This is a genomic window from Robertmurraya sp. GLU-23 (assembly GCF_052983275.1).
Map to the genome: position 1 here is coordinate 1 of NZ_JBRKCV010000001.1, position 57,671 is coordinate 57,671.

The 57,671-nt window shown below is 38.3% G+C and carries 55 protein-coding genes (1 of these 55 running past the window's edge); 42 read left to right on the forward strand and 13 right to left on the reverse strand.

The genetic code is table 11. The annotated features are described in order from the left end of the window. Positions 1–151: 151 nt before the first annotated feature. The 4 genes from tyrS (at position 152) to ACVBAX_RS00020 (ending at position 5,089) form a co-directional block, all read left to right on the forward strand. Entirely contained in the window at positions 152–1,411 is a 1,260-nt protein-coding gene (gene tyrS / locus ACVBAX_RS00005; RefSeq protein ID WP_430776066.1) for a tyrosine--tRNA ligase, read from the forward strand. A 118-nt stretch (positions 1,412–1,529) separates the two neighbouring features. Beyond that, the gene (locus ACVBAX_RS00010) at positions 1,530–2,435 is read left to right on the forward strand and encodes a nuclease-related domain-containing protein (RefSeq protein WP_447115431.1); all 906 of its coding nucleotides are present in this window, start codon (positions 1,530–1,532) and stop codon (positions 2,433–2,435) included. Between the two features lie 596 nt (positions 2,436–3,031). Continuing rightward, a complete protein-coding gene (locus ACVBAX_RS00015; protein ID WP_447115432.1) occupies positions 3,032–3,565 on the forward strand; it encodes an NfeD family protein in 534 nt (177 codons plus the stop codon). A gap of 12 nt (positions 3,566–3,577) precedes the next feature. Then, the gene (locus ACVBAX_RS00020) at positions 3,578–5,089 is read left to right on the forward strand and encodes a flotillin family protein (protein ID WP_430776063.1); all 1,512 of its coding nucleotides are present in this window, start codon (positions 3,578–3,580) and stop codon (positions 5,087–5,089) included. 40 nt (positions 5,090–5,129) lie between these two features. On the opposite strand, the gene rpsD is transcribed toward ACVBAX_RS00020, so the two are convergent. Next, the gene (gene rpsD, locus ACVBAX_RS00025) at positions 5,130–5,732 is read right to left on the reverse strand and encodes a 30S ribosomal protein S4 (protein ID WP_119709411.1); all 603 of its coding nucleotides are present in this window, start codon (positions 5,730–5,732) and stop codon (positions 5,130–5,132) included. 321 nt (positions 5,733–6,053) lie between these two features. Here rpsD and ACVBAX_RS00030 point away from each other — a divergent pair, with 321 nt between their 5' ends. The 3 genes from ACVBAX_RS00030 (at position 6,054) to megL (ending at position 9,876) form a co-directional block, all read left to right on the forward strand. Then, on the forward strand, positions 6,054–6,638 hold the full coding sequence (locus ACVBAX_RS00030) for a hypothetical protein (protein WP_447115433.1): 585 nt from the start codon (positions 6,054–6,056) through the stop codon (positions 6,636–6,638). Between the two features lie 65 nt (positions 6,639–6,703). Continuing rightward, positions 6,704–8,572: a diguanylate cyclase domain-containing protein gene (locus ACVBAX_RS00035; RefSeq protein WP_447115434.1), complete on the forward strand. Its 1,869-nt coding sequence runs from the start codon at positions 6,704–6,706 to the stop codon at positions 8,570–8,572. A 113-nt stretch (positions 8,573–8,685) separates the two neighbouring features. Continuing rightward, positions 8,686–9,876, forward strand: coding sequence for a methionine gamma-lyase (gene megL, locus ACVBAX_RS00040; RefSeq protein WP_447115435.1), 1,191 nt, complete (start codon positions 8,686–8,688; stop codon positions 9,874–9,876). A gap of 25 nt (positions 9,877–9,901) precedes the next feature. On the opposite strand, the gene ACVBAX_RS00045 is transcribed toward megL, so the two are convergent. Next, complete coding sequence (locus ACVBAX_RS00045; protein ID WP_447115436.1) at positions 9,902–10,384, reverse strand: GAF domain-containing protein; 483 nt, start codon at positions 10,382–10,384, stop codon at positions 9,902–9,904. Positions 10,385–10,534: 150 nt separating this feature from the next. Here ACVBAX_RS00045 and refZ point away from each other — a divergent pair, with 150 nt between their 5' ends. Continuing rightward, positions 10,535–11,158: a forespore capture DNA-binding protein RefZ gene (refZ, locus tag ACVBAX_RS00050; protein ID WP_430776058.1), complete on the forward strand. Its 624-nt coding sequence runs from the start codon at positions 10,535–10,537 to the stop codon at positions 11,156–11,158. Here the strand turns inward: refZ and hisJ are convergent. After that, on the reverse strand, positions 11,155–11,946 hold the full coding sequence (gene hisJ, locus ACVBAX_RS00055; protein ID WP_447115437.1) for a histidinol-phosphatase HisJ: 792 nt from the start codon (positions 11,944–11,946) through the stop codon (positions 11,155–11,157). The genes refZ and hisJ overlap by 4 nt on opposite strands. 219 nt (positions 11,947–12,165) lie before the next feature. On the opposite strand from hisJ, the gene ezrA reads away from it, so the two are divergent. The 6 genes from ezrA (at position 12,166) to rarD (ending at position 19,420) form a co-directional block, all read left to right on the forward strand. Beyond that, on the forward strand, positions 12,166–13,863 hold the full coding sequence (gene ezrA, locus ACVBAX_RS00060) for a septation ring formation regulator EzrA (protein ID WP_447115438.1): 1,698 nt from the start codon (positions 12,166–12,168) through the stop codon (positions 13,861–13,863). A gap of 120 nt (positions 13,864–13,983) precedes the next feature. Next, positions 13,984–15,126 (forward strand): cysteine desulfurase family protein, encoded by a 1,143-nt coding sequence (locus ACVBAX_RS00065; RefSeq protein WP_447115439.1) that lies wholly within the window; start codon positions 13,984–13,986, stop codon positions 15,124–15,126. Continuing rightward, the gene (thiI, locus tag ACVBAX_RS00070; protein ID WP_430776054.1) at positions 15,126–16,337 is read left to right on the forward strand and encodes a tRNA uracil 4-sulfurtransferase ThiI; all 1,212 of its coding nucleotides are present in this window, start codon (positions 15,126–15,128) and stop codon (positions 16,335–16,337) included. The genes ACVBAX_RS00065 and thiI overlap by 1 nt, the downstream gene beginning before the upstream one ends. 84 nt (positions 16,338–16,421) lie before the next feature. Continuing rightward, entirely contained in the window at positions 16,422–16,622 is a 201-nt protein-coding gene (locus tag ACVBAX_RS00075; protein WP_430776053.1) for a small, acid-soluble spore protein, alpha/beta type, read from the forward strand. Positions 16,623–16,781: 159 nt separating this feature from the next. After that, positions 16,782–18,368 (forward strand): acyl-CoA synthetase MbcS, encoded by a 1,587-nt coding sequence (gene mbcS / locus ACVBAX_RS00080; protein WP_447115440.1) that lies wholly within the window; start codon positions 16,782–16,784, stop codon positions 18,366–18,368. Between the two features lie 125 nt (positions 18,369–18,493). Next, the gene (gene rarD / locus ACVBAX_RS00085; RefSeq protein ID WP_447115441.1) at positions 18,494–19,420 is read left to right on the forward strand and encodes an EamA family transporter RarD; all 927 of its coding nucleotides are present in this window, start codon (positions 18,494–18,496) and stop codon (positions 19,418–19,420) included. Between the two features lie 471 nt (positions 19,421–19,891). On the opposite strand, the gene ACVBAX_RS00090 is transcribed toward rarD, so the two are convergent. Together ACVBAX_RS00090 and ACVBAX_RS00095 are read right to left on the reverse strand one after the other, a co-directional pair. Then, the gene (locus ACVBAX_RS00090) at positions 19,892–20,797 is read right to left on the reverse strand and encodes a nuclease-related domain-containing protein (protein ID WP_447115442.1); all 906 of its coding nucleotides are present in this window, start codon (positions 20,795–20,797) and stop codon (positions 19,892–19,894) included. A 47-nt stretch (positions 20,798–20,844) separates the two neighbouring features. Beyond that, positions 20,845–21,645: an NAD kinase gene (locus tag ACVBAX_RS00095; RefSeq protein ID WP_430776049.1), complete on the reverse strand. Its 801-nt coding sequence runs from the start codon at positions 21,643–21,645 to the stop codon at positions 20,845–20,847. Positions 21,646–21,791: 146 nt separating this feature from the next. On the opposite strand from ACVBAX_RS00095, the gene sppA reads away from it, so the two are divergent. The 10 genes from sppA to ACVBAX_RS00145 all read left to right on the forward strand — a co-directional run bounded on the left by sppA (position 21,792) and on the right by ACVBAX_RS00145 (position 30,390). After that, positions 21,792–22,802: a signal peptide peptidase SppA gene (gene sppA / locus ACVBAX_RS00100; protein ID WP_447115443.1), complete on the forward strand. Its 1,011-nt coding sequence runs from the start codon at positions 21,792–21,794 to the stop codon at positions 22,800–22,802. A 43-nt stretch (positions 22,803–22,845) separates the two neighbouring features. Beyond that, complete coding sequence (locus ACVBAX_RS00105) at positions 22,846–23,313, forward strand: RDD family protein (protein WP_447116004.1); 468 nt, start codon at positions 22,846–22,848, stop codon at positions 23,311–23,313. A gap of 82 nt (positions 23,314–23,395) precedes the next feature. Then, entirely contained in the window at positions 23,396–24,091 is a 696-nt protein-coding gene (locus ACVBAX_RS00110) for a DUF2953 domain-containing protein (RefSeq protein WP_447115444.1), read from the forward strand. 12 nt (positions 24,092–24,103) lie between these two features. After that, complete coding sequence (gene ytfJ, locus ACVBAX_RS00115) at positions 24,104–24,565, forward strand: GerW family sporulation protein (protein WP_447115445.1); 462 nt, start codon at positions 24,104–24,106, stop codon at positions 24,563–24,565. A 131-nt stretch (positions 24,566–24,696) separates the two neighbouring features. After that, entirely contained in the window at positions 24,697–25,197 is a 501-nt protein-coding gene (gene tpx / locus ACVBAX_RS00120; RefSeq protein WP_430776045.1) for a thiol peroxidase, read from the forward strand. A gap of 112 nt (positions 25,198–25,309) precedes the next feature. Then, complete coding sequence (locus tag ACVBAX_RS00125; protein WP_447115446.1) at positions 25,310–26,293, forward strand: class I SAM-dependent methyltransferase; 984 nt, start codon at positions 25,310–25,312, stop codon at positions 26,291–26,293. A 222-nt stretch (positions 26,294–26,515) separates the two neighbouring features. Further along, on the forward strand, positions 26,516–27,703 hold the full coding sequence (locus ACVBAX_RS00130) for an acetate kinase (RefSeq protein ID WP_447115447.1): 1,188 nt from the start codon (positions 26,516–26,518) through the stop codon (positions 27,701–27,703). Positions 27,704–27,809: 106 nt separating this feature from the next. Beyond that, positions 27,810–28,652, forward strand: coding sequence for an EcsC family protein (locus ACVBAX_RS00135; RefSeq protein ID WP_447115448.1), 843 nt, complete (start codon positions 27,810–27,812; stop codon positions 28,650–28,652). Next, positions 28,645–29,157, forward strand: coding sequence for a MogA/MoaB family molybdenum cofactor biosynthesis protein (locus tag ACVBAX_RS00140; RefSeq protein ID WP_447115449.1), 513 nt, complete (start codon positions 28,645–28,647; stop codon positions 29,155–29,157). The genes ACVBAX_RS00135 and ACVBAX_RS00140 overlap by 8 nt, the downstream gene beginning before the upstream one ends. 96 nt (positions 29,158–29,253) lie before the next feature. Beyond that, positions 29,254–30,390 carry a metallophosphoesterase gene (locus ACVBAX_RS00145; RefSeq protein ID WP_447115450.1) on the forward strand — a complete coding sequence of 379 codons (1,137 nt, stop codon included), beginning with the start codon at positions 29,254–29,256 and terminating at the stop codon, positions 30,388–30,390. 29 nt (positions 30,391–30,419) lie between these two features. Here ACVBAX_RS00145 and ACVBAX_RS00150 read toward each other — a convergent pair whose 3' ends face one another. Next, the gene (locus ACVBAX_RS00150) at positions 30,420–30,734 is read right to left on the reverse strand and encodes a hypothetical protein (RefSeq protein ID WP_119709386.1); all 315 of its coding nucleotides are present in this window, start codon (positions 30,732–30,734) and stop codon (positions 30,420–30,422) included. A gap of 211 nt (positions 30,735–30,945) precedes the next feature. Between ACVBAX_RS00150 and ACVBAX_RS00155 the strand changes: the two genes are divergently transcribed. Together ACVBAX_RS00155 and argH are read left to right on the forward strand one after the other, a co-directional pair. After that, entirely contained in the window at positions 30,946–32,151 is a 1,206-nt protein-coding gene (locus ACVBAX_RS00155; RefSeq protein WP_430776038.1) for an argininosuccinate synthase, read from the forward strand. After that, on the forward strand, positions 32,148–33,542 hold the full coding sequence (gene argH, locus ACVBAX_RS00160) for an argininosuccinate lyase (protein WP_447115451.1): 1,395 nt from the start codon (positions 32,148–32,150) through the stop codon (positions 33,540–33,542). Before ACVBAX_RS00155 ends, argH begins: the two co-directional genes overlap by 4 nt. A 22-nt stretch (positions 33,543–33,564) precedes the next feature. Here the strand turns inward: argH and ACVBAX_RS00165 are convergent, their stop codons facing one another. Beyond that, on the reverse strand, positions 33,565–34,011 hold the full coding sequence (locus ACVBAX_RS00165; RefSeq protein WP_447115452.1) for a universal stress protein: 447 nt from the start codon (positions 34,009–34,011) through the stop codon (positions 33,565–33,567). A 112-nt stretch (positions 34,012–34,123) separates the two neighbouring features. Between ACVBAX_RS00165 and ACVBAX_RS00170 the strand changes: the two genes are divergently transcribed. Beyond that, positions 34,124–34,294: a hypothetical protein gene (locus tag ACVBAX_RS00170; RefSeq protein WP_447115453.1), complete on the forward strand. Its 171-nt coding sequence runs from the start codon at positions 34,124–34,126 to the stop codon at positions 34,292–34,294. Between the two features lie 43 nt (positions 34,295–34,337). Here the strand turns inward: ACVBAX_RS00170 and ACVBAX_RS00175 are convergent, their stop codons facing one another. Beyond that, positions 34,338–36,416: a transglycosylase domain-containing protein gene (locus ACVBAX_RS00175; protein WP_447115454.1), complete on the reverse strand. Its 2,079-nt coding sequence runs from the start codon at positions 36,414–36,416 to the stop codon at positions 34,338–34,340. Positions 36,417–36,567: 151 nt separating this feature from the next. On the opposite strand from ACVBAX_RS00175, the gene ald reads away from it, so the two are divergent. Then, complete coding sequence (gene ald, locus ACVBAX_RS00180) at positions 36,568–37,686, forward strand: alanine dehydrogenase (protein ID WP_447115455.1); 1,119 nt, start codon at positions 36,568–36,570, stop codon at positions 37,684–37,686. A gap of 43 nt (positions 37,687–37,729) precedes the next feature. Here the strand turns inward: ald and ACVBAX_RS00185 are convergent, their stop codons facing one another. Then, positions 37,730–38,827: a M24 family metallopeptidase gene (locus tag ACVBAX_RS00185; protein WP_447115456.1), complete on the reverse strand. Its 1,098-nt coding sequence runs from the start codon at positions 38,825–38,827 to the stop codon at positions 37,730–37,732. A 116-nt stretch (positions 38,828–38,943) separates the two neighbouring features. Between ACVBAX_RS00185 and ACVBAX_RS00190 the strand changes: the two genes are divergently transcribed. The 3 genes from ACVBAX_RS00190 (at position 38,944) to ACVBAX_RS00200 (ending at position 41,396) form a co-directional block, all read left to right on the forward strand. Continuing rightward, entirely contained in the window at positions 38,944–39,624 is a 681-nt protein-coding gene (locus ACVBAX_RS00190) for a metal-dependent hydrolase (protein WP_430776032.1), read from the forward strand. A 98-nt stretch (positions 39,625–39,722) separates the two neighbouring features. Then, the gene (locus ACVBAX_RS00195) at positions 39,723–39,965 is read left to right on the forward strand and encodes a hypothetical protein (protein ID WP_447115457.1); all 243 of its coding nucleotides are present in this window, start codon (positions 39,723–39,725) and stop codon (positions 39,963–39,965) included. A 111-nt stretch (positions 39,966–40,076) separates the two neighbouring features. Further along, on the forward strand, positions 40,077–41,396 hold the full coding sequence (locus ACVBAX_RS00200; protein WP_447115458.1) for a DRTGG domain-containing protein: 1,320 nt from the start codon (positions 40,077–40,079) through the stop codon (positions 41,394–41,396). 38 nt (positions 41,397–41,434) lie between these two features. Here the strand turns inward: ACVBAX_RS00200 and ACVBAX_RS00205 are convergent, their stop codons facing one another. Next, complete coding sequence (locus ACVBAX_RS00205; protein WP_447115459.1) at positions 41,435–41,743, reverse strand: YtpI family protein; 309 nt, start codon at positions 41,741–41,743, stop codon at positions 41,435–41,437. A gap of 115 nt (positions 41,744–41,858) precedes the next feature. Here ACVBAX_RS00205 and ACVBAX_RS00210 point away from each other — a divergent pair, with 115 nt between their 5' ends. Further along, on the forward strand, positions 41,859–42,791 hold the full coding sequence (locus ACVBAX_RS00210; RefSeq protein WP_430776028.1) for a DHH family phosphoesterase: 933 nt from the start codon (positions 41,859–41,861) through the stop codon (positions 42,789–42,791). Positions 42,792–42,824: 33 nt separating this feature from the next. Here the strand turns inward: ACVBAX_RS00210 and ytrI are convergent, their stop codons facing one another. Both ytrI and ACVBAX_RS00220 read right to left on the reverse strand, forming a co-directional pair. Beyond that, the gene (gene ytrI / locus ACVBAX_RS00215; RefSeq protein WP_447115460.1) at positions 42,825–43,331 is read right to left on the reverse strand and encodes a sporulation membrane protein YtrI; all 507 of its coding nucleotides are present in this window, start codon (positions 43,329–43,331) and stop codon (positions 42,825–42,827) included. A 1-nt stretch (position 43,332) separates the two neighbouring features. Then, a complete protein-coding gene (locus ACVBAX_RS00220) occupies positions 43,333–43,674 on the reverse strand; it encodes a YtrH family sporulation protein (protein ID WP_430776126.1) in 342 nt (113 codons plus the stop codon). Between the two features lie 138 nt (positions 43,675–43,812). Here ACVBAX_RS00220 and dnaE point away from each other — a divergent pair, with 138 nt between their 5' ends. From dnaE to ACVBAX_RS00260, 8 genes are all read left to right on the forward strand, one after another. Further along, positions 43,813–47,172: a DNA polymerase III subunit alpha gene (gene dnaE / locus ACVBAX_RS00225; protein WP_447115461.1), complete on the forward strand. Its 3,360-nt coding sequence runs from the start codon at positions 43,813–43,815 to the stop codon at positions 47,170–47,172. Between the two features lie 119 nt (positions 47,173–47,291). Continuing rightward, positions 47,292–48,530 (forward strand): NAD(P)-dependent malic enzyme, encoded by a 1,239-nt coding sequence (locus ACVBAX_RS00230; RefSeq protein ID WP_430776025.1) that lies wholly within the window; start codon positions 47,292–47,294, stop codon positions 48,528–48,530. A gap of 13 nt (positions 48,531–48,543) precedes the next feature. Further along, complete coding sequence (locus ACVBAX_RS00235; RefSeq protein WP_447116005.1) at positions 48,544–49,167, forward strand: FadR/GntR family transcriptional regulator; 624 nt, start codon at positions 48,544–48,546, stop codon at positions 49,165–49,167. Between the two features lie 142 nt (positions 49,168–49,309). After that, positions 49,310–50,191, forward strand: a complete 882-nt coding sequence (gene accD, locus ACVBAX_RS00240; RefSeq protein ID WP_447115462.1) for an acetyl-CoA carboxylase, carboxyltransferase subunit beta — start codon at positions 49,310–49,312, stop codon at positions 50,189–50,191. Beyond that, a complete protein-coding gene (gene accA, locus ACVBAX_RS00245) occupies positions 50,176–51,156 on the forward strand; it encodes an acetyl-CoA carboxylase carboxyl transferase subunit alpha (protein WP_430776024.1) in 981 nt (326 codons plus the stop codon). The genes accD and accA overlap by 16 nt, the downstream gene beginning before the upstream one ends. Positions 51,157–51,449: 293 nt before the next feature. Continuing rightward, a complete protein-coding gene (gene pfkA, locus ACVBAX_RS00250; RefSeq protein WP_447115463.1) occupies positions 51,450–52,409 on the forward strand; it encodes a 6-phosphofructokinase in 960 nt (319 codons plus the stop codon). Between the two features lie 32 nt (positions 52,410–52,441). After that, positions 52,442–54,199, forward strand: a complete 1,758-nt coding sequence (gene pyk, locus ACVBAX_RS00255) for a pyruvate kinase (RefSeq protein ID WP_447115464.1) — start codon at positions 52,442–52,444, stop codon at positions 54,197–54,199. A gap of 93 nt (positions 54,200–54,292) precedes the next feature. Next, complete coding sequence (locus ACVBAX_RS00260) at positions 54,293–54,679, forward strand: FxsA family protein (protein WP_447115465.1); 387 nt, start codon at positions 54,293–54,295, stop codon at positions 54,677–54,679. A 26-nt stretch (positions 54,680–54,705) separates the two neighbouring features. Here ACVBAX_RS00260 and ytvI read toward each other — a convergent pair whose 3' ends face one another. Beyond that, entirely contained in the window at positions 54,706–55,794 is a 1,089-nt protein-coding gene (ytvI, locus tag ACVBAX_RS00265; protein ID WP_447115466.1) for a sporulation integral membrane protein YtvI, read from the reverse strand. 246 nt (positions 55,795–56,040) lie between these two features. Between ytvI and ACVBAX_RS00270 the strand changes: the two genes are divergently transcribed. Next, positions 56,041–56,499 carry a DUF441 domain-containing protein gene (locus ACVBAX_RS00270; protein ID WP_447115467.1) on the forward strand — a complete coding sequence of 153 codons (459 nt, stop codon included), beginning with the start codon at positions 56,041–56,043 and terminating at the stop codon, positions 56,497–56,499. Positions 56,500–56,741: 242 nt separating this feature from the next. After that, positions 56,742–57,671 carry the 5' portion of a citrate synthase gene (gene citZ / locus ACVBAX_RS00275; protein ID WP_430776018.1) on the forward strand. Its footprint extends 189 nt past the window's final position, so the window shows 930 of its 1,119 coding nt (coding positions 1–930); the start codon lies at positions 56,742–56,744; its stop codon lies beyond the right edge, outside the window.

The window sequence follows — 57,671 nt, forward strand, 5'->3', positions numbered from 1 at the left end:
CTGGAGAAATCTAGGATTAAAATCTCTTTCAAAAGTTATTTCATAAACTTTCGAACCGCCGTATACCGAACGGTACGTACGGTGGTGTGAGAGGTCGGCGCTGAAAAAGCGCCTCCTACTCGATTTTTTCACAATTAAGGAGGATCTTTCTATGGATTTAATACAGGACTTACAATGGCGAGGAATTGTCTACCAGCAAACAGACGAAGAAGGTATAAAAGAAGTTTTAGATAAAGAGAAAATTTCGTTGTACTGTGGTGTGGATCCAACAGCTGACAGCATGCATATTGGTCATTTGTTACCTTTTTTAACATTAAGACGTTTTCAACAAGCAGGACATCGACCTATCGTATTAGTTGGTGGAGCCACAGGTCTAATTGGTGATCCGAGTGGAAAAAGCGAAGAGCGAAAACTGCAAACACTTGAACAAGTTCAGGTGAATGTAGAGGGAATCAAGGGTCAGTTGAATCGACTGTTTAACTTTGAGGGTGAGAACGGGGCAGTTATGGTAAATAACTATGATTGGGCTGGCTCCATGGATATCGTTACGTTTTTACGTGATTTTGGAAAGCATGTGGGAGTCAATTACATGTTGGCGAAGGATACCATTTCCTCTCGTTTAGAAACGGGAATTTCTTTCACTGAATTTACGTACACCATTTTACAAGCAATGGATTTCTACTACCTGCATAAAAACCACGAGTGTAGAATGCAAATTGGTGGAAGCGACCAATGGGGGAATATCACAACTGGGCTTGAGTTAATCAGAAAGATGTCACCAGAAGGTTCAAAAGCTTTTGGTTTAACGATTCCTCTAGTGACAAAAGCTGACGGAACGAAATTCGGGAAAACGGAAGGTGGAGCCGTTTGGTTAGATCCAGAAAAAACGTCACCTTACGAGTTTTACCAGTTCTGGATTAACACGAGTGATGCAGACGTTGTGAAATACTTAAAGTTCTTTACATTCTTATCTAAAGAAGAAATTGAAGAACTTGAAAATGCCGTTCAAGAAGAGCCACATCTTCGTAAGGCACAAAAAGCTTTAGGTGAAGAGATGACTCGTTTGATTCATGGTGAAGAGGCATTACAACAAGCCATTCGAATTTCCGCCGCTTTATTTAGTGGTGATATTCAAAGCTTAACAGGAAGCGAAATTAAACAAGGCTTCAAGGATGTACCTTCATTTACTTACGAGCAAGGCAGCAGCCTGAACATCGTTGAATTACTTGTAAATGCGGGAATTGTACAGTCGAAGCGTCAAGCACGTGAAGACGTAACAAATGGTGCGATTTCTGTAAATGGAGTCCGTGTGAATGAGCTCGAATACACATTAGACGAAAAAGACCGCATTGACGGAGAATTTACAGTTATTCGACGTGGCAAGAAGAAGTACTTTTTGATTAAATACTAATGAATGTTGGGACCGCTGATTAAGCGGTCTTTATTTAGGTTGTAATAAAATAGACAATCATGTAGGTGGGAGGCAATAAAAACAATTATATAATTAAAGAAACGAAAGGATGTGGACAATGATATACAAATCCCGAAGTGAATCAGCAGAGTTGTTGATACTTGATTCCTTAAACAAACGAATGAGTTTAACGGAAAAAGACAAACAACATTATTTGGTCTTAAGAAAAGGATACGAGGGGGAGGTACTCTTTGATTCAATGACAGAAAAGCTTGAGTGTCAGTGTTTGATTTTGAACGATTTATTACTAAGAATTAATCACACCGTCTTTCAAATTGACGCACTGATGATTACTTCTAACACCGTTCATATTTTTGAGGTCAAGAATTTTGAAAGAGATTATTATTATGAAGTCGACAAATTGTATCTTACAAACAAAAAGGAAGTGACCAATCCTCTTCCCCAATTAAGTAGAAGTGAAACTTTATTACGACAGTTATTTCTCCACCTCGGCTACCATTCTCCAATAAACGGAAAGGTCATTTTTATTAACCCAGAATTCTCTTTGTATCAAGCTCCTCTTGGAAAACCCCTTATTCTCCCAGCTCAAGTTAAACGATTCCTAAATAGAGTAAACAACACTCCATCCAAATTAAACGGAAAGCACAAGGTATTAGCAGAAAAATTAAAATCGCTTCATCTAACTGAATCTCCCTATCAGCAATTGCCGAGCTATAGTTATGATGAGGTTCGGAAGGGAATTATTTGTGAAAAGTGTCATTCTTTTTCTGTTTCAGTAAGAGGGAGGAGTTGTATATGTCATGAATGTGGTTATGAAGAAAATCTATCGTTAGCGATATTACGAAGTGTGAAAGACTATAAGCTACTATTTCCGAATAGGAAATTCAGTACTAACGAAATATATTTATGGTGTAACGAAGTTATATCAAAGCAGAGGGTTAGAAGATACCTTGAAAAAAACTTCAAAATAGTTGGAATACACCAATGGGCTTATTACGAGTAGTAGCTTAGAGAAATACTATGATAATGAATTTTGATTCTTTGTATATAAGGTATAAGATTACATCATTTGGGTGGTATTTCATCAACCAAATATACTCATTTCGGAGATGAACTTCATTTCTGTGGCATTTCTCCATCCCAATGATCTTCATCGTTGTGATGAACTTCATTTCTGTGGCATTTCTCCATCCCAATGATCTTCATTGCCGTGATGAACTTCATTTCTGTGGCATTTCTCCATCCCAATGATCTTCATTGCCGTGATGAACTTCATTTCTGTACCGTTTCTCCATCCCAATGATCTTCATCGTTGTGATGAACTTCATTTCTGTGGCATTTCTCCATCCCAATGATCTTCATTGCTGTGATGAACTTCATTTCTGTACCGTTTCTCCATCCCAATGATCTTCATTGCCGTGATGAACTTCATTTCTGTGGCGTTTCTCCATACAAATGATCCTCATTACCATGCTATATATGGTAAAACCCTTTTAAACTACCAATAGGGAATTTTTTGAAACCTTTTCCTGCAACTTTCGTATTACTTATTAACTACATACGAAAGGAGATTTCAGTTTTATAAAAGAGGTGATATAAATGGAGCTATTTGGTTATCCAATCCAGACGATTTATTTAACAACACTGATTGTTTCGGGTGCGTTTACGGTGCTGTACATTTTCTTTGGGGATATTGCAGAAGCTGCACTTGATTTTTTGAATCCAACACTTATTCTTGCGTTTCTCACCTTTTTATCAGCTTCAGGTTATTTATTGGAGTTAATTACTTCGTTAAATAGTTTGGTGATTCTTTTTATCTCCATTGTCATTGCTTTTATATTAGATATTCTCTTAAATATCTTTGTGCTTGTTCCATTGTCTTCTGCGGAGGAATCGCTTGTGTATACTTCAGATTCATTAAAAGGGAGAGTAGGAACGGTAATTATTCCCATTCCGCAAGACGGATTTGGTGAGGTTGTGATAAAAAGCAGCAGTGGGACGATTTCGAAACCAGCGGTGAGCTTTGAGAATGAAGTGATTGCTGAAGGACAAAAGGTGTTGGTGATTGATGTGAAGAATGGAGTTTTGCATGTTGCACATTACGAGAAAACAGAAAAGCTATTTTTTACTTAAGGAGAGATGTCTATGTTACCCATTTTTATCGTAGGAGGCATTGTTGCCTTTTTACTAATTGCACTTATTGCTGTATTCATTACAAAATATCGTACGGCTGGACCTGATGAAGCCCTAATCGTTACAGGAAGTTATTTAGGTAATAAAAATGTACATGTGGATGAGTCAGGAAATCGTATTAAAATTATACGAGGTGGCGGAGCATTTATTTTCCCAGTGTTCCAACAAGCAGAACCATTGAGCTTGCTTTCTAGCAAACTTGAAGTAACGACACCTGAAGTGTATACCGAGCAGGGGGTTCCTGTTATGGCTGATGGGGTTGCGATTATTAAGATTGGGGGATCCATCGAAGAAATCGCGACAGCAGCAGAACAGTTTTTAGGGAAAGCGAAGGAAGACCGAGAAAACGAAGCGAAGGAAGTCTTAGAAGGTCATTTACGTTCAATTCTCGGCTCGATGACCGTGGAGGAAATCTACAAGAACCGTGATAAGTTTTCCCAAGAAGTACAGAGAGTGGCTTCACAAGACTTAGCAAAAATGGGACTTGTCATCGTATCCTTTACAATCAAGGATGTTAGAGACAAAAATGGATACTTGGATTCATTAGGTAAGCCAAGAATTGCCCAGGTAAAAAGAGATGCAGACATTGCGACTGCTGAGGCAGAAAAAGAAACCCGAATTAAGCGTGCAGAAGCAGCAAAAGACGCACAGAAGGCAGAACTTGAAAGAGCCACAGAAATTGCTGAGGCTGAAAAAGTGAATCAAATGAAAATTGCTGAGTATCGTCGGGAACAGGATATTGCGAAAGCACGAGCTGACCAAGCGTATGATCTTGAAACGGCAAGAGCCAAGCAAGAAGTTACAGAGCATGAAATGCAAATCAAAATCATCGAGCGTCAAAAGCAAATTGAATTAGAAGAGAAAGAAATTCAGCGTAGAGAAAGACAATATGATTCTGAAGTGAAGAAAAAAGCGGATGCTGACCGATATGCGGTTGAACAAGCGGCGGCGGCTGATAAGGCAAAACAGCTTGCCGAAGCGGATGCGAATAAATACCGCATCGAGGCGATGGCAAAAGCGGATGCTGAAAAGGTACGTTTAGATGGACTTGCTAAAGCAGAGTCAGAGCGAGCGCAAGGGGAAGCGGAAGCTGAGATTATTCGCTTGAAAGGTTTGGCTGAGGCAGAAGCGAAGCGCAAGATTGCAGAGGCATTTGATATGTACGGTCAAGCAGCTGTTATGGATATGATCGTAAGGATGCTTCCGGAATACGCGAAGGAAATTGCAAGCCCACTATCTAATATAGATAAAATCACCGTTGTTGATACAGGTGGTGGTGAAGGTGGCGGAGCGAATAAAGTGACAGGTTATGCAACCAACTTGATGTCTTCTTTACAGGAAACATTAAAAGCTTCATCAGGAATTGATGTGAAAAATCTGCTAGAGACTTTTGCTGGTAAAGGGAATGTAAGACAAAGTATTGATCAGTTAGCAGAGGATTTAAAAGAAAGTAAAGCAGAATAATAAAAAAAGATCCAGCGAACATTCGCTGGATCTCTTTTTATTAACGAGAGTAGAATTCAACGATAAGAGCTTCGTTGATTTCAGCAGGTAATTCAGAACGCTCAGGTAAGCGAGTGAATGTACCTTCTAATTTGTCAGCATCGAAAGTTAAGAAATCAGGTACGAAGTTGTTCACTTCAACTGCTTCTTTAACGATGTCAAGGTTACGTGACTTTTCACGTAAAGAAATTGTTTGACCAGGTAATACGCGGAATGATGGGATATCAACGCGCTTGCCATTTACTAAAATGTGACCGTGGTTAACAAGCTGACGAGCTTGACGACGAGTACGAGCAAGACCTAAACGGTATACTACGTTATCTAAACGAGACTCTAAAAGAGCCATGAAGTTTTCACCGTGCTTACCAGAAATCTTACCAGCTTTGTCAAAAAGGTTACGGAATTGACGCTCAGTTACTCCATACATATGACGAAGCTTTTGCTTCTCTTGTAATTGTAAACCGTATTCAGATAACTTCTTGCGTTGGTTTGGACCATGTTGTCCAGGAGCGTAAGGACGCTTTTCTAATTCTTTACCAGTGCCGCTTAGAGAGATTCCAAGACGACGTGATAATTTCCAGCTTGGGCCAGTATAACGAGCCATGAATGACTCCTCCTCGTGTTTTTATTTTGTTGTAAAATAAAAACAGTAGTGTTCACAAGCAGTATGACCATTTTGTTTTCATGTACCTTCGCCCTAGCAGCTCAAGGGTTACCGATACCCCATCCTAGAAGGAAATTCTTCTATTGAGGAACAAAATGTATTCATAAAGGCGTTCACATATGCTGCGCTATTTTACACAAAGAATATTATATATTTTAAAGTGGTAGAAAGTCAAGGAAATTTTATTTTTTAGGAATATGTTATTATCTAAAGAATGATTGTTATTATGGTATAATCTAATTAAGAAAAAGAGTGGTTAAAGTGCGTGAAACTAGGAAAGAAAGAAGAGTACGATTTCTTTTGCTTTTTATTTGTATTAGTTTTACAATAGGAGCATTGTACTATAAATATAGTGAACAAAGAGAAAAAAATAACCCTCCACTTGTTACAGTCCTCCATCAAAGTCTAAGTAAAGAAGATAATCCTATCATCGTTTTAGCAAAAGAACAAGAAAACAACTATATATTAGCTGAATATGAGATTCAAATAGATGATAACTATCTATTTAAGACAAGAAAGGCAGTCACCTTAGATGGAAAGCCAACGATGATTTCTTTAGATCAAAAGCGTATAGGTGTATGGGTGAAAATTGACGGACGGTGGAACTATTTTACAAGTGATTTGAAACAAGCTACACGATCACCTGAGTATAGAGAACGTAAATCTGTAGAACAATCAAACTTGATCGAAAAAAAAGAAGGTGGACACACCATGGTTCAATGGGGAGACAAGCAGTTCGATGTGGGCGAGAGGAAGATTAAGCATCTATTATCCTTATCTACGGACGGTTCCCTGTGGCTTGTTATTACTGATCAAGAGATAATAATTTCGACAATGAACAATTAATATATATTTCATGCGGGATGGGATCAAATGGTTTCAAACCAGCTAAGGTATTAGGTGATGACGTAATGAGATTTCTTACTGATAAATCAATTGAAACACTTAAAAGTCAGTTCTTTGATCTAATCGAAACGGAGTCGGGAGCTTTTCACTATCAAAATGTATTAAAGACCATGCTTAACACGATTCAAAACATGCTCGAGGTTGATGAAGTTACTTTGTTCATTTGTCATGCTTGGAAGAATCAATTTTCATTTGAAGTTTCTACAAACGAAAACATTATAGGGGTTACACCATCCAAGGATTCAAGTGACTGGTTAAGTTCATTGAAAACGATCGATTTTTCCCCAACAGATATGAACTTTAAGGATTACCAAGTCCTAATTCCGCTTGTGAAATCGGGCAGGAATTTAGGTGTTTTATGCTTAAAAGGGAATCAAGAGTTCATTACCCCTTCCAATCAAGAGTGGTTTGAACCATTTGCGACAGTGTGCTCGTCATTTGTACAGAAGGCTCAAGAATTATACAAAATTGTCATGGAAGAGAAACGTTATAAACAGCTATTTCGCGTGAATGAAAAATTTCATTCGACAATGGATATGGATGCTGTGTTAGGTGAGATTATCTATACGCTTCAAGAAGTATATCCGAGTTTTACGTACTATTTAATGCTGTCTCATGACAATGATAATCATAGCGAACTGCCAATTAAGGATTTAGAATATGATAGTGAAAATTTAGCAGCTATGGAAGCCTATGTTACTGGTACGATCCAAATGGAGGATTCTTTGAACGAACGACGTTCTATTCTTTATGCACCTTTAAAAGGAAAACAAGGTGTATACGGAGTACTCCAAGTCATTGCTCCAGACACATTGACGTTTCCAAGTAACGAAGTGGAGTTTATAAAACTATTAGCGAATACCGCTGGTTCTGCGCTTGAAAATGCACAGCTCTATCAGCAATCAAAACGATTAATAGCTGACCTACAACTGATCAATGAGACTTCTCATCGTTTAAATTCTAATTTACGATTGACCGAAACAATGTCATACATGACGGAACAAATTGTTCAGTCGTTTGATGCGGAAGAGGTTTGCTTTGTATGGCTATCACCGGATTTGAGACCAATTAGCGTATTAGCAGGTTCGACACCATTTTTTGATACGGAAGCTTCCATGGCATACGTTCAATACGTAGTCGACAGATTGAAGAAAGAACATGATTCCATTTTTATTGGTGATGTAGAAATAAACCTCGATCATGATGTGAAACAATATCGTTCTATTATGGCGGTTCCAATGGTACAATCCGGAGTAATTAAAGGGATAGCTCTCGTTATGCATACCGAGCCGTATCATTTTTCATTCGAGATCTTTAAGTTGATGCAGTCATTAATTCATCATTCTACCTTAGCTTTTACAAATTCCATGCTTAGAGAAGAATTAGAAAAAATGGTTGTTACAGATCATTTAACGAAGCTGTATTCAAGGAACTATTTAGATGCGAAAGTTCATGAATCACTTGATGACGATCAGCAAGGAACCTTCCTTTTAATTGATATTGATAATTTTAAAGGTGTTAACGATAAATATGGTCACCAAGTGGGGGATGAAATCCTTATTCAAGTCGCGGATATTATAAAAAGCAATATAAGAGAAAGCGATATTGGTGCCCGTTGGGGTGGAGAGGAACTTGCTGTTTACCTACCACGTATCCCACTCGAGGTGGGAATAGGTATTGCAAACCGGTTAGTAGATAAAGTAAGGGAATTATCTAAGCCATCAATAACCATTTCATGTGGGGTTTCGTATTGGAATGTGGACAATCCAGATAACTTTACAAACCTGTTTAAGCGAGCGGACACAGCCCTTTATGTGGCAAAGGATACAGGCAAGGATCGAGTTGTGGTTCAAGAAAATGTCCCCTCTCAGTAAAAGGAGCTCAAATTTCGAGCTCCTTTTTACTTTCCAATTGGATAGTACCACATATGCTAGTAAAGAGAGAATTACGACAAAACTGTAAGCGTTTACAAATCAAGGAGGAGCATATGGGAGAGAAAAAGTCTTTTAAAATTGAAACAGAAGTGATTCATCATGGCTATGATGCTAGTTCATTTGAAGGTAGTTTAGTTCCGCCTGTTTTTCAGACATCAACGTATTGTTTTGAAACAGCAGAGCAAGGTGAAAAAAGGTTTGCTGGAGAAGATTCAGGATATATTTACTCCCGTTTAGGTAATCCAACCGTTTCAATACTAGAAGAGAGAATGGCAGCGATTGAGAAAGGGGAAGCCGCTCTAGCATTTGGTTCAGGAATGGCTGCCGTGTCGGCTGTATTAGTTTCTCTTACGAAAGCAGGTGACCATGTTCTCTGTTCTCAAGGTGTATACGGTTGTACTTTTGGTTTGCTTAAGATGCTAAATCATAAATATCAAATCACATCTACCTTTTCAGAAATGGAAACAAAGGAACAAATTTTACAAGCTATCAAGCCCGAAACCACGTGCATTTATGTGGAAACCCCAATCAATCCAACCATGAAGCTTGTTGACCTAGAGATGATTGCTACAGTTGGAAAAGAAAAAGGGATTCCGGTTGTTGTCGATAATACGTTTTGTTCTCCTTACTTGCAGACACCTCTTGAGCTTGGTTGTGACGTAGTTGTTCATAGTGCAACTAAATATATTTGTGGGCATGGGGATGTGATTGCTGGCATTGTTGTTGGAAAGCGTGATTTTCTTCAAGAGGTGGCAATGACCACACAAAAAGATATTGGAGGAATTATTTCTCCGTTTGATGCATGGTTGCTATTGAGAGGGTTAAAAACCTTGCCGATAAGAATGGATCGGCATTGTGAGAATGCTAGGAAGATCCAATCGTTTTTAAGTGAGCATGTGGCCGTTAATCAAGTATTCTACCCAGGGGATAGTAAGCATCCAGACTATATAATTATGCAAAAGCAAATGCGTCAGGCAGGCGGATTACTATCTTTTACATTGCATGGAGGGGTGGAAGAAGCACAGAAGTTCATGAACCGGTTACAGTTAATCAAGATTGCTGTTAGTCTTGGTGATGCCGAAACCTTAATACAGCACCCAGCAACGATGACCCACTCAGTTGTTCCGAAAGAAGAGAGAGAAAAGATGGGGATACAAGATAATTTGATACGGTTATCGGTCGGGTTAGAAGCATGGGAAGATATTCAGGAAGATTTGAATCAAGCTTTGAACGCTTTAATATAAATAAGAGGCAGACCATCTGCCTCTTTTATAAATGATTGATTAATTCTTCAACAAATTGCTCAATCATTCTTTGATCTAGAGTGTCAAAACGTTTCTTGTTAGGTGAATCTATATCTAGAACTCCCAGAAGTTGTCCTTCTTTTATCATAGGAACAACAATTTCTGATTGAGAAGCTGCATCACATGCAATATGCCCTGGGAATTGATGGACATCCTCAACTAAAATCGTCTTTCTTTCTTTCGCACTAGTTCCGCAAACACCCCTGCCAAGAGGAATTCTTACACATGCAGGCAGGCCTTGGAATGGTCCGAGCACTAATTCTTTGTCCCCGTCCATTAAGTAAAAACCAACCCAGTTAACGTCAGACAAAAATTGATTTAAAAGAGATGACGCATTGCTTAAATTGGCAATCGAGTTTGTTTCACCTTCGAGAAGCGCCTTCAGTTGTTTTATTAATAGACGATAGTTTTCCTCTCTCGTCCCTTCGTAATTTTTTACTTCAAACATTTCCTTCCCTCCAAAACACATAGGTAATTATCATATTTTAGCGAAAATATGAAGACTTTGTCGAGTTTTTTATACAGGAGAACAAATGTCGAATAAAGAATGTTATACATAAGGCTATTTTCTGTGATTAAGAGATGGAGGTGGTTCCAAATGAAGAAAAATTCAAAGGATTCCATTGTCGAGGCAGCGATTTATCTTTTTAACACGAAGGGGTTTTCAGGAACAACGATTCGAGATATTGCCCAAAAGGCAAACAGCAACGTCTCTAACATCTCCTACTATTTCCAGAATAAACATGGTCTACTTGAGTATTGCTTTTTAAAGTATTTTGAAGCGTATATTGCAGAACTTGAATCAGCGTTTTTATGTATTGACCAAGGAGCAAAGGCAACACTTCAGAAAATGGCTGAAAGCATTATTAATTACCACACGGAGAACATGCAGCTGACAAGATTAATTTTAAGAGAAATGTCCATTGATTCACAAACCGTTCGAGAAATAATGAGTACGTACTTTGCAAAGGAAAAGTATTATTTTAAAGCGGTTATTGAGGAAGGAATCATAACAGGAGAGTTCAGACAAGTGTCTGTTACTTTTACTATTGTCCAACTCAAATCGCTTTTATCCATGCCTTTTCTAAATACCCATTATCTCTCAGAGGTTCTTCATGTTTTTCCTCATGAACCGTATTTTACACAGAAATATATTGGTGAAATCAATAACTGGATTGAAGGTGTATTAACACCCCACCATCCAAAGGAATTAGTGTTTTAATTTCTTAGTAATTGCTCGTACCCTTGAAGGAGTTCCTTCGCCTGATGAGCATCCGATCCATATACCATCGGAATTTTTAATTGAATGGCTTGGTTAGCTATCTCTGTTGGTGGATATGGTTCCCGACATAACGGCTTTGCTGTACCTGCGCCGTTATAATCGAGCTCGTAGTTTTTTTGTTTTATTTCTATTAAAATACTTTGTATTTCCTTGTTAAAGTTAACTGAACAAGGATATTTTTTTTGGAATTTATTCACTAAAGTTATATGCCCGATACGTTTAGGCTTATACCTTCCTAAATTAGATTTTATGGATAGTAAAAGCGTTCGGTAGTAGGCTTCATATACTTTTTCTATCCCACCATAACGGTTAATCAGATCACCAAATACGTCAGGACTATAATCTAAACAATCATATTCTCCTTCATGCTTTAAAAAATGGACTGACAAAATACTATCTGTCAGTAATGGACCGTATTTGTTTAGAAATTCTGTTGTTTCTTTTTCAAATCCCTCAATGAAATCTACTTCTAAACCAGTATGTATGGTAATCTTTCCTTTATATTTTTCTCTTAGAACAGCTAGCTCTTCTAAATATGCCGGTAAATCCTCCATTTTCATAGCGCTGTCTTTAAGTGGAGTTGGATCGGTAAATCCAGCAGGAAGGGGAGCGTGTTCCGTAAATGAGATAGTGGTAAATCCAAGTTCCATTGCGTGCTCTATATAGGTATGAAAAGCATCTTTTGAACCATGGGGACAAAACTTTGAATGGACATGACCATCACGCATGTTGAGAAAGCCTCCTTGTTTATAATTTTGCAGTATTTGTCGAAAAAAGAGATGTGATGTAGCTGAAGTGATTGTAAATAAATTTTAGTACAAAAAATTTGAAATTAATAGTCAAAAAATGTCGTTTACATGGTATCATAAGAGCATTGAAAATACATTTATATGAACCTTTATTATAGATAACATAAATGTAGCTCGGATGAGAACAGGGGGCTTAACATGGAGTACATAATCGGGGGCTTAGTTCTTTTACTAGCTCTGTACGTGATTGGATATACGATGAAAAAAAAGCTTTATAAAGAAATTGACCGTCTGGAGAACTGGAAAATAGATATAACGAATCGCCCGGTCCTTGATGAAATGTCGAAGGTAAAACAGCTTAATATGACGGGTGAAACAGAAGAACTATTTGAGAACTGGAGAAATGATTGGGATGACATCGTAACCAGTCAGCTTCCAGAGGTAGAAGAGTATCTATTTGATGCGGAGGAATACATTGACCGCTACCGCTTTAATAAAGCCAAACAGGTTCAGCGTGCCATTGATTCTCATTTAAAAGAAACGGAAGAAAAAATTCAAAAATTACTTGACGAAATCAATGAATTGGTTGGAAGTGAAGAGAAAAATAGAATAGAAATTGAAGAGTTAAAAGAGGTGTATCGTGAGCGCCGTAAAACTCTACTTGCACACCGTCATAATTTTGGACGTGCTGAAGCAAAGTTAGAAATCCTTCTAGATGAAATAGTAGCATGCTTTACTAATTTTGAGGAAAGAACAGAAAACGGCGATTATCTGCAAGCTCGTGAGGTTGTGCTTTTAATTCAGTCAAAAACAGATGAATTGAGCAAGAAGATGGATGCTATTCCAAATTTACTCATTGAATGCCAATCAAGTATTCCTTCAGAAATCGAGAATCTGAGAGACGGATTCCGTGAGATGCAAAATCAAGGCTATCCGCTAGAACATCTTCATTTTGAAGAGGAGTTAGAAAAACTTCATTCAGAAGTAAATGAATGTTTGGAGTTGATTGAACAAACGGAGATTGATGAGCTTCAAAAGAAAATAGATGAAGTAAAGGAAAAAATTGAAGTAATTTATGATCAATTGGAACAAGAGGTTAACGCCAAACGGTTTGTTATAGAAAACGAAGAGCCAACAAGAAGCATGTTATTTGCAGTAAAAGAAGAAAATAATGTACTAAAGGTTGAAGTGCAGGAAGTCCTGCAGAGTTATCACCTTGAAGAGAGCGAAGTCGAAGGGCAAGTGCAGTTTGAAAAGAAATTAGCTCAGTTAATGAAACGTTTTGAAGTATTAGAACACAAAATTGTAGCTGATGAAACGGCTCTTACGATACTAAAGGATGAGCTAGCTGAGTTAAAGCTGGAGCTTGAAAAATTAACTGTTGAGCAAAAAGAATACGCTGAACGACTACAAACACTTAGAAAAGATGAAATTGCCGCACGGGAGACGGTAGTTGAACTTTCCAAAAAAATTGCTGATTGCATTCGCCTTGTAAATAAAAGTAATATTCCAGGTCTTCCAGAAGAATATCGTTATTTATTAGAGGATGCAAGAGAGAGCATTTTTAATGTGAAATCAAAGTTAGAAGAAAAGCCATTAAATATCCCTACCGTTCAAAAATATTTAGAGGTGGCTGTAATGACGGTAGATAAAGTATTTGACCATACCTCTCAGCTCATTGAAACGGTTCTTTTATCTGAAAAGGTAATACAGTATGGCAATAGATACCGGAGCAGTTATCCGGCAGTACAAAAAGCTTTGGTAGATGCGGAAATTGCGTTTAGAAGCTATGACTATCAAGCAGCACTGGAAGTTGCAGCAACCTCTATTGAGGAAGTAGAGCCTGGTGCATTAAAGCGGATTGAAGCGTTATTACAAGAAACGGTAGAGGTTTAAATGGAAAAGACCGCTTTTGTTGAAGCGGTCTTTTCCTATTCGTTTTCCTGATTGTCATTTATATGATAACATTGTTAGTTGAGTTTACCCGTGATTGGTAAGAAAAAGGGGTTTTCAGACATGATTTATTTTGATAACAGTGCAACCACGAAACCATTTCCAGAAGTTGTGGATTCATTTGTAAAAGTTTCAAGTGATTTTTTTGGTAATCCGTCGTCTATTCACCGATTAGGTGTAGAAGCGGAGAGCTTGTTAACTCAAGCTAGAAAACAAATAGGTGAGCTATTACAGGTAAATCCGAGCGAGGTTTACTTTACATCAGGAGGTACGGAAAGCAATAACTTAGCAATTAAAGGTACAGCACTTATGTATCGAAACAGAGGGAAACATATTATTACATCAGCGGTTGAGCACGCTTCCGTAAGAGAAGCGTATCAGCAGCTGAAGGAGTTAGGGTTTCGAATAACGGTCATTCCAGTTGATGCGGAAGGTAGAGTTTCTGTTACTGAAATAGAAGAGGCCATCTGTCACGATACGATATTAGTGTCGATTATGCATGTCAATAATGAGGTTGGTACCATTCAGCCTATTGAAGAAATCGGCGACATGCTAAAAGGATATTCAAAGATATTATTTCATGTGGATTTTGTACAAGGGGTTGGAAAAGTAGCTCTCGATATTCAAAAACACCATATTGATCTCTGCTCGATATCAGCACATAAATTTAATGGGTTAAAGGGAACAGGATTGTTAGTCGTTCGTGAAGGAGTCCATATTTCTCCACTTTTTTCAGGAGGAAATCAAGAATGGAAGCTTCGAAGTGGGACGGAGAATGTTGCCGGTGCTGTCTCAATGGCAAAAGCATTGCGATTAACTTTACAAAGTTATGAAACGAAGTTGGCCCAAATATCCGAAATTCAAAGTTATCTACTTAAAGAACTAAAAATGCTTGAAGATATTGTCATTCATACTCCAAGCAAAGGCCGAGCTCCTCATATCATAAATTTCTCTGTAAAAGGTTTTAGAGGAGAAGTATTTGTACATGCGTTAGAAGAGAAAGGGTTAATCGTCTCGACGACAAGTGCGTGTTCTTCAAAAAAGAAGGCCATAAGCCATACGCTATTGGCTATGAATGTCTCAAAGGACGTCGCAGAAAGTGCGATTCGCATGAGCTTATCGTATGAAAACACACTTGAAGAGGCAAATAAGGTGATTTCAATCATACAAACAACAGTTACTGAACTAAGAGAGGTTATGCACTAATGAATTATGATCGAATTTTAATAAGGTACGGAGAGATATCAACTAAGGGAAGAAATCGTACGAAGTTTGTTGAAAAGTTGAAAAGAAGTGCTAAGCGTGCACTAACAGACTTTCCAAACATCATTATTGAGACCACTAGGGACCGTATGTATATTTTGTTAAATGGGGAAAATGGTGAGGGAATTATCGAGAAGTTAAAAATCCTTCCTGGCATTCAGTCCTTTAGTCCGGTTATTAAGACTAGCTTGGAGCTCGAGGAAATTAAGGATGCGGCTTTACAATTATTCTTAAACAAATATAGTGTAGGAGATACTTTTAAAATTTCAACGAGACGGGCAAATAAGGAATATCCTCTTGATACGGGGCAACTAAATTATGCTCTTGGTTCTCACATTTTACAAAATGTCCCTGACTTAAAGGTAGATGTGAAAAATCCAACCATTAATGTTCAGGTTGAGGTACGTACAGAAGCTGTTTATCTCTCAATCGAGACGATTATGGGGGCAGGTGGTATGCCTATCGGATCTAGCGGAAAGGCCATGTTGATGCTATCTGGTGGAATTGATAGCCCAGTTGCTGGCTATATGGCCATGAAAAGAGGGGTTGAAATAGAGGCTGTTCATTTCTTTAGTCCCCCTTTTACTAGTGAGCGTTCCAAACAAAAGGTAGTTGAATTAGCAGAAAAGTTGTCTTTACTAAATGGCGGTTACTTTACTCTCCATATCGTTCCTTTTACGGCTATTCAACAGCTTATACAAAAGCAAATACCTGAGAACTATACCATGACGGCAACTAGACGGATGATGCTTCGAATAACTGAAGAAATTCGCCGCAAATTTGAAGGATTAGCCATCGTAACGGGAGAAAGCTTAGGCCAAGTAGCTAGTCAAACCTTAGAAAGCATGCTTGCGATTAATGATGTTACATCCACACCGATATTAAGACCTTTAATCACTATGGATAAGTCTGAAATAATTAATATCGCAAAAACGATTGATACCCATCATATTTCGATACAGCCTTATGAGGACTGTTGTACTGTTTTTGTCCCTGCAGCCCCGAAAACAAAACCAAAGCTTGAAAAGGTTCAATATTACGAAGGCTTTGTTGACTTTGAGCAGCTAATTCAAGAAGCAGTTGATAAAGTTGAAACCATTCAAATAAAACCAGATCACAATAAAAAGGATCAAATATTTGGAGAATTATTCTAACGTAATTGTGAACAATTTCCAAGTGATTATTTGAATGAAGGCCATGTGTTTGACACATTCTATACTCACAAGGAGGTGATTCACATGGCAAGCAACAACAATTCAAATCAATTACTTGTAGCAGGTGCTCAACAAGCTATCGACCAAATGAAGTACGAAATCGCTACTGAGTTTGGTGTTAACTTAGGTGCTGAAACAACTTCTCGTGCTAACGGATCTGTTGGTGGAGAAATTACAAAACGCCTAGTTTCTTTTGCTCAACAGTCTATGAGCGGAAGACAATAATCACTCCAACTAAATAGAGAAATGGCTACAGAGGCATTCCCTTAAACGGGGTGCCTCTTTTATTTGTTATAAAACAATTTTAAATTTTAAAATAATTTTGTATAATAACATGTGTGACATCAGGGACAGTACATAGAAAATATTTTAGGGGGAGAGGCAGTGAAACGAGAAGATTTACTAGCACCTGAAAAATATAATGTAGTAAGTGAAATGGAACGATTTTCTGACGATCACGAAAGAGTTGCCCTTATTTGGGAAGATGAGCAGGGACGTAAACAGCAAATCACCTATCAACAATTATTAGTGAATGCTAATAAAATTGGAAACGTTTTCTTAAATGAGGGATTAAAACAAGGTGATGTTATTTTAATTGTCGTGCCTCGATTGATTGAAGCCTACGAGGTATATATTGCAGCCCTAAAAGCTGGACTCGTTGTTATTCCAAGCTCGGAAATGCTGCGTACAAAGGACCTTCAATACCGTATTCAACACGGAGACGTAAAGGCAGTTGTAAGTTATTATCCTTATATTGAACAATTTAGTGAGATAGATGTGTGTAAAGGTATCCCTCGGTTTGTCATTGGTGGAAAAGCAGAAGGGTGGAAGACGTTAGAAGAAGAAATGAAGACAGCTTCTACAGAACTAGAAGTAGCATCTACAAGATGTGATGATATGGCTTTCTTATCTTATACTTCAGGAACGACAGGGAATCCAAAAGGGGTTGTTCATACTCATGGGTGGGCTTATGCTCATCTGAGAACAGCTGCTCCACACTGGTTATGTATAGAAGAAGGAGATCGTGTATGGGCAACGGCAGGGCCTGGGTGGCAAAAATGGATTTGGAGTCCTTTTTTATCAGTGTTAGGCTCAGGAGCTACTGGTTTTGTTTACAATGGAAAGTTTGATCCAAGCAAATACTTGAGCTTATTGCAAGATTACAATATAAACGTACTTTGCTGTACTCCAACTGAGTATCGATTGATGGCAAAGGTAGAAAATATACATGAATATCAACTGCATAGCCTTCACAGTGCTGTATCAGCTGGGGAGCCATTAAACAGAAATGTCATTGATACATTCAAAAAGTACTTCCAGGTCGATGTTCGTGATGGTTATGGGCAAACAGAGAACACATTACTTGTAGGTATTACAAAGGGAATGGAACTAAAAGCAGGCTCAATGGGGAAACCAACTCCAGGTAACCATGTAGAAATTATTAATGAGTACGGTGAAGCGTGTGAGGTCGGAGAGGTAGGAGATATCGCTGTTCACGTCGATACACCAGCACTATTTAAAAATTACTACAAGGATCCAGAAAGAACAGCTATGCAGTTTCGCGGTGATTACTATGTGACGGGTGATAAAGCAAAAAAAGATGAGGACGGTTACTTTTGGTTTGAAGGCCGTGGGGATGACATTATTATTAGCTCTGGTTATACCATCGGACCATTTGAAGTAGAAGACGCATTGGTTAAGCATCCATTCGTTAAAGAATGCGCGGTGGTTGCAAGCCCTGATGAGGTGCGTGGGAATGTGGTGAAAGCATTTATTGTCTTAAAAGAGGGCATTGATGAAAATGATCCACAATTAATCAGCACCCTTCAAAATCACGTCAAGGAGTTAACAGCCCCTTATAAATATCCAAGAAAAATTGATTTTATCAAAGAACTACCGAAAACAACCTCTGGGAAAATTCGCCGTGTTGAGTTAAGGATAAGAGAGCAAGAGCTTGCTGGCCAAAATTAATGAGTTTTACTTGGGAGAAGAATACCATTTCTTCTCTTTTTATTTTGAAAAAATGTATAGCGTGAAAGGAAATTTCCCCTTATAATAAGTTATTGTTTCGAGTCTAGAAAGAATAGAGGGTCCACATGGAGAAAAAAGAGATAAAACAAGGTGTGTTATATGCAGGCCTTTCGTATTTAATTTGGGGAATATTACCGGTTTATTGGAAACTGCTCGAACATGTAAATGCTGAGGATATTCTAGCCAACCGTATCTTCTGGTCATTTGTGTTTATGATGGTAGTTTTATTTTTTTCAAAAAAGATCGGAGATTTGTTTTTGGTCTTAAAAGGGTTTAAGCAAAACCGTAAAGAAATGTATGCACTAATTATCGCATCTTTATTAATTAGTACCAACTGGTTTATTTATATATGGGCAGTGAATCATCATCATATGATTGAAGCGAGCCTGGGGTATTATATTAATCCGTTAGTCAGTGTTCTATTAGGAGTTATTTTCTTAAAAGAGAAGCTTTCTCCTGCTCAGTATGTATCCTTTATCATCGCTGGAATTGGGGTACTGATTTTAGGAATTTCGTACGGCAAGTTTCCGTGGATTTCGATTGTATTAGCATTCTCCTTCGGGGTTTATGGACTAGCGAAAAAAATGATTAAAGTAGACTCTGCTGTTGGGCTAACATTAGAGACAATGGTTGTTACCCCATTTGCCTTAGCTTATATGGTTTTCTTATTTTTCAATGGGGAGCATGCGTTATTTGCAGGTTCTGTAACAACTAATCTATTATTGGTCGGAGCTGGAGCAGCGACTGCCTTGCCGCTTCTGTATTTTGCAAAAGGAGCTCAAAAGATTCCGTTATCCATGCTAGGATTACTGCAATATATCGCACCAACGATTACGCTTTTATTAGGTGTACTTGTATATGGAGAGCAGTTTACAAAACACCATCTACAAGCATTTATCTTTATCTGGTCCGCATTGACAATATACACCATATCCCGGACCAAATTATTTACCAACTCTGCAGGATCATTTCGGAAAAGATTTGGAGCCTAATGGGAAAAGGAGAAGCTGACTGCTTGGCAGTCAGCTTTTTAACTGTGGTTTGTGCCATAAAAGGATGAGTTAATGGCGTTCTAATTGCCCGGTTGAGCGGCGGAACAAGTGAAGCGGTCAAATAGAGGCGCTCTAATTGCCCGGTTGGGCGGTGGAACAAGTGAAGCGGTCAAATAGAGGCGTTCTAATTGCCCGGTTAAGCGGTGGAACAGGTGAGGCGGTCAAATAGAGGCGTTCTAATTGCCCGGTTGGGCGGTGGAACAGGTGAAGCGGTCAAATAGAGGCGTTCTAATTGCCCGGTTGACCGGCGGAACAAGTGAAGCGGTCAAATAGAGGCGCTCTAATTGCCCGGTTGGGCGGCGGAACAGGTGAAGCGGTCAAATAGAGACGCTCAATCTGCCTCGTTGGGTGAAAAAAAGGGAAAGTGGTTAGATAGAAAGAAGATGGCTAGGTTCAACGGTAAAATCAGATCTAAATAAAGTAAGTGTATCGCTGCGAGCTTTGACTAATATATTGTTTCTTTAGTATGCGTCGTACAGATTTTTCCGATACAACCCCTCCGCACCAGTCAAATACACCATTAGTAGTTAGCAGTTTATCGGGAAACAGTTTTTGAAATTCGACAACGCTTCTTAGTATAGCTTCTTCAACTAGCTCCCTATTACCGCAAGATTTACAGTATATATAGGATTGACTACATGGAAATAGAAACATTCCACAATAGGAACAAGGAATTCCTTTTATTAACTCTTGATAACTATAATTAGGCAATCGTTCAAATGGGTTCTTATCCAAATGGCATGAGACAATTCTCTCTGCAAGAGCTTCATCGTGAGCAGTAATACTATAAACATCGCGATTGGTATTTTGTATAAATCGATTTATTTGACTTGGTAGTAACATAGAAGAATGAATGGGTGCATGAAAGAGAGTGAACTCGGGGTTTACAAATACTAGATAAGCTTCAACGGGGATGTTTATGCCTAGGTCTTTTAATAATCTTCTAAAGGCGGTTTCGGTTCGCTGGAGTTGTATGAGGGGGTTTTGGATTTCCGTTTTCTTAATCGTATACCAACGATTATTTTCTAAAAAATATTCTCCGTCAAAATTTTTCACTTCAAAAATGATAAACTTCTTTTTCAAGAGCAATGAGTCAATTTGAAATGTATGTCCACCACTATTTGTAAATAATAAATCATTCATCATTAAATAATTGGGGGATGATAGCCCATTAGACATTAGGTAATCCCACTGCAATTCTCCGGCATACCCTTTTTCCAATTTTTCAAGCCGAGCAACCTCTAGTAATTTCATTCGTTTATCCAAGTACCTTAAAATCAAGAGTTCTTTCGGTACCGTTCTTTGTTTTATAATCAATTGATAACCTCCTAAATAGGGGCTTGTCCAAAGCCCCCGAAATCAAATTATAAGAATGTTCTCTTTACTTTTTCCCAGAACGAGTTGTCCTTCAGCTTTACCGTTTTAATTTTCTTTTCACTTAGTTGGATATCCACTCTCTCGACATGTTGTAAGCTGAGGGCTTCATTGTCCATGCCCATTGTTGGGTGATCGTTTCCATCTTGTACAACTCTTAAGGAAAGCTTTCTTTCTCCGCTTAAGATAAAAGGGGAACCTAGCGTACGATAATAATTCGTATTTAAGGACGCAAGCTCACTTACTTGCATTGACGGAAGGAATGGATCTACAACTGCTCCGTTGACTGATTTACTATATGCTGTACTGCCTGTTGGTGTAGAAACGATTATCCCGTCTCCACGGAAGGTTTCGAAATGAAGATCATCAATAAATACTTCTAGAACGAATGTCTTAATAATAGATGAGCGAATACTAAACTCGTTCAAACATTGGAACGACATTTGTCCATCCACCAAAACATCAATAGTTGGGTAGCGTCTCACTTCTATTTGTTCATTTGTCATAGCCTCAATCATTTTATCAGTTTCATTGATATGAAAGTCACAGTAAACCTTTAAACTTTCACTTGTGGAAATCCCTGCATATAGGCAGTCCTCACGAAAGCCAGTCTTTCTAACCGCTTGTAGGAACGTTCCATCTCCACCGACACTAACGATAATATTTGCGTCTTTGTGGTCTTTGACTACCGTAAACCCTTGTTGGGCTGCAAGCTCATAAAGTGGTGAAACCGTTTCTAACATATCCGAATCTTTTTTGTGATATAAAAAAATATTTCGACGGTTTGGCATTGTAAATTCCTCCAGACAGATTTTAAATTTACCATTATATCTTTATTTTGTTAAAATGTAGGCTATGGAATTTAGTTTACCTGTTTTTGAAACATTTTAAAAGGAGAACCGTAATAGTAGAGGAAGTGGAAAAAGGAGGATTCTAGATGAATGGAAAGCGTTGGGCAGCACTCGGTATTGCTGTAGTATTATTAGTTTTTTCTTGGGTGACAAATGCACTCTCTTCGATGGCTTTTAGCAATATCGAGAGCTCATGGACAGAGGTGTTTTCGGCCACAGAGGAGCCTTTTATTGAAGAAGTAATTGAGGAAGGAAATGCAGCAAAGAAAATTGCTGTGCTAGAAGTAAATGGAGCGATTCAAGATACGGGGGATGTAACGTCATTTTTCCAGTCACCTGGATATAATCATTCAGCTTTTATGGAGAACTTGGAACATGTAAAAGAAGATAAAGATGTGAAAGGAATTATTTTAAAGGTCAATTCACCTGGTGGCGGCGTGGTTGAAAGTGCAGAGATTCATGACAAGCTCGTAGAAATCTCTGAAGAGACAAAAAAACCAATTTATGTATCAATGGGTTCGATGGCAGCTTCAGGCGGGTATTATATTTCTGCTCCTGCCGATAAGATATACGCAAGTCCTGAAACGTTAACGGGCTCATTAGGAGTAATTATGCAGGGAGTAAATTATGCTGGATTAGCAGAAAAATATGGCGTGGAATTTGTAACGATCAAAAGTGGTGAATTTAAGGACATTATGAGTCCTTCGAGAGAGATGACGGAAGAGGAAAAAAATATCCTTCAAACGATGATTAACAACTCTTACGAAGGATTTGTGGATGTGATTGCATCTGGTAGAGGATTGACTGAAGAAGAAGTAAGAACGATTGCAGACGGTCGAATCTATGATGGAAGACAGGCAAAAGAAATTGGTTTAATTGATGATTTTGGATATTTTGAAGATGTAACAGAAGCTATGAAGAAAAATGAAAAATTAGCTGGAGCGCAGGTAGTGAGCTATAGTGAGAACTTTGGCTTTGGTTCATTATTCAGTATGGCAGCTAATAAAATGGTTGGGAAAGATATAGAGATGACTGGTCTAATGAAGCTATTGTCACAGCCAAATTCTCCAAGACTGATGTATATGTATGCGGAATAAGGAGGGGGATTATATGGACAACAATCAATTAGACAAGGAATCAATGGAAGTGGAGGAACATCCAGTTCCCTCTCAAACAGGGTATACTGTTTTCTCGAATGCACGGTTTGCAGGCTTTTGGATGAGATTTTGGGCGTACTTACTGGATCTACTTGTGATTGGAAGTATCGATCGAATCCTCATTAATCCGATCTTTCGTGTCATTGGGCTAGACTTGCATAGTGGTGACTTTTTTGCTCCAATTACAATCGCCACTGCACTCACGTTTTATGGATATTTTGTATTAATGACAAAATTCTATGGTCAAACATTAGGAAAAATGATTTTTGGTTTACGGGTGATTTCTTTACACGGTGAAAAGCTAACTTGGAGCACGGTACTTTTTCGAGAGTGGGTTGGTCGTTTTATTTCCGCGTTTATCTTTATTTTATATGTGCTTGTAGCTTTTCTTCCTAAAAAGCAAGGAATACATGATTTATTTGCAGATACCTCTGTAGTTCATGAGAAATAAGAGTAAACCTGTCAACAAATATGTTGGCAGGTTTATTTTTTTGTATATTGTCGATAATGATATGCGGAAGGGTGTGAGAGTAATGAAGTGGCTACTTTTAATCCTAATCATACTTTTGCTTTTATTTTTGCTTATCATTTTTTTAAAACTAAAGGTGTATATCCACTTCTATCATGGACAAGACGATGACCATTTGAGAATTAAATTCAAAGCTTTATTTGGTCTTATTCAATACAAACTTGAAATTCCAGTCATTCAAATAGATGATGATTCACCAACTGTTGTTGTAAAAACAAAAAAAGAACCTGGTGCAAAAGAACAAGTGAAGGATGAACAAACAAGTAAATTTTCACCAAAAGAGATTATAGATAGCTTTAAAGATATCGAGGTTTTAATACAGCATGTGGTAGGGTTGCATACAATCATCCGCAAGTTTCTAAAAAAAGTAACGATTAAAGATATAAAATGGGACTCCGTCATTGGTGTTGGAAATGCTGCATATACGGGGATGATTACGGGGGCATGCTGGGCAGCAAAAGGGAGCCTTATTGGCGTTTTGAGTACGTATATGCGAATGAGGAATCTACCGCAAATCACCGTTACCCCTCACTTTCAAATGGCGATATCTCAAACCTCCTTTACATGTATGATTCAATTTCGTATCGGGCATGCTATGTTAGCAGGAATTAAACTGATTAAATTTTGGAAGGGTGGACGGCCTACTTTTAAAACAAAGCCGTTATCTACTTTATCTAATGAAAAATCTAAACCCATATAAGGAGGAGTTTAAATGTCTGAGCATCCAATACAAGGGTTAATGACAACAGCAATGGAAAATCTAAAGGAAATGATTGATGTAAATACAATCATTGGTGATCCAGTTGAAACCCCTGATGGCAGTGTAATCTTAACTGTTTCAAAAGTTGGCTTTGGATTTGCAGCAGGTGGTAGTGAGTTTACACTTGATAATGGAAAGGAAGAAGCTTCAAAGCATCCATTTGGTGGAGGTAGCGGTGGAGGCGTTTCTATTACTCCGATTGCATTCTTAATTGTAAATTCCAAAGAGGTAAAAATGGTTCACCTTGATGAGAGTACACATTTATATGAAAAGATTTTGGATCTGGCTCCTCAAGCAGTGGACAAAATTCAACAAATGATGTCAAAAAATAAGGATCAAGGTCAAAACAGTGGTGATAACCAACAGCCAAATCCGGATGAATATAACGGTCCTAAGCATGATTTGCAAATATAAGATTAGTGGGTTAACTTTCCTGATAGGGAGTTAACTCTTTTTCTTTGAAAAATGAGCGTAATTATTTGCAAAATTAAGTTGGACGGGCTATGATTTTTGTGTACATATACTGGAAAGGGAGGAATTTTTTTATGGCATCAATTACATTTAAGGGGAATCCTGTTACATTATTAGGTCAAGAAGTTAAAGTGGGTGACACAGCACCTGATTTTTCAGTTCTAGCAAATGATTTATCACCAGTTACATTAGCTGATAGCAAAGGTAAAGTTCGTCTTATCAGTGTCGTACCATCTATTGATACAGGAGTATGTGATGCTCAAACTCGTCGTTTTAACGAAGAAGCAGCGAAGTTAGATAATGTACAAATTCTAACGGTTAGCGTTGACTTACCATTCGCACAGAAGCGTTGGTGTGCATCTGCAGGTATCGATAAAGTACAAACCGTTTCTGACCATAGAGATCTTTCTTTTGGAGAAGCATTTGGCGTGGCAATCCAAGAATTACGCCTCCTTGCTCGTGCTGTTTTTGTTATTGACTCTAATGACAAAGTAACATACGTCGAGTATGTAAGTGAAGCAACTGATCATCCAAACTATGAAGCAGCGGTAGAAGCAGCGAAAGCAGCACAATAATCAAGATCAGAAAGCCTCGATCACCTTCGAGGCTTTTTACATCTCTTTAAAATTGCCTTCTTTCCCTATGCTAGATACAATAGAAGATATGAATTTTTCAGGAGGAAGAAATATGACACCTTCTACTTTAGAAGATTTATTTACATTGTTTAATGAGACGGCTTCTATTTTACAGGAGGAGCTAAATTGTACATACCTAGAGGCATTAGCTGAAACGGGTGAAAACCTATTTCAACAATCAGTCTTACAAGAAGAGTTAAGTGAATTAACACTTAAGAGATTAAAGAAAAGCTACGAAGCGTTTCGTCCGGACAAATATTCAGCTGAGGAATTACGTAAGGCGTATCAATTAGCTATATTAAGAGGGATGAAGGAAAGTGTACAACCAAATCATCAGATGACTCCTGATGCTGTAGGAATGTTGGTAGGTTATTTAGTGGATAAGTTTGTCCAATCAACAAATTTCCGATTGCTTGACCCAGCGGTTGGTACTGGGAACTTACTAACGACGGTGATGAATCATCAGGTAAATAAAGAGGTGACTGCGATTGGAGTAGACATAGACGATTTATTGATCCATCTTGCATTCGTAAATGCAAACCTTCAAGAACATCAAATTGAATTGTTCAATCAGGATAGTTTAGAACCGCTATTTATTGATCCTGTGGATGCAGTCGTGGCTGATTTACCAGTTGGCTATTATCCAAATGATGTTCGAGCACAAGAATATCAGTTAAAGTCATCTGAAGGCCATTCATACGCTCATCATCTGTTTATTGAGCAAAGTGTGAAACACACGAAGGATGGCGGATATTTATTTTTTATTATTCCCAATGGTTTATTTGAAAGTGAAGAGGCACCAAAGCTGCATGCTTTCTTAAAGGAACAGGCTCATATCCAAGGAATCCTGCAATTACCAATGACCATGTTTAAAAATAAACAAGCAGCAAAAAGCATTTTAATCCTGCAAAAACTAGGGGGAGACATTAAGCCACCTAAGCAGGTACTTCTTGTCAACATTCCGACACTTTCTAAAGGGCAAGATGTGGAGCGAATGCTCAGAAACATTGATATATGGATAAAAGAGAACAAATAATAAGGAACCGATAGCTGAAAAATTGGCTATCGGTTTTTTGCCTTATTTTCAGAATATAATTACTTTATTCTGTAACCGATACCAAAATTAGCTTGTTCTTGAAATGTATGTGAGGCAGTGATTAAATGGGGAATGGAGAGATAGAAACGAGCGTCTTAGTGCAAAATATATTTGTATTAGCGTATTTTAGAGTTTCTTTAAAAAAGGAGCGGTACTTATAATATGTCAAAGGTAATTGCGATTAACGCAGGAAGTTCATCACTGAAATTTCAATTATTCGAAATGCCGAATGAAGAAGTTATTACAAAAGGGCTAATTGAGCGTATTGGCCTTAAAGATTCAATTTTCACGATTTCTGTAAATGGTGAAAAGGTTGAAGAGGTTACAGATATTCCTGATCATGCTGTTGCAGTTAAAATGCTTTTAAATAAGCTTACTGAATCTGGTATTATTAAGTCACTTGAAGAAATAAATGGTATTGGTCACCGTGTCGTCCATGGTGGGGAAGAATTCAATGACTCTGTTTTAATTACAGATGAAGTATTAAGTAAGATTGAAGCTTTATCAGAGCTAGCACCTCTTCATAACCCTGCTAATATTACTGGAATTCGTGCGTTCCAACAAGTACTTCCAAATGTGCCAGCGGTTGCTGTGTTTGATACAGCCTTCCATCAAACCATGCCAGAAAGCTCTTTCTTATACAGCTTGCCTTACGAGTATTATAAAGATTACGGCATTCGTAAGTATGGTTTCCACGGTACGTCACATAAGTATGTGTCAGAGCGTGCAGCTGAACTTTTAGGTCGTCCACTTGAACAGCTTCGCCTGATTTCTTGTCACTTAGGTAATGGTGCAAGTATTGCAGCGATTGAAGGTGGTAAGTCTATTGATACATCTATGGGCTTCACTCCACTTGCTGGTGTAACAATGGGAACTCGTTCAGGAAATATTGACCCAGCGTTAATTCCTTTCATTATGGAGAAAACAGGAAACAATGCTGACGAAGTATTGGATATCCTTAATAAAAAGAGTGGAATGTTAGGCGTATCCGGATTCTCAAGTGACCTTCGTGATATTGAGTTGGAAGCTGAAAAAGGTAATGAACGTGCGGAATTAGCGTTAGAAGTATTCGGTAACCGAATCCACAAGTATATTGGTTCTTATGCATCACGCATGTATGGTGTTGATGCAATCATCTTTACAGCAGGTATTGGTGAGAACAGCCAAGCAATTCGTGCACGTGTACTTCAGGGCTTAGAGTTTATGGGTGTATATTGGGATCCAGCTCTAAACAAGACGCGTGGAGAAGAAGCGTTTATTAACTATCCGCATTCTCCAGTAAAAGTAATTGTTATCCCAACGAATGAAGAAGTTATGATTGCACGTGATGTTTTAAAATTAGCTCTATAATATTCTAATACACAGGCAAATGCTGATCAGGCATTTGCCTGTTTGCTTTTTTCTCCAAAAACCATGAGTATGCTATACTTAAGCTAGTTAAGAAGGAGGGAAAGCAATGGCTTTAACAAGTCGTGAAAAACAAGTGATGGCCTCGATTAAAGAATGGGAAGAGAGTCTTTACAGCTATTCTCCTAATGATCTTGAAGTAACGTATGATAAATACGTAGAGCGAGTTTTTTCCCTATTACCAGAAGAAACCCAAAAACAGTTTTACATAGCCTTAGATAGCTGGTTATTCCATCTACATGCATTAATACAAGGAAGTCAACTTCAGTTCGACGCAAAAGAACGAATCCTATCAGCTGGAAGAGTATTCGACCAAAGTATTTCGCAAATTGACGATTTGAAACAGTTGAGTATTGATCAACTTCAGTACATTGCTGAACAACAAATTTCGAGACATAGACTTTATTCCTTTGCTCAAGGAGGAATGTCTGGAACTGGTGGGGCTCTTTTATTGGGTGTGGATCTTCCTGCAGTTACCGTGATAAACCTTAGAGTGATTCAACTAATTGCTATGACTTATGGATACGAAGTTAATACTCCATTTGAAATGATGAATTCATTGAAAGTATTTCATGCGGCAACACTTCCAGTCAGAATGCAGGTATATAGCTGGGATGAATTAAAGCAGGATTTCGGGAAACATAGAGAATACTTTTATGAGGGAAAAGAAGAACTTACAGATCTAACATGGATGGAACAACCTCTGAAGCAGATCTTTAAATCAATTGCGATTCTTTTCTTTAAAAATAAGACGCTTCAAGGAATTCCTCTTATATCAATGGCAATTGGGGCAGGAAGCAATTATCAACTAACACGTAAAGTTACGGAGTTTGCTCACTCCTATTACCAATTGCGTTATCTAGAAGAAAAGGAGAATACATACGATGAGTAAGGATGAGCACAAGCAAACTGCACCACGCTCTGTGACATGTAAGATCATTACCGTGAGTGATACAAGAACAGAGGAAACCGATAAAAGTGGTCAGCTCATGATATCCTTATTGAAGGAAAATGGTCATGTAATTGGAGATTATGTGATTGTTAAAGATTCACAAGAGGAAATTACAAGGGAAGTTCTTCAGGGTTGTACCGATGAAAGCGTCGATATTATATTAACAAATGGTGGTACAGGAATTGCGAAACGTGATGTAACGATTGAAACGGTTCAAGCGCTATTTGAGAAAGAAATAAGTGGGTTTGGGGAATTGTTTCGTATGCTTAGCTATACAGAAGACATCGGCTCTGCTGCTATTTTATCTCGAGCGATTGCTGGTGTTATCCAAAATAAAGCGATCTTTTCTACTCCAGGTTCAACAGGGGCAGTAAGACTAGCGATGAATAAGTTGATCTTGCCTGAGCTCGGCCATATTGTGAGGGAATTGAAAAAAGATTTGTAAAAAAGTGAGACATTAGTGCTCACTTTTTTTGGTTAATTGAAGGGCAGTTTGGGAAGAGTAATAAATCAATCACTTCTTACATTAGAAGGTGGGTAGATGAGAAATTTATTCTTTTTCGCTATTTTTGCCTTACTTATTGCATCACCTGCTGAGCAAATGATGGCAATAGAAGAGCCAGTTCCTCCGTCAATCGAGCTACGTATTCTGGAGACGACAGATCTACATAGTTATATGATGGATTATGATTATCGAAACAATCAAGAAACAGTCGAATTCGGATTTGCAAGGACGGCAAGTTTGATTAAAGAAGCAAGAAAGGAAGCAAAAAATGTGCTTCTATTTGATAATGGTGATTTAATTCAAGGAAGTGCATTAGCTGAGCTTGCTTCTAAAACGTATCAATTTGACCAAAGCTTTATCCATCCAGCATTTAAGGCGTTAAATCGTCTCCGATATGACGGGGCAACACTTGGAAATCATGAGTTTAATTTCGGATTAAACTTCTTGCAAACGAGCTTACGGGGAGCTGATTTTCCATATGTGAATGCAAATATTTATGTGGAAGACCATAATTTACACTCATTTGATGATATCAACTATTTTAATCCGTACCTCATATTAGATAAAAGGTTTACAGATACAATGGGGGTTGAGCAAAATATCAAGGTTGGTGTACTGGGGTTAATTACTCCTATTGCAGCAAAGTGGGATGAGGAGCATTTTAAAGGGAAAATAAAAATAAAAAGCATGGTGTCATCAGCTAAGCATTTCATACCGATTATGAAGGGGAAAGGTGCTGATATCATTATTGTTCTAGCTCATGCCGGTCTGGCTGCCGATGAGGGTGTAGTAAACAAAAGAGAAAATAGTGTAATGGCGTTAACTGAAGTGGAAGGAATTGATGCGATTCTATATGGTCATAGCCATTCTCTATTTCCGAACGATGATTATTTTTTACAGCAACAATTTATTAATATTGAAAAAGGGACCATCCATAATACTCCATTAATTCAAGCTGGATATTGGGGGAATCATTTAGGGATGATTGATTTATCAATCAGGAAGGTAAATGATGTGTGGAAGGTAGTAGATTCTCGATCAGAGGTAAGATCGATTTATAAAAAATCAGGAAAAGAAAAGGTGCCTCTTGTCCAGCCTGATGAGGAAATTATTGATGCTTTGAGAAACGATCATTCAAACACGCTTGAGTATATAAAAAATAATAAAGAATAAAAGAGCCTTCAGGCGTCTGAAGGTTCTTTTTAATGGTGAGCTTTCCCACCGATATCCTGATTTGTTCGGTACCATAACCAAAGATCATTAATGATGGAAGCGAGTTCTGCGATTTCGGTATTTAATTGGCATGATTTCTGAAAATCACTTTCATCTGATAAAGAGGCTTGCTTCTTATTAATATGTTCTTCTAGTTCTGCTATTCGATCAGGAATATGTCCCCTTATTTTCTCCCACTCCAACAGAATGCTTTGCTGTGTATGAAAGGTATAATCCTCCCAGTTCTTATGCAAAGTAGGGAGCTTGATACCTAATCTCTCATTTAATTCAAAGTGTTTTTCCATTGAAAGATCCTCCGTTTCATCTAATAACCATTTTACTACAGTCCATTCATGCCTTCCAGAAGGAAGCAGTATAAATAATTTAATAAATTTTTATACATTTTTAAGAATAAGTATTGAAAATAGGGAGAAAACTTGTTACATTTGTATACATATTATTAAAGTATAAAAATATAAATCATTTGAATATTTATTCGATATTAGGAGGATTACCATGTCAGTTCAAAAAGTTGTTCTTGCTTATTCAGGAGGTTTAGATACATCAGTAGCAGTAAAGTGGCTTCAAGATCAAGGGTATGCAGTAGTTGCATGTTGTTTGGATGTAGGAGAAGGTAAAGATTTAGATTTTATTAAAGAGAAAGCATTGCAGGTGGGTGCGGTATCATCGTACGTTATTGATGCAAAAGAAGAATTCGCGCATGAATATGCATTAATTGCACTGCAAGCACAAGCGATGTACGAAGATAAGTATCCTCTTGTATCAGCACTATCTCGTCCTCTAATTGCAAAAAAATTAGTAGAAGTTGCTGAGCAAGAAGGAGCAGTTGCAGTAGCGCATGGTTGTACAGGAAAAGGAAACGACCAAGTTCGTTTTGAAGTATCCATTTCTGCGTTAAACCCTGATTTAAAGGTTCTTGCTCCAGTACGTGAGTGGAGCTGGTCTCGTGAAGAAGAAATTGAGTATGCAAAGAACAACGGAATTCCAATTCCGATTAACTTAGATAGCCCATATTCTATTGACCAAAATCTTTGGGGTAGAGCAGCTGAATGTGGAGTGTTAGAAGATCCTTGGGCAGCACCACCTGAAGGTGCATACGATATTACATTGCCACTTGAGCAAACACCAGATCAAGCGGATGTTGTTGAAATTGAGTTTGTTAGTGGAGTTCCTGTTAGCCTAAACGGGAAAAACTACCCACTTTCAGAGCTTATTTTAGAATTAAATGGATTGGCTGGTAAGCATGGTGTTGGCCGTATCGACCATGTAGAAAACAGACTTGTGGGTATTAAATCTCGTGAAGTGTATGAGTGCCCAGGAGCGATGACGTTATTAAAAGCACATAAAGAGCTTGAAGATTTAACGCTTGTTAAGGAAGTAGCACATTTTAAGCCGGTTATTAGCAAAAAGATTGCTGAAGTGATTTATGATGGACTTTGGTTCTCTCCACTAACTACTGCTTTAAAAGCATTCCTTAAGGAAACGCAAAAGTATGTAACTGGTACCGTTCGTGTGAAGCTATTTAAAGGTCATGCGATTGTTGAGGGAAGAAAGTCAGAGTACTCCTTGTATGATGAAAAATTAGCAACGTATACAGCAGAAGATCAGTTTGATCATCAGTCAGCGGTAGGATTTATTCAGCTATGGGGTCTGCCAACTAAGGTGCAATCTCAAGTGCAACAAAAGAAGGTGACTGTGTGAAAAAGCTTTGGGGAGGACGCTTTACCAAAACAGCAGAGGAATGGGTAGACGAATTTGGAGCCTCGATTTCCTTTGATAAAGAGCTAGTCCTAGAAGATATTCAAGGTAGTTTAGCACATGTAAATATGCTTTCTTCGTGCGGTATTATATCGTACGAGGAAGCAGCACAAATTACAGATGGGCTAAAAGTTTTACAAGAAAAGGCAATCAATGATGAGCTTGAATTCTCAGTAGAATTAGAGGATATTCACTTGAATCTTGAGAGTCAGCTTATTCAATTAATTGGTCCTGTTGGTGGAAAGCTCCACACAGGAAGAAGTAGAAATGACCAAGTGGCAACCGATATGCATTTGTACTTACGAAAGGAAACTTTGCATGTTGTTGAATTGATTGAAGGACTGCAGCAAAGTTTGTTAGTGCAGGCTGAAAAGCATGTGGAAACTGTCATGCCAGGCTATACACACTTACAAAGAGCGCAGCCTATCTCATTTGCTCATCATTTGCTTGCTTATTTTTGGATGCTTGAGCGTGACAAAGAGAGATTCCAAGAAAGTATTAAGAGAATTAATAAATCTCCACTAGGTGCAGGAGCTTTAGCCGGAACGACCTTTCCTATTGATCGTGAACTCACAGCTAGCCTACTAGAGTTTTCGAGTATTTATGAGAATAGTTTAGATGCAGTTAGTGATCGAGATTTTATATTGGAGTTTATGTCTGGAAGCTCTATCTTGATGATGCATTTATCAAGACTTGCTGAGGAGTTTATTTTATGGTCAAGTCAAGAGTTTCGCTTTATTGAGCTTGATGATAGCTTTACAACTGGTTCTAGTATTATGCCGCAAAAGAAAAATCCTGATATGGCTGAGTTAATCCGCGGGAAGACAGGAAGAGTATATGGCAATCTTTTTGGTTTGTTAACGGTTTTAAAGGGTCTGCCGCTTGCTTACAACAAGGATATGCAGGAAGATAAAGAAGGCATGTTCGATACGGTAAAGACCATTACTGGCTCACTGAAGATTTTTGCTGGAATGGTTGAAACCATGAAAGTGAATGTGAACGAAATGGAAGTTGCTACAAAGCAGGACTTCTCTAATGCGACAGAGCTTGCTGATTATTTATCAGGGAAAGGAATTCCGTTCCGTGAAGCTCATGAAATCGTAGGAAAGCTAGTGCTTACATGCGTTCAAAGTCAATGCTATTTAGCTGACTTACCTCTCGAGCAATATAAGGAAGCAAATTCATTATTCGAGAATGATATATATGAAGTGTTAAATCCAGTCACTGCAGTGAAACGTAGAAACTCAGCAGGAGGAACAGGGTTTGCTCAGGTCGAAGAGGCTATACTTAAAGCAAAATCAAAGATAAAGCAAGAAAAGCACGCTAATGATTAAATAGCGTGCTTTTCTACGTTATTTATTCTTTTTCTGTACGTACAACCAAAACATCACAGCGTGCATAACGGGTAATATGTTCGGAAACGCTTCCAATTAAAAATCGTTCTACCGCATTCAATCCTGTTGCTCCACAAATAATTAAATCTACTTCATGTTTTTTCGCTAAGTCTTTGGGAATTTTCACCTTTGGAGAACCATAATCGATCTCGTAGGTTACATGTTGAACGCCTGCATTCAATGCCTGCTCTTTGTAGCTTTCCATAAGCTCCGTAGCAAACTTGTCTGCTCGTTCCGCAATCGTACGGTCATAGGCTTCAACGGTTGCAAAAGTTCGAGTGTCGATGATGTGAGCTAATAAAATAGTTGCATGGTTCCTTTTGGCTACTTCGATTGATTTCTTAAAAGCCCATTCTGCTTCTTTAGAACCGTCCACAGCAACTAATATCTTCTTATACGTAAGACTCATGTTCATCTCCTCCTTTACTTTTATTATACAATACCCATTTCATGTATATCTGTAGCAATTTTTCGAAAAATAAGATAGGCGGGAAAATACACTTTAAAGGAGCTCATAAAAAATGAAAAAGGAAGAGATGAAAGGGCAATCGCATTATATTTACGACCAGCAAGGCGAGAGTAGTGTTAGTGAACAAATTATGGATGCCTATAATAGTGGTGTCATTGATCAGCCTAACGGTCAGTTTGACAATGAAAAGTATGATAGCATGATTGGGAATGAAGCGGAGTAGTAATGAAAAAAGGGAGCCCTTTGGCTTCCTTTTTTAATCAAAACTATTGCTTTAGTTCTTGTAGTCTTTCTTTTAACAATTGTCCGGCTGTTTTTAAGTCTTCTTTCATTTTATCTATCACTTGGCTCCATTTTGAGCTTTCTTCTTTAATTACTTGCTCAATCTTTTCTGCTTTTTCCTTAATTGCTTCTTGCGTTTCTTCTGCGTCTTGTTCGCCTTGCATTCTAGCATTTACAGATTTCACCGTAAAGGGTGTTTGATCCGTATATGGAATGGCCGACTCCATAATTTTCTTGAAGATTGGAACGACTGTATCTGAGCTTGATCCGGATAAATAATGATCTTGGTCGGTCTGATCATAACCAATCCAGATGGCACCCACTAGGTCAGGAGTATATCCGACAAACCATTGGTCCTTTGTTCCATCAACGCCTGAAAAGCTTAGCTGGGTGGAACCTGTTTTCCCAGCAATAGGTGTTCCATTAATCTGTGCAGCGGTACCTGTTCCAGATTCCACAACATTTAAAAGCATGGAGGTCATTTCATTAGCGACTTTTTTGCTTGTTACTTGTACAACCTTTTTTTTATGTTCAACGATTATATTTCCCGTTGGACCTTCTATTTTTGTTATAAGATGATCATCGGCACGTTTCCCCTTATTGGCAAAGGCGGAATAAGCGGCCGCTAATCGGAGCGGAGAGGTTCCTTCGTTCATACCTCCGAGGGCAATCGCTAAATGCTCATCCTCTTCCTGGAGTGCAATGCCAAATTTATTTAACGATTCTATTCCTTTGTTTAATCCTATTTGATCTAGAAGCCAAACGGCTGGGAGATTCAAAGATTCTTGCATCGCAACATACATTGGAACTTCATCTGTATATGTTTTATTATAATTTTCGGGTTGGTAGTCACCAAATGCTTGCTGCTTATCTTCTAACACGGAGGATAAGGTATACCCTTCTTCAAGTGCTGGGGTATAAACAGCTAATGGCTTTAACGTCGATCCTGGCTGTGTCTTTAAATGGGTCGCCCGATTAAATCCACGGAAAACCGATTCTCCACGTCCTCCAACTAGGGCTCTTACCCCACCAGTTGACGGATCTAGAAGTACAGAACCACTTTGAACAATCGCATCGTTCTTGCCTCTAGGAAAATTGTTATTATTCGAATAAATGGTTTCAAGAGAGGATTGAAGGTTTTGGTCCATTTCTGTATAAATCTTGTACCCTCTAGTTAATATTTCTTCCTGTGTTAAGCCATATTTGGATATCGCTTCGTCAAGAACCGCATCTGTATAGGAAGGGTATTTTCGATCTAGAAAGCTGCCGCCACCTTCTTCAAGAACAATCTTTTCATCTATGGCTTGCTTATACTCCTGCTCAGTGATAAATGTATTTTCCTTCATTTCTGCGAGTACAACATCCCTGCGTTCAATAGCTGCATCGTAATTTTGAAATGGATTACGTGCAGAAGGTGCTTGGAGAAGTCCGGCAAGCAACGCGGATTCGCTAATAGTTAATTCAGTAGCACTTTTATTAAAATATTTGGCAGCTGCTTGATCAATTCCCCATGCCCCATGTCCAAAATATACTTGATTCATATACATTTGAAGGATTTCTTCTTTTTCGTACTTTTTTTCAATTTCAAGGGCAAGAAATAATTCTTCAATTTTTCTTTTATATGTTCTCTCAGGGGAGAGTAGGGCATTTTTGGTTAGTTGCTGAGTTAATGTACTACCGCCTCCCGTAATACGACCAGCCAGTAAATTTTTAAAGAATGCTCTAGTAATACCTTTCAGGTCAAAACCATTATGCTCATAAAAGCGGTGATCCTCTATAGCAACAACTGCGTTGCCAACATAATCAGGGAGATCTGAAATCTCCACACCTTTGTTTCGGTTAGTGCTAATCTCTGTAGCCAAATCTCCATCCTTGTCGTAAATAACAGTTGATTGTCTTAATCCTTCCTTTAAGGTTTGTACATTTGCTTGACTAGCGATGAAAGCAAAATAAAGAATCGCAAATAATACAAAAACTAGAAGAAGTAATAATAAAAATTGGATAATATGTGTGTTTCTCCAAAAACGAATGATTGCATTACGAAATGTTTCGAATCGTTCCATTGAATACCTATCCTTTAAAAATGAAATTATGACCATTATAACAGGAAATTATGTCAAAGGATGATAGAAATCTCTTTATTCCTATAATAAAAAAGTGGTATATTTATTATCGGCTTCATGATCACTGATTACATATTTTGGAGGGTAAGGCATGCGTATTGGAGTTCCTAAAGAAATAAAGAACAACGAAAATCGAGTCGCTATGACTCCTGCTGGTGTTATTAATTTAGTGAAGTTTGGGCATGTAGTACATATTGAAACAGGGGCTGGTCTTGGATCAGGTTTTAGTGACGCTGATTATGAGGATGCTGGTGCCATCATTATTGAAAGCGCTTTAGAAGCGTGGTCGATGGATATGGTAATGAAAGTTAAAGAACCACTTCGTGAGGAATATCAGTATTTCCGAGAAGGATTGATTTTATTTACATATTTACATTTAGCTCCAGAGCCAGAATTAACAAAGGCATTAATCGAAAACAAAGTAGTTGGAATTGCCTATGAAACGGTCCAACTTTCCAATGGAAGCCTTCCGCTATTAACTCCAATGAGTGAAGTAGCTGGACGAATGGCGACACAGATTGGTACCCAATTCTTAGAGAAGGTACATGGCGGAAAAGGAATTCTTCTTGCTGGTGTGCCAGGTGTGAGTAGAGGAAAGGTAACCATTATTGGTGGTGGAGTTGCAGGAACAAATGCAGCAAAAATGGCGATTGGACTGGGTGCAAGTGTCACGATTATCGACCTTAGTCCTGACCGACTTCGTCAGCTTGATGACATTTTCGGAAGTGATGTGACGACCCTAATGTCTAACCACTACAATATCGCTGAAGAAGTAAAGAGCTCTGACTTAGTCATTGGTGCTGTGTTAATACCAGGAGCGAAAGCACCTAAGCTTGTAACAGAAGAAATGATTCAGTCTATGTCACAGGGCTCGGTTGTAGTCGATATTGCCATTGACCAAGGTGGGATTTTTGAAACGACGGACCGTATTACCACACATGATAAGCCAACATATGAAAAGCATGGCGTTGTGCATTATGCTGTAGCAAACATGCCAGGCGCAGTACCGCGTACGTCAACGATGGCTTTAACAAATGTAACGGTACCATATGCACTACAAATTGCAAACAAGGGCTACAAAAAAGCTTGTCTTGAAAATGAAGCATTATTAAAAGGAATCAATACCCTTGAAGGGTATGTAACCTATGAAGCTGTGGCAGAAGCTCATGGATTAGAGTATGCAGCTTCTCGTAAACTATTAGAAAAATAGAATACAAGAAAAGCTCCTTGAAAAATGTTCAAGGAGCTTTTCTTTATCTTATTATTTGTAATTTTTTTGGGAATTTTGTTAATATCTCAACCCCATTGGAGGTAACAAGAACGTCATCTTCAATTCTTACACCCGCTACTCCAGGAACGTAAATCCCTGGTTCGATCGTAAAAACCATTCCTTCTTCAAGTAATAGTGTATTCGTTTCTGTGATTGATGGATATTCATGAACACTTATTCCTAGCCCGTGACCGAGTCGGTGAGGAAAATATTCCCCATAACCGGCATTTGAAATAATATTTCTTGCAGTAAGGTCGACCGATTGACAAGTGACACCAGGCTTACTAGCTTCGATAGCTGCGGCTTGAGCTTTTAATACGGTATCATAGATGTCTTTTTGCTTGTCACTAATATCACCTAAAGCAACGGTACGAGTAATATCTGAACAGTATCCGTCAACAATGACTCCTAAATCAAAAAGAACAAGATCGCCTTTTTTCATTTTAGTCAATCCAGGGTTTCCATGAGGAGAAGCTCCATTTTTCCCCGTCAAAACCATGGTAGAAAAAGACATTTCTGAAACACCTTTTTTCTTTAATTCATATTCAATGGCTGCTAATACTTCTAGTTCTGTTTTCCCTTCCGCAATTTCGGAACATCCCACTTCAATTGCGTAATCAGCTAGGGCACACGCCTCACGAATCGTAGAAATTTCACTCTCGCTTTTTACCATCCGTAATTTGCGGAGCTTTTCCTCCGCAGGGAGAAAGGCAGCTTGTGGAAATAGGGAACCAATAAGCTCGTAGCGCTCCACGTTCATATGTTCTTTTTCAATGGCTATTTTTTCTACAGACTTCGTTCGATCGTAACAAAGCTTATGTATCAATGTCCATGGATTTTCGATATCCGTATATCCGATAATATCATATCCCCAGCCTGCCTTCTTTGCATCGTCCTTCTCCATGGAAGGACAAACAAGGAATGGGTCTCCACTTTGGAAAATACCTACACCTAGTAATCTTTCGTGGGGATCACTTAAAAATCCACTTACATAAAACACGCTGTCAGGGTTCGTTAAAAAGCAAAAGTCAATTTGTTCTTGTTTAAGCCATTCTGCTATTGTGTGCAGTTTATCCGTCACAATTATTCCCCCTCTACTATAAATTTAGAGTAACAACATTACTTTTGAAAGTAAACTTATATTGGTAGTAAAATATGGGTATAAGGAAATTGAAAAGTCAAAAGGAGTGTGGAGAAATGAAAATTAGCTTTCATGGACATTCAGTTATTTTAGTTGAGGCAAACGGAACGAGAATTCTTTTTGATCCTTTTATTAATGGAAACCCAGCAACCGATTTAAAAGTAGGGGAAGTAAAAGCAGATGTGATAATTGTAACTCATGGACATAATGATCATCTGGGGGATACCGTTGAACTGGCGAAAAAGAATAATGCGCTAGTAATCGGAACAGCAGAAATGGCAGATTATTTAAGTTCAAAAGGGATACGAACACACGGATTGCATATCGGAGGGGGATTTAGTTTTGAGTTTGGTAGAGTAAAGCTAACCCAAGCATTTCACGGGTCAGGGTACATAAACGAGAAAAATGAAATCGTTTACCTTGGTATGCCTGCAGGTGTCCTTTTAACGATTGACGGAAAGACGATTTACCATGCTGGCGATACAGGACTATTTTCAGATATGAAACTAATTGGAGACAGAAATCAAATTGATGTAGCTTTCCTGCCGATCGGGGACAATTTCACGATGGGACCGGACGATGCAGCTTATGCAGCGGAACTTCTCCAAGCGAAGAAGGTTGTACCTATTCACTTTGATACCTTCCCATTGCTTAAGCAAGATCCACAAGCATTTATTAATATGCTTCCAACAGGAGTTGGAGTCGTGCTTGAAGTAGGTCAGTCAATAGAATTATAGAAAAGGTAGTCGGTGAATCATCATAGATGAATTCATCGACTACTTTTTATTTTTCTGCATACATTTTTACTAATTGGACAAGAAAGGAGCTCTAAAATATGAAAAAAAATCGATACTTATTTTGTTTGCTATCCTGTGGTGTGATGCTTTATTACGGAGTACCGCAATTATCAGCGTATAACGCAGGCTCGGCAGGTGTTTTCTCTGTGGCATGGTTACTATTAGCCATTTTCGTAATCGCCGGTAATTTGTCGGCCATCATGTATGCGCCTAAGAAGAAAGCCGCTACTCAAGCTCAATTATCAAAGAAACAGGTAAGAAAAAAGATGCGAGCCTACTAATTACCTATCAGAAAAGAGAAATCAAATTGTAATCAAGCCCCTTCACGCTTTATAATAAAAGGATAAATACCAAACTAATAGAAAATACAGAATTTATAAAGGGTGAAGGTCTTGGCTACAAAACATGAGCAAATTCTTCAATATATTGATGAACTACCGATAGGTGAAAAAATTTCAGTAAGGCAAATTGCCAAGGCGCTTAATGTGAGTGAAGGAACAGCATATCGTGCCATAAAGGATGCAGAGAATAAAGGGTATGTGAGTACGATTGAACGTGTAGGAACGATTCGAATTGAAAGAAAGAAAAAAGAGAATATTGAAAAGCTAACTTTTGCAGAAGTAGTAAATATTGTTGATGGACAAGTTCTCGGTGGACGTGCGGGTTTACATAAAACGTTAAATAAGTTTGTCATTGGTGCGATGAAGCTTGAACAAATGATGCGTTACACAGGTGCAGGCAATCTACTCATTGTTGGGAACCGGACGAAGGCTCATGAGTATGCATTAAATGCTGGAGCTGCCGTGCTCATCACTGGGGGTTTTGATACAGAGGATGAAGTGAAAAGGTTGGCTGATGACCTTCAGTTGCCTATCATTTCAACTAGCTATGATACCTTTACGGTTGCTGCAATGATAAACCGTGCCATTTACGATCAGTTAATAAAGAAAGAAATTGTTCTTGTTGAAGATATATTAACGTCGATTAACGAGACAATCTATTTAAAAACAACGGATACGATTGAAGATTGGCATGAAAAAAATCGTGAAACCACACATAGTCGTTTTCCAGTAGTCGACCACCAAATGAAGGTGCAAGGGATGGTTACTTCAAAGGACGTGATGGGAATTGCAGATACTACAAGCATTGAAAAAATCATGACAAAAAATCCGATGACTGTTACTGGAAAAACAAGTGTTGCCTCTTGTGCCCATTCGATGGTATGGGAAGGAATCGAGGTCCTTCCAGTTGTTGACGACAATAATCGCTTAGAGGGAATCATTAGCAGACAGGATGTATTAAAGGCTCTACAGATGATTCAACGACAGCCTCAAGTAGGAGAAACGATTGATGACATAGTTACAAATCAGCTAGTTGTCACGAAAGGAAAAACAAAAAACGAGGACGTTCTCCGCTGTGAAGTAAGCCCCCAAATGACTAACTCGATTGGGACGATATCCTATGGTGTTTTCACTACTATTGTGACAGAGGCAGCCAATGGTGTTTTAAGAGGATATAAAAAAGGTGATTTAGTCGTTGAAAATATGACGATTTATTTTCTAAAACCAGTCCAAATGGATAGTGTATTAGAAATTTATCCAAAAGTGCTAGAAGTTGGCCGTAAATTCGGAAAGGTCGATGTGGAAGTATATAACGAAAATGTTTTAGTTGGTAAAGCGATGATGATGTGCCAGCTCATTGATCGACACTAGGAAAAAGGAGTTGTTCTTTAAATGAACAACTCCCGTACTTACATTTGCTTTTTTAATTCAGTTGCTTCCTTTGTTGCAAGAGGAAGGAAATACTTATAAGCTTTTATCCCACCCCAAATATTGTATGCTCCAAGGACGATAAAAACTGCTCCTATGATATATACTACAGTGGATTGAGAGATCATGATACGATTCATTCCAAAGGATGCAATAAATAATCCTAGAGCAATATTGCTTTTTGCGGAAATCCATTTCTTTTCTGCCGGACGGTTGGAACGAAAGAATTGGATTTTATAAAAAATATAAAACATAATAGATATTACAATAATAATGACAAAAATAGGCATATCATTCCTCCAAGCTTCGACATTCTCCCATTATTCTACCTTGTATATAAAATAATTTCTACTTTTTCTCTTTTTGTGTTAAAAAGAGAGTATTAGGAAAAAAAGGAGACCAGCAATGAAAGATCAAATAATTGAAACGATTAAACAGTACGATACCATTATTATCCATCGACATGTTCGTCCAGATCCAGATGCGTATGGATCACAAGGGGGATTGGCAGAAGTTTTAAAGGCTTCTTTCCCGGACAAAACGATTTACACAGTGGGGCAAGAAGAGCGGTCTTTACATTACTTAAGAAGGCTTGATGAAATAAGCGATGATACATATAATGGGGCTCTAGTTATTGTGACAGATACGGCAAATCAAGAGCGTATTTGTGACCAAAGATATCTATCTGGTGACAAATTAATAAAGATAGACCATCATCCAAACGAGGATCCATATGGTGATATTGTGTGGGTAGATACGACTTCTAGCTCAACAAGTGAAATGATTTATGAACTTTATTTGTATGGTCAAGAAAAGGGCTTACAAATGTCAGATCAAGCAGCAAGATTATTGTATGCAGGAATTGTTGGAGATACGGGGAGATTTCTTTACCCAAGTACGAATGATCGCACATTCCAATATGCTGGCGAGTTGATAAAATATAATTTCTCTCGTACAGAAGTGTATGACGGAATGTACGAATTACCAATGAATGTTGTTAAATTGAATGGTTATGTACTTCAAAATTTTGAAATGAACGAAAATGGCGTTGCATCCATGATCCTTCCAAAGGAACTGCTTGCTTCATACGATGTAAGGGCAGCAGATGCCTCCCTACTGGTGAGTGCACTAGGAAGTGTACAAGGAATTAAAGCATGGGCATTCTTTATTGAGGAAAGTGATCAAATTCGTGTTCGCCTTCGGTCAAAAGGTCCAGTTATTAATGGAGTGGCTAAAAAATATAAAGGTGGCGGTCATCCTCTTGCAGCTGGAGCCTCCATCTATTCATGGGATGAAGTACCACATGTCATGAAGGATATTGAAGAAGTATGTAAGTAATAGAAGAGGTAGGAACTCGTTTTCGTTCCTACCTTAATTATTCGCTAATTGCATCTCCAGTTGAATGGACAACGTAGTATAAAATACAATTTCCTTTACTTTTAATTGATATCTTTTATCATTTATTTTGTGTGTCCGATTTTCAATGACCTTTTTCACCCAATCACTACTTTTAAAAGCAGTATCTATATCCATCTTTAATAGTGGGTTGATATCCTCTTTAATGGCCTCTTCCACCTCATAAATGCTAAAGGAATCTAATTCGTATTTTTGATTCACATTAATTTTAATTTTAATATCTTGGACGATTAGAAGTTCTTCGTTTTTCTTATTAAGTTCACGATAGTCATTTTGCCAAATATTTTTTTCCTTTTCTAAATCCTTTACACGTTCTTCTTTCTGCTTTAACTCTTTTGAGTAGGTTTCTTGCCAATCTCCGTAAATATAAAGAAATACACACCAACTGATTACTCCACCTAACGCCATTCCTGCAATAAACTGCTGGACAGCACGAAGTCGGTAGAAAGGCGGGATTCTCATATTAAATATGCTCCTGAGTTAACCAGTTAATGATCGTCGCTCCCGTTTGTGCACCACCCATAGCAGTAAGAATGAGCAGGAATTGTTTAAAGATATCCTTCGTACCTCCATCTAAAAAACCTTTTTCAAAGCTATAGACGGTATCAAATGTTCCGCCTATCGCAGCAATAATTGCCCAAATCCGTATCGAAGTGGATATTCGGTAAATTTCGGTTAGCATTGGTTTACCGGTCAAGAATGCGGATAGCCCACCGATGAGCGCCCCACCTAATAAAACACCTAGAGCTATAAAATAGGCATCTATTAAAATCGATATATACGGTTGTTCGCTCACAAGAATCATCTCCACAAAATATAAGTATTGATACATCATATGGACAAACTCAAAAAAATATGAGCTATCATGAAGCGAACATATTTTCTTTTTTACGTCTATGCCCATATAATAAAAGAAGAATGAAGCAGTTAGGGTGTGATATTTATGTCTTTTGTTCACCTTCAAGTGCAAAGTGCGTTTACTTTATTATCAAGCACAGCTTCCGTTGAACAATTGGTAAAGGGAGCAAAAGAAAAGGGATTTACGATGCTTGCATTAACTGATTTTAATGTCATGCATGGAGCAGTCACCTTTTATAAGCAATGTTTAAAGCATGAGATGAAACCGATCATTGGACTTACAGTGGATGTTAAAAGTGAAATAACTTCCAATAAGGCGCACCCGCTTGTACTTTTAGCGAAAAATCAGGTAGGATTCCAAAACTTAATGAAAATTTCGAGTGTTGTACAAACGAAGTCCAAGGAAGGTATTCCATTAAAATGGCTTAGGCATTATGCAAGAGGATTATTTGCGATTTCTCCTGGCCGTGCGGGAGAAATCGAATCGTATTTAATAGAGAATAATGAAGAAAAAGCAGCACAATGTGTGGAGTTATATAAACATATTTTTGAAGAAGAAAGCTTTTATCTGTCGTTACAAAATCATCACATTCCTACTGAAACAAGTCTTTTAAACAAAGTCATTGCTCTAGGGAACTCTCAATCGGTACAAACAGTTGTCACAAATGATGTTAGATATTTACAACAATCTGATTCATTTGCCCATGAGTGTTTGTTAGCCATAAAAAATGGAGAGAAGTTACAGGATGATGACAGGAAACGTTTGGAGACAGACCAATATTATTTAAAAACGAGCTCAGAAATGGTTGACCTTTTTACAGACTTCCCTGAAGCGCTAGAAAATACTTGGCGAATTGCTGAAGAGTGTAATGTTATGGTAGAGCTACATAAGCAAAAGCTTCCTAAGTACCCAACAATAGAGGGGGAAACGGCAGAAGGATTGTTAGAAAAGCTTTGCATGAAAGGACTTACTGAAAGGTACAGCGATGTAACCGAATCACACACAGATCGATTACGATACGAATTAAGCGTAATAAAGAAAATGAAATTTGCTGATTACTTTTTAATTGTTTGGGATTTTATGAAGTTTTCACGTGAAAAGCATATATTAACTGGTCCAGGTAGAGGTTCGGCAGCAGGATCATTGGTTTCATATGTGTTGTATATTACGGATATTGACCCGTTAAAATACCATCTGTTATTTGAAAGGTTTTTAAATCCAGAACGTATTTCAATGCCTGATATTGATATCGATTTTCCAGACCATCGCCGCGATGAGGTGATAGAATATGTTGCTAATAAGTACGGAGAAGCACATGTGGCTCAAATCGTTACTTTTGGTACGCTAGCAGCGAAAGCGGCCCTTCGTGATGTTGGAAGAGTCTTTGGATTGAATACAAAGGAGCTCGAAGGCCTGTCAAGAACAGTACCTTCGCAACTGGGAATTTCATTAAAAGACGCCTATGCTCAGTCGGAAAGGCTACGTGCATTTGTCAATGAATCTCCTACAAACCAAAGGCTGTTTGAGACCGCAGTAAAGTTAGAGGGACTTCCAAGGCACACTTCCACCCATGCAGCAGGGGTAGTGATTTCTGAAGAACCGCTTGTTAACACTGTCCCCATAAGTGAGGGCAGTCAATCTGTGTATCTGACTCAATATGCGATGGACGTTCTCGAAGAGGTTGGACTTTTAAAAATGGATTTTCTGGGCTTAAGGAATTTAACACTCATAGAATCTATTATTGATATGATAAAAAAGAGGGCAAGGATCAATCTCGATATAAAATCGATCCCTTTGGATGATCAAGAGACGTTTTCCATGTTAAGCCGTGGAGAAACGACGGGAGTGTTCCAATTAGAGTCTGAAGGGATGAGAAACGTATTAAAACGGTTAAAGCCAACAAATTTTGAAGATATTGTTGCGGTAAACGCTCTTTACCGTCCCGGACCTATGGAAAATATTCCGATGTTTATAGATAGAAAGCATGGGAAAGAGCATATCTCGTATTTACATGAAGATTTGCAGCCGATACTTGAAAATACGTATGGAATCATCGTGTATCAAGAACAAATCATGCAAATTGCCTCAACGATGGCGGGCTTTAGCTTAGGTGAGGCCGACTTATTAAGGAGAGCAGTTGGAAAAAAGAAAAAAGAAATTCTGGATAAAGAAAGACAGCATTTTGTTGAAGGAGCAATCACAAAGGGGTATGAGACAAGCATTGCCAATGAGGTATACGATCTTATCGTAAAATTTGCAAACTATGGATTTAATAGGAGCCATGCGGTTGCATACAGTGTGATTGCGTATCAACTTGCATATCTTAAAGCGAAATATCCAGTGTATTTTATGGCTGCGTTATTGTCTTCGGTAATCGGTAATGAATCAAAAATCGCCCAATATATCAAAGAATGTCGAGAAATGGGTATTCAAATTTTGCCACCATCTATTAACAAAAGTGGCTATACCTTCTTAGTGGAAAATCATGCGATTCGATATAGTCTTACCGCCATAAAAGGGATAGGTGTTACTGCTTTAAAAGGTTTGTTCACCGCTAGAAAAAGCAAAAAATTTACGGACCTGTTTGATTTTTGTATTCGAGTGTCAGCTAAATCAGTTAACCGCAAGGCATTAGAAACGCTCATTCATTCGGGTAGCTTCGATGAATTCGGAGAAGACCGTGCGGTGCTGTTGGCTAGCCTTGACGTTGCTTTAGATCATGCACACTTAGTAAATCCGGATGATGCTCAGCAAGGAGATTTATTTTCAGATGATGAGTTTTTCTTGAAACCAAAGTATGTAACCGTTGATCCGATAAGGGCTGAAGATAAATTAAGGCAGGAAAAAGAGGCACTAGGATTATATCTTTCGGACCATCCTGTTTCGATTTATGAAAGAGAAGCAAAGGTGGAACAAGCAACGGCAATTTCCTCTATTTCAAATGAAGGAAGAAATATAAGGGTTTTGGTCTATATTACAGAATTGAAGAAAATCCGTACAAAAAAGGGAGAAACGATGGCTTTCTTGACTGTATCGGATCAAAGTGGTGATATGGAGGCGGTTGTGTTTCCTACTGTTCTTAAAAGATTTTCGATTCTCTTACAACAAGGAAATATTGTGATTTTTGACGGGAAAATCGAAGAACGAAATGGAGCCAAGCAACTCATTATATCATCGGCCAAGGAAGTTGTTAGAGTCGAAGAAGCGGAGGGAGGTAAAAACGTACTATATCTAAAAATACAAAAGCATCAAGAACAAGGTGAATTCTTGCACGCATTAAAGAAATTGTTAAATAGGCATAGTGGCGGTACACCTGTTATTCTTTACTACGAAGAAACGAGGAAAAGTATAAGGCTTGGGAAAGAGGATTATGTGCAACCCACAACGGTACTCTTGAAGGAAATCCAATCGCTGCTAGGTTCAGATAATGTCATTTTGAAATAATTAGCCTTTACATCCTTTTGTATTATGTTATATTGTTGTATTGTTGTAAGTATACGTGGTCTGACCACTAATGGGGATGGAGAAAAGAAAGTTATTTTAACTAAGGGGTGGAATGCATTTTGACTTTACGTGAAGAAGCATTACATATGCACAGAGTAAACAAGGGTAAGCTCGAGTCAAAATCAAAAGTTCAAGTTAGGAATGCAAATGATCTAAGTCTTGCCTATTCGCCAGGAGTGGCCGAGCCTTGTAAAGAAATTTATGACAAGCCTGAAACGGTCTATGATTATACGATGAAAGGGAATATGGTTGCTGTTGTTTCTGATGGAACAGCTGTACTTGGACTAGGAAACATCGGTCCAGAAGCGGCACTTCCGGTAATGGAAGGCAAAGCTGTTTTGTTCAAAAGCTTTGCAGGAGTTGATGCATTTCCAATCTGCTTAGGTACAACCGATGTCGAAAAAATTATTGAGACCGTCAAGTTACTAGAACCAACATTCGGGGGAATAAACCTTGAAGACATTGCTGCTCCTAATTGCTTTGTGATTGAGGAGAGGCTAAAAAAGGAAACAAATATACCTGTATTTCATGATGATCAGCACGGTACAGCAATCGTTACAGTGGCTGGTTTAGTGAACGCATTAAAGCTAGTTGGCAAATCGATGAATGAAATTAAGGTTGTAGCTAACGGAGCTGGTGCAGCAGGGATTGCTATTATGAAACTTTTATATACCTATGGTGTACGGGATATTATTATGTGTGACACAAAAGGGGCTATATACGAAGGTAGACCGTTTGGAATGAACGACATTAAAAATGAAATAGCTAAATATACAAATCGTAATCAAGAAACAGGTAGTCTTGCAGACGCATTAAAAGGTGCAGATGTGTTTATTGGAGTATCCGTTGCTGGTGCCTTAACGGGTGATATGATTCAAACAATGAATGAGGATCCTATTATTTTCGCAATGGCTAATCCAACACCGGAGATTATGCCTGATGAAGCAAAAAAAGCTGGAGCCAAGGTTATCGGAACAGGACGTTCTGACTTCCCGAACCAAGTAAATAATGTACTAGCCTTCCCTGGAATCTTCAGAGGTGCTTTAGACGTAAGAGCCACTCATATTAATGAAAAAATGAAGGTGGCAGCGGTTGAAGCGATTGCTAGTCTTGTTTCAGATGATGAGTTAAGCGCTGATTACGTTATTCCGGCACCATTCGATGCGAGAGTAGCGCCTGAGGTAGCAGCGGCAGTTGCGAAGGCAGCTATGGAAACAGGTGTAGCGAGAATGAAGGTTGACCCGCTAGAGATTAAGGCAAGAACTAGCCAGCTTTCCGTTATCGGAAAGAGCGAGTGATCTTAAAGTGAGTATTGAACCGGTGGAACGAGGATCAAAGATTTATCTAGAAATTGTCAAACAGCTTCGCAATATGATTGAACAGGATGGCTTAACACCCGGAGATAAAATTCCATCAGAGCGAGAACTTTGTGAGCGTCTTAATGTAGGACGCTCCTCTGTTCGTGAAGCTTTAAGAGCTTTAGAGCTTTTAGGACTTATTGAGACCCGCCGAGGAGAAGGTACCTTTATAAGAGATTTTCGCAGTAACCAACTTGTGCAGCTTCTCGGTACATTTGTGCTTCAAGATACAAAAGCAAAACAAGATGTGATTGAAACGAAATATTTAATCGAATTAGATTGTTTAAGACTTATTCTCCGAAGAAATAATGAAAAGCAACTAGAAGATTTAAAAAATTGGATTGAAACTTGTGAGTTTACGGACGATCAATTTTTTATAAAAATTGTTGAGCTTGCAGATAATCATTTATTCTATCGTATTTGGTCGATATTAAATGATTATTACGATGCACTAAAGCTTCCGAAGATGGAGAGAAAGGATCCGTTCTACTCTGCAATCGTACAAGCCTTACTAGGTGGAAATGAGGCGGATGTCCTTCGGGCCTACTATTCATTGCGAAAACTGTCGAATGACTAACGACAAATATCTGCAGAATTTTCTGTGACATTATACTAACATGATAAAAAGAACTAGACGAGCCTTCATATAATAAGGCATTATTTTTCACTATAGTGGTCTGACCACTGAGATTATTAGAAACATATGGGGAGGTTTAAGCTTGCCGATTAAAGACCTATTTACAAAATCAAAGAAGAAAAAATATGCAACAATTCCAACTGAAGCTGCAAAGCAAGATGTCCCAGAAGGGATAATGACCAAGTGTCCAAGCTGTAAGAAGATCATGTACTCCAAGGAGCTAATGAAGAACCTTAAGGTTTGTGCTCACTGTGGGTACCATCATCCGATGAATTCAAAAGAGAGGCTGAATAGCTTCATTGACGAAGGAAGCTTTGTTGAACTTGATCGTTATATGATTTCTGAGAACCCACTTGGATTCCCCGATTATATAGAAAAGCTTGAAAAAGATCGTCAGAAAACAAACTTAAATGAAGCAGTTGTGACAGGTGTGTGTAAAGTGGAAGGTCATGACGCAGTTGTTGCCGTGATGGATTCTACTTTTAGAATGGGAAGCATGGGTTCTGTAGTTGGTGAGAAGATTACGAGAGCGATTGAAAAAGCAGGTGAGCTATCGATACCATTTATCATCTTTACTGCATCTGGAGGAGCAAGGATGCAAGAGGGAGTATTGAGCTTAATGCAGATGGCCAAGACGAGTGTTGCGCTTAAAAAGTTTAGCGACGAAGGGAATCTGATCATTTCAATCATGACACACCCAACTACTGGCGGAGTATCTGCTAGCTTTGCTTCTCTTGGCGACTATAATTTTGCTGAACCAGGTGCATTAATTGGATTTGCGGGAAGAAGAATTATTGAACAAACCATTAGAGAAGACCTACCTGAGGATTTTCAAACAGCAGAATTTCTTTTAAAGCATGGTCAACTAGACGCGGTGATATCCAGAGGAGACTTGAGGGACAAAATTTCAACATTGCTTGATATTCATACGCCTGGAGGTGAAATTGAATGGTTGGAGAGCTAGAATTCGAAAAACCAGTCGTTGAGCTGAAAAAGAAAATTGCAGAATTAAAAGAATTTACTGCGAGTGCAGAAGTGGATTTGTCAGATGAAATTGAAAAGCTTGAGGCAAGACTTCAAAAGCTTGAAAAAGATATCTATGAAAACATGAAGCCATGGGATCGAGTACAAATTGCGAGACACCCTGCCAGACCAACTACTCTTGACTACTTATCCATTATCTTCTCTGATTTCATTGAATGTCATGGGGACCGCTTTTTTGGAGATGACGAAGCAATTGTGGCAGGAGTAGCAAAATTCCAAGGTTTGCCTGTTACTATTATTGGTCATCAGCGAGGGAAAGATACAAAGGAAAATATCCGGAGAAATTTCGGAATGCCACATCCTGAAGGATACCGTAAAGCACTGAGACTTATGAAGCAAGCCGAGAAATTCAATCGTCCGATTATTTGCTTTATAGATACAAAGGGTGCGTATCCTGGGAAAGCTGCCGAAGAAAGAGGTCAGAGCGAAGCCATTGCTAAAAACCTTTTTGAAATGGCAAGCTTAACCGTACCTATTGTTTGTATTGTCATAGGAGAAGGTGGAAGTGGTGGAGCTCTAGCGCTTGGTGTGGGTGATCATATCCATATGCTTGAAAATTCGACGTATTCGGTTATTTCCCCTGAGGGAGCTGCAGCTATTCTATGGAAGGATGCCTCTCTTGCGAAACAAGCAGCGGAAACGATGAAAATCACTGCACCAGACTTAAAGGACCTTGGAGTAATTGATGAAATTATTTCTGAGGTTAGAGGTGGAGCCCATAAAGATGTAACTGCTCAAGCAGAAAGCATTAGGGAAACGATCCAACAATCTTTAAGACAGTTGTTACAATTAAAAGAAAATGAACTGCTTGCTTTAAGATATGAAAAATACAAGAACATGGGTAAATATACATTTTTGCACGAATATATTGGCGTAAATGGATGAGTGTGTTTCGACACACTCTTTCTTATTTTTTAAGAGAAATCCCAATTAAATGACAGTGAAAATAGAATTATGAACTTTTTTAGAAAAAAAGAGTGGTATTAAGCGCTTTCAATTAAAAAACTATTTCGTCTATTGATTTTATGTTTATGATAGAGTTGAGAACATTGTTTCTTCATGGTATTTTAGAAATATTCCCGGGTATTCTGTAAATAATAGTAGTGCATCACATGTCGTATTATTCATCATCTAACTATACATAATACTTCAACAATCCAATACAGAGGTGATTTGCATTGAAAAGAATCGGTGTGTTAACAAGTGGTGGAGATTCACCAGGTATGAACGCAGCTGTACGTGCGGTCGTTCGTAAGGCAATTTTTAATGATATGGAAGTATATGGAGTTTATAATGGCTACTCAGGCTTAATTAACGGAAATATCAAGAAATTAGAACTAGGTTCTGTTGGTGATATAATTCATCGTGGAGGAACCATGCTTTATTCTGCTCGTTGTGAGGAGTTTAAAACAAAAGAAGGACAGCAAAAAGGAATTGAGCAATTAAAGAAATTTGGTATTGAAGGCCTAGTTGTTGTTGGTGGCGATGGTTCCTACAGAGGTGCAAAGGCATTAACAGAGCAAGGTTTCCCTTGTGTTGGTGTACCAGGTACAATTGATAATGATATACCAGGTACAGATTATACAATTGGATTTGATACTGCTCTAAATACGGTTATTGATGCGGTTGACAAAATTCGTGATACGGCAACTTCTCATGATAGAGCTTTTATTATCGAAGTTATGGGTCGAGATGCAGGAGATATTGCTCTTTGGGCTGGTTTAGCAGGAGGAGCTGAAACAATCATAATCCCAGAAGTTGGGTATGATATGGATGAAATTGCAGCTCGTTTGAAAAGTGGCCATGATCGTGGCAAGAAGCACAGTATCATTATTGTTGCAGAAGGTGTTTGCAGCGGTAATGAATTTAGTAAGAAAATCAAGGATGCAACCGACCTTGACACTCGTGTGTCTGTGTTAGGACATATTCAACGGGGTGGATCTCCTACTGCAGCAGATAGAGTACTTGCTAGTCGTTTAGGGGCATTTGCAGTTGAGTTATTGTTACAAGGCAAGGGTGGAAGAGCGGTAGGTATTGAAAAGAATGAGCTCGTTGACCACGATATCATTGAAATTTTAAATAGAAAACATGCGGTAAATCAAAGTATGTATAACTTGTCAAAAGAGCTGTCCATTTAAGGTTTTTAAAATATTAGGAGGTCCACAATTGTATGCGTAAAACGAAAATTGTTTGTACTATAGGCCCAGCAAGTGAAAGCGTAGAAAAATTAACACAGCTGATTGAGGCTGGAATGAATGTTGCTCGTCTTAACTTCTCTCACGGTGACCATGAAGAGCACGGTGCTCGTATCAGAAATATTCGCGAAGCTGCAAAGCAAACAGGAAAGACGGTTGCGATCCTTTTGGATACAAAAGGTCCAGAAATTCGTACAAATAATATGGTAGATGGTGCAATTGAGTTAGTTGCAGGAAACGATGTGATTGTTTCAATGACTGAGGTTGAAGGAACGGCCGATAAATTCTCAATTACATATCCTGGATTAATTGAAGATGTGAACGAAGGATCAAAAATTTTACTAGATGACGGTTTAATCGGCTTGGAAGTAACTAAGATTGACCGTAATGCTGGAGAAATTCATACGAAAATTTTAAATACGGGCACACTTAAAAATAAAAAAGGTGTTAACGTACCAGGTGTTTCTGTTAATCTTCCAGGAATAACAGAAAAGGATGCAAACGATATTATTTTTGGTATCGAGCAAGGAATTGATTTTATTGCTGCTTCTTTTGTACGTCGTGCATCAGATGTACTAGAAATTCGTCGTCTATTAGAGGAACATAATGCAACACATATCCACATTATCCCTAAGATTGAAAATCAAGAAGGTGTTGATAAAATCGACGAAATTCTTGAAATCTCTGACGGGCTAATGGTTGCACGTGGTGACCTTGGGGTAGAAATTCCAGCGGAAGAGGTACCTCTTGTTCAAAAAAGCTTAATTAAAAAATGTAATGCACAAGGGAAGCCAGTTATTACGGCTACTCAAATGCTTGATTCTATGCAACGTAATCCCCGTCCAACAAGAGCGGAAGCAAGTGACGTAGCAAATGCGATTTTTGATGGAACAGACGCTATTATGCTTTCAGGGGAAACAGCTGCAGGTGTGTATCCTGTAGAAGCGGTTCAAACGATGCATAATATTGCATCTCGTGCAGAATCTGCATTAGATCATAAAGAAATCTTATCTAACCGTAGCAAAGACAATGAACATAATATTACAGATGCAATTGGACAATCTGTTGCACACACAGCATTAAACCTAGGTGCTAATGCAATCATTGCTCCTACGGAAAGTGGTCATACGGCTAGAATGATCTCTAAATACCGTCCAAAAGCTCCAATCGTTGCTGTAACATCTGATGACGGTGTATCTCGTCGCTTATCACTAGCTTGGGGTGTGTATCCTCAAATCGGAAAAAAAGCGACTACTACGGATGAGATGCTTGATACAGCAGTAGAGGAAAGCTTAAACAGCGGTATCGTTTCTCGCGGAGATTTAGTGGTAATTACTGCAGGAGCGGTAAATGTTAAAGGTACAACAAACTTAATGAAAATCCATGTGGTTGGCGATGTAGTATTAAAAGCTCAAGGAATCGGAAGAAAAACAGCTTTTGGTAAAGTTGTGATTGCTAATTCAGCGAAAGAAGCATTAGAAAGAGTAACAGAAGGTTCTATCCTTGTTACGATTGGCTCAGATGCGGATATGGTTCCGGCAATTGAGAAATGCAGCGCGTTAGTTACGGAAGAAGGTGGCTTAACAAGTCATGCTGCAGTAGTAGGACTTAGCCTTGGAATTCCAGTAATTGTAGGCGCTGAAGGTGCAACTGCTAGCTTAAAGGATGGACAAGAAATTACAATTGACGCATCCCATGGTGTTATTTATAACGGTCACGCAAGCGTACTATAATAAAAGATGAAGAAGTAGCCGAGTTGGCTGCTTCTTTTTTGCTGTTTTTAAGGAATACACATATAATAAAAGGACAACTAGGAGGCGATTATTTTGCGTTATATCGTTTTACTATTAATTATCATACCGGCAGCAGAAATCGGACTTTTGTTATTATCAGGTAAGACCATTGGCATCTGGACCACCATAACGCTTATTATTCTAACGGGCTTGCTTGGTGCCTACCTAGCAAAGCAACAAGGACTAGACACGATCAGAAAGGCTCAACATCTCCTACAATCAGGTCAAATGCCTGGCGATGTTCTATTGGATGGAGTTTGTATTATTATCGGAGGGACACTTCTATTAACACCAGGTTTTATAACAGATGCAACGGGCTTCCTATTACTAGCCCCTCCAACAAGAAAATTCTTCAAAATCATACTCAATAAAGCATTCCAAAATTGGATGAATAAAGGAAGAATTAAGATTATTAAATAAAAAAGTCCATTCATGAGAATGGACTTTTATGCTTCTTTCCCCTTAATAAAGGACCAAATATCTTTAAATACATTTGCTCGGTGCAAGGTTGTGATGATCACGAGGGTCACAGGTCCTGCAATTAACCCTAAAAAGCCAATTAATTTAAACCCAACAAATAACGCGATTAAAGTTGCAAGAGGATCTAGACCTATATTTGAAGATAATACTTTTGGCTCCATGACTTGTCGTTGGACAAGTACAATGATATACAAAACTCCTAAACCAATTGCTAAACTCATCTCTCCAGCAATGACCTCATAAATAATCCATGGAACAAACACAGCACCTGTTCCTAAGTAAGGAATAATATCGACTAATCCTGTTACAAGTGCGATAGTAATCGCATAATCTACACGTAAGATTAGAAGCCCAATAAGGATGATCACAGTAGTAATAGATATTAAAGTTAGCTGAGCCTTTATAAAGCCGAACAGCGCTTTTTTTAAATCTTCAAGCACCCTCTTTGTACTGCTTTTTGCACGGTTTGGAATAATCTTATTGCTAAACCGTGATAGACGATACCAATCCTTACTAATGAAAAAAGTTGCCAACAAGGAGAATATGACTACGGTTGCAGCATTTGGAAACCAAGATAGGATATTAGGTATATTTCCAAAGAAACTTTGAACAAAATCACCAATCGTAGATCCAATTGTTCTTCCCACATTTTGTATATTGGTTAAAATCGTGTCTTGCTGACCAGTATCTAAAGAATTAAATAGGCTTGTTAATTGGTTATAAAGAGGAATAATCTGTGCAGCGATAAAGTCCTCGATAAAATTAATAAGAGTATCTAAATGTCTTGGTACGACATCAGCTAAATAGTCTGCACCCGACACAATTTCTGCAATTAATAGAGTAATGAATCCTGCAAATAAAGCAAAAATAAAGATAATCCCTATTAAAACAGCAAGTGTTCTAGGTAACCGAGCTTTGCTTTCTAAAAAATTTACAAATGGATTTAGCATAAAAGCAATTAAAAGGCCGATGATAAAAGGGTATGTAACCTTTGAAATTTGAATTAGGATAAAAACGGATAAAAATATACTAACAATTACGATCAAAAAGCGCATAGTTCTAAATAAATAGGTGAGATTCAGATAAATCGCCCTCCTAATAGTTGAGTAAATGGTAGACTAAAGGACTTGCTTACTCTTTATTTTACCTACGTATGAAGATTATGGAAAGTTTTGTTTATAAAGAATAATGGGTTACTTATATTTCGACAAATCTTGTGGGTTTCAGAAAGGAAGGTTTGATTGTTTATTTGCTAAGTTTTCCTATGGTAAAATAACGTCTATATAGAGGAGGCCTTGAGATTGCTAACACAAGCTAGCTTATTTTTGATCATTTTATTACTAATTGGTTTTATCGCAAAAAACCAATCTTTAATTATAGCCGTTGGGGCACTATTGATACTTAAAATAATTGGTGTGGATTCAAAAATATTTTCTTATATCCAATCAAAAGGAATTAATTGGGGAGTAACGGTCATTACTTTCGCCGTATTAGCTCCTATTGCAAGTGGTGAAATAGGATTTAAAGACCTAACGGCTGCCTTTAAATCCCCTTATGCATGGATTGCTTTAGTATCCGGGATGGCGGTAGCGTTAATAGCCAAAGGTGGCATAACACTCTTAGCGAAGGATCCCCACATTACCACCGCTCTTGTGCTGGGAACGATCTTGGCTGTTTCTCTTTTTAAGGGTGTTGCAGTAGGACCATTAATTGGTGCAGGTATCGCGTACTTAGCCATGAAATTTTTTGAACTCTTCTAAAAGGTGATAAGTTTTATGAATTACTAGGCTTAAGTTTTTCTAATAAAATATTAATTTTTTCACATTTTAGGCGGTTTTCGTTCACAAATGTCAGATAATTGTTTATAATAGGACTTGTAAGCGCATCCTTTTTATGGGTGTGAAAAAATTTATAGTCTTATAGATATCTATAATGTTAATATTTTAATAACTCAGAGAGTTTAGAAGGGTTAGCGAATCACTTTGTAAAGGAGAGGGTCAATATGACAGCAACACGTGGTCTTGAAGGGGTAGTAGCTACGACTTCCTCTGTCAGTTCAATCATTGATGATACACTAACATACGTAGGGTACGATATTGATGATTTAGCAGAGAATGCCAGCTTTGAAGAAGTAATCTATCTTCTTTGGCATAGAAGACTTCCTACACAGCAAGAACTAGCAGAGTTAAAAAGCCAATTGTCGGTAAATGCAGAGCTACCCAAACAAGTGCTTGAGCATTTTAAGTTATATCCAATTAATGAAGTACACCCAATGGCTGCACTTCGTACGGCTGTTTCGCTATTAGGCTTGTATGACGAAGAAAGTGATGTAATGGAAGAGCAAGCAAACTATCGCAAGGCAGTTCGTCTTCAAGCTAAGATGCCTGCAATTGTGACAGCATTTGCACGTATTCGAAAAGGGTTGGAGCCAATTCCGCCTAGAACGGACTTAAGCTTTGCAGCTAATTTCCTTTATATGCTTTCAGGAAAAGAGCCAGAGCCAATTGCAGTCGAAGCATTTAACAAGGCACTTGTCCTTCATGCAGATCATGAATTAAATGCGTCTACATTTACAGCTCGTGTATGTGTAGCAACTTTATCAGATGTATACTCTGGTGTAACATCAGCTATTGGAGCATTAAAAGGTCCTTTACATGGTGGAGCAAATGAAGCTGTAATGAAGATGTTAACTGAGATTGGGACTTTAGAAAATGTTGATACTTATGTTCGTGGTAAATTAGCGAACAAGGAAAAAATCATGGGCTTTGGTCACCGTGTTTACAGAAAAGGAGACCCTCGTGCAAAACACTTAAAGCTTATGGCAGAGAAACTCACTAACTTAACAGGCGAACCACATTGGTTTGAAATGTCTACAAAAATTGAGAACATTGTAACCGGTGAAAAGAATCTTCCACCAAACGTAGACTTCTAC

Excerpts from the sequence above, each read along its gene's own strand:
- tyrS (WP_430776066.1), top strand. The coding sequence starts at position 152 with ATGGATTTAATACAGGACTTACAATGGCGAGGAATTGTCTACCAGCAA.
- ACVBAX_RS00010 (WP_447115431.1), top strand. The coding sequence starts at position 1,530 with ATGATATACAAATCCCGAAGTGAATCAGCAGAGTTGTTGATACTTGAT.
- ACVBAX_RS00015 (WP_447115432.1), top strand. The coding sequence starts at position 3,032 with ATGGAGCTATTTGGTTATCCAATCCAGACGATTTATTTAACAACACTG.
- ACVBAX_RS00020 (WP_430776063.1), top strand. The coding sequence starts at position 3,578 with ATGTTACCCATTTTTATCGTAGGAGGCATTGTTGCCTTTTTACTAATT.
- rpsD (WP_119709411.1), bottom strand. The coding sequence starts at position 5,732 with ATGGCTCGTTATACTGGCCCAAGCTGGAAATTATCACGTCGTCTTGGA.
- ACVBAX_RS00035 (WP_447115434.1), top strand. The coding sequence starts at position 6,704 with ATGAGATTTCTTACTGATAAATCAATTGAAACACTTAAAAGTCAGTTC.
- megL (WP_447115435.1), top strand. The coding sequence starts at position 8,686 with ATGGGAGAGAAAAAGTCTTTTAAAATTGAAACAGAAGTGATTCATCAT.
- ACVBAX_RS00045 (WP_447115436.1), bottom strand. The coding sequence starts at position 10,384 with ATGTTTGAAGTAAAAAATTACGAAGGGACGAGAGAGGAAAACTATCGT.
- refZ (WP_430776058.1), top strand. The coding sequence starts at position 10,535 with ATGAAGAAAAATTCAAAGGATTCCATTGTCGAGGCAGCGATTTATCTT.
- hisJ (WP_447115437.1), bottom strand. The coding sequence starts at position 11,946 with ATGCGTGATGGTCATGTCCATTCAAAGTTTTGTCCCCATGGTTCAAAA.
- ezrA (WP_447115438.1), top strand. The coding sequence starts at position 12,166 with ATGGAGTACATAATCGGGGGCTTAGTTCTTTTACTAGCTCTGTACGTG.
- ACVBAX_RS00065 (WP_447115439.1), top strand. The coding sequence starts at position 13,984 with ATGATTTATTTTGATAACAGTGCAACCACGAAACCATTTCCAGAAGTT.
- thiI (WP_430776054.1), top strand. The coding sequence starts at position 15,126 with ATGAATTATGATCGAATTTTAATAAGGTACGGAGAGATATCAACTAAG.
- ACVBAX_RS00075 (WP_430776053.1), top strand. The coding sequence starts at position 16,422 with ATGGCAAGCAACAACAATTCAAATCAATTACTTGTAGCAGGTGCTCAA.
- rarD (WP_447115441.1), top strand. The coding sequence starts at position 18,494 with ATGGAGAAAAAAGAGATAAAACAAGGTGTGTTATATGCAGGCCTTTCG.
- ACVBAX_RS00095 (WP_430776049.1), bottom strand. The coding sequence starts at position 21,645 with ATGCCAAACCGTCGAAATATTTTTTTATATCACAAAAAAGATTCGGAT.
- sppA (WP_447115443.1), top strand. The coding sequence starts at position 21,792 with ATGAATGGAAAGCGTTGGGCAGCACTCGGTATTGCTGTAGTATTATTA.
- ACVBAX_RS00105 (WP_447116004.1), top strand. The coding sequence starts at position 22,846 with ATGGAAGTGGAGGAACATCCAGTTCCCTCTCAAACAGGGTATACTGTT.
- ACVBAX_RS00110 (WP_447115444.1), top strand. The coding sequence starts at position 23,396 with ATGAAGTGGCTACTTTTAATCCTAATCATACTTTTGCTTTTATTTTTG.
- ytfJ (WP_447115445.1), top strand. The coding sequence starts at position 24,104 with ATGTCTGAGCATCCAATACAAGGGTTAATGACAACAGCAATGGAAAAT.
- tpx (WP_430776045.1), top strand. The coding sequence starts at position 24,697 with ATGGCATCAATTACATTTAAGGGGAATCCTGTTACATTATTAGGTCAA.
- ACVBAX_RS00125 (WP_447115446.1), top strand. The coding sequence starts at position 25,310 with ATGACACCTTCTACTTTAGAAGATTTATTTACATTGTTTAATGAGACG.
- ACVBAX_RS00130 (WP_447115447.1), top strand. The coding sequence starts at position 26,516 with ATGTCAAAGGTAATTGCGATTAACGCAGGAAGTTCATCACTGAAATTT.
- ACVBAX_RS00135 (WP_447115448.1), top strand. The coding sequence starts at position 27,810 with ATGGCTTTAACAAGTCGTGAAAAACAAGTGATGGCCTCGATTAAAGAA.
- ACVBAX_RS00140 (WP_447115449.1), top strand. The coding sequence starts at position 28,645 with ATGAGTAAGGATGAGCACAAGCAAACTGCACCACGCTCTGTGACATGT.
- ACVBAX_RS00145 (WP_447115450.1), top strand. The coding sequence starts at position 29,254 with ATGAGAAATTTATTCTTTTTCGCTATTTTTGCCTTACTTATTGCATCA.
- ACVBAX_RS00150 (WP_119709386.1), bottom strand. The coding sequence starts at position 30,734 with ATGGAAAAACACTTTGAATTAAATGAGAGATTAGGTATCAAGCTCCCT.
- ACVBAX_RS00155 (WP_430776038.1), top strand. The coding sequence starts at position 30,946 with ATGTCAGTTCAAAAAGTTGTTCTTGCTTATTCAGGAGGTTTAGATACA.
- ACVBAX_RS00165 (WP_447115452.1), bottom strand. The coding sequence starts at position 34,011 with ATGAGTCTTACGTATAAGAAGATATTAGTTGCTGTGGACGGTTCTAAA.
- ACVBAX_RS00170 (WP_447115453.1), top strand. The coding sequence starts at position 34,124 with ATGAAAAAGGAAGAGATGAAAGGGCAATCGCATTATATTTACGACCAG.
- ACVBAX_RS00175 (WP_447115454.1), bottom strand. The coding sequence starts at position 36,416 with ATGGAACGATTCGAAACATTTCGTAATGCAATCATTCGTTTTTGGAGA.
- ald (WP_447115455.1), top strand. The coding sequence starts at position 36,568 with ATGCGTATTGGAGTTCCTAAAGAAATAAAGAACAACGAAAATCGAGTC.
- ACVBAX_RS00190 (WP_430776032.1), top strand. The coding sequence starts at position 38,944 with ATGAAAATTAGCTTTCATGGACATTCAGTTATTTTAGTTGAGGCAAAC.
- ACVBAX_RS00195 (WP_447115457.1), top strand. The coding sequence starts at position 39,723 with ATGAAAAAAAATCGATACTTATTTTGTTTGCTATCCTGTGGTGTGATG.
- ACVBAX_RS00205 (WP_447115459.1), bottom strand. The coding sequence starts at position 41,743 with ATGCCTATTTTTGTCATTATTATTGTAATATCTATTATGTTTTATATT.
- ACVBAX_RS00210 (WP_430776028.1), top strand. The coding sequence starts at position 41,859 with ATGAAAGATCAAATAATTGAAACGATTAAACAGTACGATACCATTATT.
- ytrI (WP_447115460.1), bottom strand. The coding sequence starts at position 43,331 with ATGAGAATCCCGCCTTTCTACCGACTTCGTGCTGTCCAGCAGTTTATT.
- ACVBAX_RS00220 (WP_430776126.1), bottom strand. The coding sequence starts at position 43,674 with ATGATTCTTGTGAGCGAACAACCGTATATATCGATTTTAATAGATGCC.
- dnaE (WP_447115461.1), top strand. The coding sequence starts at position 43,813 with ATGTCTTTTGTTCACCTTCAAGTGCAAAGTGCGTTTACTTTATTATCA.
- accA (WP_430776024.1), top strand. The coding sequence starts at position 50,176 with ATGGTTGGAGAGCTAGAATTCGAAAAACCAGTCGTTGAGCTGAAAAAG.
- pyk (WP_447115464.1), top strand. The coding sequence starts at position 52,442 with ATGCGTAAAACGAAAATTGTTTGTACTATAGGCCCAGCAAGTGAAAGC.
- ytvI (WP_447115466.1), bottom strand. The coding sequence starts at position 55,794 with ATGCGCTTTTTGATCGTAATTGTTAGTATATTTTTATCCGTTTTTATC.